Here is a 54,541-nt window from a genome sequence, read left to right on the forward strand (position 1 = left end):
CTGACAGACCATCCAGCCTCTCTCAGCAGCGCAGCGATCCTGCGATAGCCATATCGGCCATATTGACGGGTCAGCTCGATCATGTCGGCGACCAGCCTGTCCTCGTCCGCGCGGCCTCTTGGGATGCGTCGTTGCGTGGACCGGTGTTGTCCAAGCACGCGACAGGCGCGTCTCTCAGAAACGTTCAGCTGGTTGCGTACATGGTTAACACAAGCACGACGACGAGCGGGGCTCAGTAGTTTCCCTTTGTGGCTTCCGTCAGGATCAGTTTGTCCAACGTCAGATCAGAAACCGCACGTCGCAATCGTTCGTTCTCTTTCTGAAGCCGCTTCAATTCTTTCAACTGATCTACGCCCATTCCGCCGTACTTCTTGCGCCAGCGGTAATAGGTTTGTTCAACAACGCCGATCTGTCTGATCGCATCAAGTCGGGACATGCCTTGCCCCATCAGAACTTCAACCTGCCGTAACTTCGAGACAATCTCTTCGGGCTTCGGTCTCTTGTTTGCCATTCGTGGTCCTCCGTTTCCTAAGCATAACGGTGGACCAGTTCAGTTGGGGAGGCTCACGGACGTTAATTCAATCTTAACATACTGGTATCGTTGACAAAAAAACGGGGGTATGGCACGCGGCACTGTTCTTAAGCTAGTTTGAAACACCACCAGAAACCACTGGACTAGTGCTGCGACGCACGCATCACTGTCACCACGCCCGACGCACTGTCGGGCGCTCCTCAGTACCGGGCCTGCGATCTGCAAGCCCCAAAATGAGGAGCGAACCATGACCAAACCGAAACAGACAAAGATCGCCAAAGTGCAGGGCATGCTGGAGCGTCCATCGGGCGCAACGGTCGAAACTTTGTGTAAAGCCACGGGCTGGCAGGCCCATTCGGTACGGGCGGCGCTGACCGGGCTACGCAAGGCAGGGCATGGTATCGAGCGGACCGATAATGAACGAAAGACCGGCAAGACGGTCTACCGTATAGTCAAGACGGCAGAGTTACAGTCATGACGGTCGCAGAGATTGAAGGTATGGATCGAGCAGCCCTCACCGCCGCCTGGTCTGACATCTTCCGCACCCCTGTCCCCAGAGGCCTGAGCAAGGTCCTCTTGCGCCGCTTTCTCGCCATCGAGATACAGACGCGGCAGATGGGCGGCTTGTCCAAGAAGGCCAAAACCGCGCTGCGCAAACCCTCGGATCAGACAGCCCGGCCCCAAAGCCCAGGGTTACAACCCGGCGGCCGTTTGCTGCGCGAGTGGAACGGAGTAACGCATGTGGTCGATGTAACCGACGACGGGTTTGTCTGGAAGGAGAATCGATATCGTTCCCTCTCCCGAATTGCCCGCGAGATCACCGGTGCCCATTGGTCGGGACCAAGGTTCTTCGGCCTGAACGGAGCAGCAAAATCATGAGCTCGCTAAAAATCCGCTGCGCCATCTATACCCGCAAATCCACGGAAGAGGGCTTGGATCAGGACTTCAATTCGCTCGACGCTCAACACGAAGCCTGCGCCGCCTACATTTCCAGCCAGAAGCATGAAGGTTGGAGGATGCTGCCGAAACGCTATGACGATGGTGGCATTTCCGGCGGGACACTGGAACGCCCTGCCCTGCAGCAGCTGATGGCGGACATTGACGCGGGCCGCGTTGACATGGTGGTGGTCTACAAGATCGATCGGCTAACCCGGTCCCTGGCAGACTTCGCAAAGCTGGTTGAACGGCTGGAACAGGCCGAGTGTTCGTTCGTGTCCGTGACACAGGCGTTCAACACATCTTCGTCGATGGGTCGTCTGACGTTGAACGTGCTGCTGTCTTTCGCGCAGTTCGAACGCGAAGTCACCGCAGAACGTATCCGGGACAAGATCGCGGCCTCAAAGAAGAAAGGTATGTGGATGGGAGGTATCCCACCGCTCGGGTATGATCCGCATCTCGACAAGACACGTCGTGAACTGGTTGTGAATGCAGACGAAGCAGCAGTCGTTCGCAGGGTATTCCAACTCTACGACACGCATCGCTGTTTGAACGCAGTTGTGCGTGTGGCGCAAGTACTTGGTATTCGGTCCAAGCGGCATGTTTTTTCCACGGGACGCACGCAAGGCGGCAATTCGTTCAGCCGCGGACAGATCTATCACCTGCTGACGAACCCGGTCTATCTCGGCCTGATACGCCATAAGGATCAGACCTTTGACGGCCAGCATCCGGCGATCATTGAGCAGGCGCTTTGGGACAGCGTGCAGCGGCATCTTCAGTCCGCCAGTGTAAAGCGGCGTGGCGCGCCTGCAGGGCATGCCTCTGGATCGGACGCTCTGCTAAAAGGCAAAGTGCGCGATGAGACAGGTGACATCCTGACGCCCACCCACACAGTGCGGCGCGGCAAGCGGCAGCGCTACTACGTCTCCAACCGACTGATCTCAGGCGGCCCCGATCCGACGGGGTTGCGCCTGCCAGCCGCGACCTTCGAGCAAGCTGTTGTCGATGCAATTGCCGGTCATCTTGAGGAACAGGCAAACCGGCACGCCGTTTTGAAGGAAGACGACATCACCAGGTCAATGCGCGCTTCCAGATCAATCATGGCGCTTGCCGGGAGATTGCGAACCAAGGGATGCAAGGACGTAGCACCACTCATCCTCGCCGTCACGCTCGGGAAACAAAAGCTCGATATCCAACTCGATCCCGATGCCGTCGCCACCGCGTCCGGTCTGAACAATATGACTCTCCGGGACGGGCTGTTTAAAATCTCCACCACCTTCGCCTGCAAACGCCGCGGCGTCGAAACGCGGATCATTGCCGGTCAAGCAACACCCGAACCAGATCAGACCCTGATCCGCGGTTTGCGCAATGCGCACGCCTGGTCCGACGCGTTGAGATCAGGTGAACCCCTGAAGGATCTCGCCCAGCGCGTCGGCCACTCCGAGCGCTACATCCGGCGTATCATATCCTTGATCTCGCTCTCGCCCCGATTCCAGTCCGCGATCCTCGACGGCACGCAGCCTCCGCACATGAATCTCGAAGCCCTGGTGCGTGGCACAATCCCCCTCGACTGGAACCACCATGATCAGGTGTTTGGACCCCAGTCCTGACGTTCCCTGATCGTGGAAATCGATTCCCTGTAACAGCGTTTAAAATTCCCTGTTCCGCAAATTAAATTCCCTGTTAATGGATTTAGGGAATTTGCGCGCAAGCCATTGATATCACTACCGCAAACACGATCCAAAATATGGAAATCATCTCGTTTTGGCACAAATTCCCTGTTAATCGGCTGTTATCAGGGAAAACCGGACCGATGAGTTCTGGCAACTGAGACTGTCGAGGATAATGGCGCAAGCTGCGGCAACCCGGTCCGTCTCTGTCACGGATACGGGTTCACAAGCCGCGGAAATGACGCGGGAATTCCAGCTAAAACGGTAGGGTCAAAATAAGACGGGGGTAGGTGGCGGACCGAGGAGGATTCGAACCCCCGACCCCTTGATTCGTAGTCAAGTACTCTATCCAGCTGAGCTATCGGTCCGCGTTGGTGAGGCGGTATTTAGACCCGGTGTTCGGGACACGCAAGTCGATTCTTCAAAAAGTTTTCAAAAAGTCCCATCGCCACGCGGAAGCCTGATTTCAAAGGTTGTCCCCTCGGGCCCGGTATGCGCCAGTATCAGTTCTCCGCCATGCCCACGTACCAGCTCCTGCGAGATGGCAAGGCCTAGCCCAGAGCCTCCCTTACGCACCCCGCCCTGAAATGGAGTGAACAGGTTCTCACGTGCTTTGGGCGGCAATCCGGGGCCGTCATCCCTGATCTCGACGCACCAGTCGTCTTTATACTCGCAGCCGGCGATCGTGATGTTTCCCGGCTTCCCGGATGCCACCAAGGCCTGACGCGCATTGCGCACAAGGTTCATCATGACACGGAAAATCTGCTCTGGGTCTGCCCGGGCCACAAGGTCTTTGGGCACGTCGTTCACGATCTCGACGCAGGCATCTGCAACAGCCAGCTGTTCGCTAGCGACGACATCTGCGGCCACATCGTTCATGCGCACCATGTTCAGTGTCGGCGCAGGTTCTTCTGCGCGTCCGAAGGCCAACGTGCTTTCGCACAACGACACTGCCCGTGTGATCGAGTTCACCAGTTTGGGCGCCATACGCCGCACCAAGGGATCATCGCTGGTCTCAATCCGGTCGGTGAAGAGCTGTGCCGAAGTCAATATGTTCCGCAAATCGTGGCTGACCTTGGCCACCGCGCCGCCCAGTTGCGCCAGCCGTTCACGTTGCTTCAATGCCTGCGTCAGCTCGGTCTGCAATTGCTGCAGCGCCTCCTCGGCCTCACGAAGTTCGGTAACATTGGAATTGGGCGAGATGATCCCTCGTGCGTCTTCGGGTGCCCCTGCATAGCGCTGCATATAACCAACAACACTTTTGATCGGTTTCACCAGAACGACGCGCACGGCCAAAAACAAAAAGAACGCGGTGATGATGGAAATTACGAAGGACAGCCCCAGAATGCGCAGGCCATAATCGGTCATCGCCATTCGCAGCGGCATGCTTTCTATGGTGACTTCAATCAGCAGACCTGCCCCTTTGACGGGTTCGCCAATAACGCGGATGACTTCATTCTCAGTGGTGAACAGTCGCGCCAGCGCGTCGCGGATCAACACCCAAGGCCCTGCGTCGCGCAGATCGTAGGTCTTGGTGATCTGTTCCGGAATCGGTGATGACAGCATAAGCTGGCGCACCTCATCGCGGCGTAGCACGACGTTATAGACACCCGCGTTGGCCAGCAGTTCGGCCTCAAGGTCTTCGGCCAACATATCGTCAGCCAGCAGCGCCAAGGACGCGATCTGTGCGCGCTCAAGCCGATTCAGCAGGAAGTCTTCGCGAAAGCGCGCGATTGAAGGAACAAAGATCAAAATCTCGGCCAACATCACGAAGACCGTCGTCAGGATCAGAAATCGGCCCGACAGCGAATTCAATCTGTTCTCCCTTTCTGGCTAGGGCATCCAACGTTGGACGAACCTGACCACTTGTTTAACCATCTGATTCTCAAACAGCCTTGGCGAGAAATAGGCACCCGCCACCCGTTTGTTAAGCTCTCCGATCGTCGGATATGGCGAAACCATCGCAGCGATCTGACCCATCTTCAGGTTATTGGCCAACGCAAGCGACCACAAGTTGATCAACTCTCCGGCCTGATGCCCTACGATTGTGGCCCCCACAGGCCGACCCTTTACGACCATGACCTTAATGAACCCTTTGGTTTTCCGCTCAGAGATTGCCCGGTCGTTATGGTGATAGTCAAAGCGCGCGATTTCGACCTTGTCACCATGTTGTTCACGGGCCTGAGCCTCGGTCAGGCCCACCTGCGCCAATTCCGGGTCGGTGTAGGTCGCCCAAGGGATATGTGCGGTTTTTGCCTTCGAGGGCAGGCCAAACAACGCAGAACGGATGATGATCCCTGCGTGATATCCAGCGACATGAGTGAATTGCAGACCACCAGCGACGTCGCCAATGGCGTAAACTCTGCGATTCGTCGTGCGCAGCGCGTCATCGACCTTGATCCCGTTGCGGGTTGGTTCAATCCCGGCAGCCTTTAAGTTCAAACGGTCTGTGTTGGCCTTACGCCCGGCGGCCAACAACAAATGAAACCCCGAATAGATCTCACCCGCCTCGGTCACAATTTCTATGGCCCCTTTGTTGTCGCGAATCTGGGCGACCATAGCCTGTTCATGAATAACCACACCTTCGGCGCGCAAGCTGTCCAGAACGACCGCGGCGGCCTCGGGGTCATCCTTGCCCAGCGCCTTCAGGCCTTCGACAACCGTGACCTTACAGCCCAGTCGGACATGCGCTTGCGCCATCTCCATCCCGATCGGTCCGCCACCAATAATCAAAAGATGTTCAGGCTTGTCGCGCAGGTCAAAGATCGTCTCATTGGTATAGAATGGCACCTGATCCAATCCCGGAATCGGAGGCACCAACGGCGAAGAGCCCGTCGCGATCACTATGCGCCGTGCGGTGATCATGTTGTCGCCCGCCTGCACCTGTATCGGAGAGACGAAGCTGCCGAATTCCCGGATCACATTTACGCCGAAACCTTCAAACCGTTCCTGACTGTCCATCGGCTCGATCTGAGCGATAACATCGTGAACGTGGTCTTTGGCGGCGGCGTAGTCGGCCTGCGGTACCACGTCAGCCACGCCCAGCGCGGCAGAATGTGCCTGACCGTAAGCTGCCTTGCCGCTGGCAATCAGAGCCTTGGAAGGGACGCAGCCGAAGTTGAGGCAATCGCCACCCATCTTGTGACCTTCCAGCAGAATCACATCGGCCCCCATCTGGCTGGCGCCAGCAGCGACTGACAGCCCCCCGGACCCGGCGCCAATCACCAGGATGTCGGTTTTCAATTCTTGCATGATTTCAGCGGTCCTTTCGGCCACGCAGAGATTTGATGACAATTGGCAGCGTGGCCAGCACACACAAGCCGATGATCGGGCCAATCACAAATGGTTCCCATAACAGCGATACATCAGGAGTTTCGCCCCGATCGAACACACCACCCAGCCCGACACCGATCCAAGTGTAGACGATTCCGCCCGGGATAATACCCAGCGCGGTGGTGATCAGGAAGTTGCGGAACCTCACACCAACCAGCGCAGGCACCAGGTTGGCCACAAAAAACGGCACAACGGGAACAAGACGCAATAGAAACAGCACCGAGATCTCATTCTCGCGTAACCCGTCTTTCAGTTTCTTGATCGTCCCTTCCGAGGACTCAAGCCGTTTGGTCAGGGATTCGCCTAACCCCCAGCGTGCCGCCAGAAAGATTGCAGAGGCTCCGATGGTTGCCGCAAACACGTTGAACACGGTTCCGGCGAACAGGCCAAAAAGAAACCCGCCGGTCATTGACGCCACTGCGGCACCCGGCAGCGAAAACGCGACGATGACAATGTAAATACCAACGAAAGCCGCCGCCATTGCCCAGTAGTTGGCGTCGCGCCAGGACAATAGCGCCTCACGATTGTCGCGCAGGGTTTCAAAGGTCAGATAATCACCCAGCGTGAAAAATCCCACCGCCGCAACGGTGAGAATCACCAGCAATGGAATATGCCGCGCAAAAGCGTTGCGCGGCGCCTGAGTCGTTTCGCTCATGAGGCTGTCCGGTTTACTACGTTTCATTCTGACCCCAACATGCGCTGCTTGCGGCCCTCGCAACAGGGGGCTCACGCTGCCTTGATGTTTTTGGTAGGGAATGTGAGGGTTTGGGGCGATAAACCGGCTGTTTTGAAACCTTTTGTCCGACCCGACTACAGAATTGTTGCAAAAGCCACGAAAACCCCCACCTAGGGGTTTGACTTACCCCCCACTACCCAGTAGAGGACGGGCTTCGAACATCACGGGCAGGCGAATCCGCGCTGCACCCGACCGCATAGATTGGAGACGGAGCGATGAAACGCACCTATCAGCCTTCGAACCTGGTTCGCAAACGCCGCCACGGTTTCCGCGCGCGCATGGCCACCAAGGCCGGTCGCAAAATCCTGAACTCGCGCCGCGCACGCGGCCGCAAGTCGCTGAGCGCGTAAACCGCTCACCGATCAGGTTATGAACATGACGCCGCCGGAGGCCCCTCGTGGATGGTAAGAACCAGCCCGGGGAAACGCCCCCGGCGGCGTCCGTTTGCGCGCCTGAAACTTTGACCGTTCTCAGGAAACGATCTGATTTCCTTAAGGCAGCGCGTGCCCGCAGGCAGGGCACATCCTCGATGATGGTGCAGGCTCGCAAACGTACCCCGGATGAAGCAGCAGGAATTCGGGTTGGCTTTACCTGTTCCAAAAAGGTTGGCAATGCCGTAGCCCGCAACCGCGCCAAACGCAGGTTGCGCGAGGCGGCGCGGGCTGTTCTGCCCGTGAATGGCCATGACGGGTGGGATTACGTCCTGATTGGTCGGGCCGAAACCACAGCCGCGCGACCCTATGAGGCACTTCTGGACGATCTGCGTTATGCGCTTCGCAAAGTGCACAGCGGGCGGAAATGACCCTCTTCTCTCATATCGTGGCTCTGCCTGTCAGGGCCTATCGGCTGGTCTTCAGTCCCTGGGTTGGCTTCAATTGCCGATACCAGCCCACCTGCTCGGCCTATGCGCTGGAAGCATTGGAAAAGCACGGGGCCATCAAGGGAAGCTGGCTGGCTGCACGGCGGATTGGCCGATGCCATCCATGGGGCGGCGATGGGTACGACCCCGTTCCGTGCCGCAAGGAAGACGACAGCTGATCTTTATGACCCTCCGTCAGCCTTGACCCATTCGGACATGCGCTGAACACTTGAACCTGTACTGCCCGAGGTTCAGATGACATCCGACACCCGCCATTCCCTACCGACACATGACGTATTGAATCAGCCGCCTGTGCGCGGGGATTCTAACCTTTGGTCTGCAGATCCCGCCCTGCGAAACGCCGTGCAATTCACGGGTGGTCGCGAAGCGCCTCTGGCGGTTTACGGGGAAACGTTGGGACAGACGGAAACCCGCGAGCTGGGGCGTGAGGCCAATAGGCACCTCCCCGAATTGCGATTGTTCGATCAGGGCGGCAGGCGTTTGGACGAGGTGCGGTTTCATCCTGCCTATCATGAGATGATGCAGATCAGCCAATCTGCCGGCTATGCGGCCCTGGCCTGGGACGGTCAGTCTGGCGGCCACGCGACCCACGCCGCGATGATATATATGGCCAGCCAGGTTGAGCCCGGCCATTGCTGCCCATTGACTATGACCTACGCGGCAATCCCGGCTCTTGCGGCAAATGAACAGATCGCCTCGGTCTGGCAGCCAAAGCTCATGGCGCGCAGCTATGATCCGGCGACGAAACCGGTCGAACAAAAATCCAGCGCCACTCTGGGCATGGCAATGACCGAAAAACAGGGCGGTTCGGACGTCCGCGCCAATACCACCATCGCCACCCGGGACGGAGAGCACTGGCGTCTGCGCGGGCACAAGTGGTTCTGCTCCGCCCCCATATCGGACGGATTTCTGACCCTTGCGCAAGCGCCGGGCGGGCTGACCTGCTTTCTCGTCCCACGCTGGCTGGACGGTGAACGCAACGCCATTCACCTGATGAGACTAAAAGACAAGTTGGGGAACAAATCCAACGCCTCGTCCGAAATCGAATATCACGACGCACTGGCTTACCAATTGGGTGACGAAGGCGCGGGCGTTCGAACAATTATCGAGATGGTTCATCACACCCGGCTGGATACAGCCGTGGCCCCAGCGGGCATGATGCGCGCAGCCCTCAGCGAAGCGCATCATTGGGTCGCCCACCGCAGCGCTTTTCAGCGCCGGTTGATCGACCAACCTCTGATGCGCGCTGTTCTGGCGGATCTCGTGTTGGACTGGGAGGGCGCGTTGACGCTTGGGATGCGCGTCGCGCAGGCTTTCGACGGCCAGTCACCCGAGGATCGGGCCTTTGCCCGCATCAGTGTTGCTTTGGCCAAGTTCCTGAACAACAAGCGGTGCCCCGCTGTGGTGGTCGAAGCGATGGAGGTACTGGGCGGCATGGCTATGTCGAAGACACCCCCCTCCCCCTGCTGTATTGCGAAGCGCCTCTGAACGGCATCTGGGAAGGGTCGGGAAACGTGATCTGCCTCGATATTCTGCGCACCCTGTCCCGCGACCTGCTGGCCGCTGACGTTCTGCAAGCCGAATTCGAATCGGCCGTGGGTAGCGACCGAGGTTACGACGCGGCCTTAAAAGCACATCGCGAACGGTGGCCCGGAATTCCCCCGGAAGGCGAAGCGCGCTGGTTTGCTGAGAACACCGCACACTTGCTGACGGCCTCTCAACTGCTGCGCCATACGCCCGCCGCAATTGCCGACGGGTTCATTGCAACGCGCCTGTCAGGCCACAGCGGTCGCATCCCCGGATCCGTGTCCGGGCTGGATACGGGCGCCTTGCTGGCGCGTCTGGGCTGACCCAACCACTTGCCCGGTTGCCTCAACTGCTGTAGGGGCTGCGCATGTTTGACGAAGCTGACGATATCCACCCGCTCTTTGCCGGCGCGCCATCAACCACCGAGTTCAAAAAGCTGCGCAAACGCATTGTGCGCCAGACCCGCGAAGCCATCGAGCACTATGGAATGGTGGACCCGTCCGCACATGACAAAGACGGCAAACCGCCCCGCTGGCTGGTCTGTCTTTCAGGTGGCAAGGACAGCTATACCCTGTTGGCGGTTCTCTATGAGCTGAAATGGCGCGGTCTGCTGCCGGTTGATTTGTTGGCCTGTAACCTGGATCAGGGTCAGCCCGGATTTCCGGCCACCGTCCTGCCCGAGTTTCTGGAACGCATGGGCGTTTCGCATCGCATCGAGTATCAGGACACCTACTCCATCGTCATGGACAAGGTTCCGCAAGGCCGCACCTTTTGCGCCCTGTGTTCGCGCCTGCGCCGAGGCAACCTGTACCGCATTGCCCGGGAAGAGGGATGCTCGGCCGTCGTACTGGGCCATCACCGCGACGATATCCTCGAGACGTTCTTCATGAACCTGTTTCACGGCGGGCGACTGGCCACCATGCCGCCCAAGCTGGTGAACGAGGAAGGCGATTTGTTCGTCTTCCGCCCCCTCGCCCATGTGGCTGAGGCCGATTGCGAGAAATTCGCGACCTCGATGAACTATCCGATTATCCCCTGCGACCTCTGCGGCAGTCAGGATGGGTTGCAACGTCAGCAGGTCAAACAGATTTTGGATCAGTGGGAAAAGAACAGCCCCGGACGCCGTCAAGTGATGTTCCGGGCCCTGACAAATGCGCGTCCGTCGCATCTTTTGGACCCAAAATTGTTTGATTTTCAAAATCTTGCACTCAAACCGAATGAAAATGACGAAAATTCGGGCGAAATTCCGCAGCTCCGTTAACGAGTGACTCAGATTGGTTTCCTAGGGTCGACCTGAGCGTTTCAAACGCAAGGTAGAGGCCCGAAGATCCGATGTGGAAACCTATCTCTGTCAGCAGAATTTTTGACTCTCTTGCCATGGTGCTAAGCGGCCCGCCCGCCTTGGCCTTCGCGCCTGCGATCAGTCTGGCCGCGTATTGGATTGGTGGTGAGCGGGCATTGGTTGTCGTGGCACTTACCCTGCCGCTTGTGTTCGCCGCGGTATCGACCGCGCACAAGGCCAGCAATCGGGAAAAAGACGGTAACGGCCTCCTTCCTCTCGACAGGTTTGCGGCCCAGATGGAAACGCTGTTTGCGGAAAATCAGCGCACTGGCCACGAAGCCTCCTGTATGATTGTTGAATTGGACGGGTTTTCTGAATGTCTTGATCCGCACGGAAATGCGGCCGGGAACGTAATGGCTGACCAATTCCGCAGCCGGGTACTTTCGGTCATACGCTCACATGACATTGCCACTGGGCTGGACCAGGGCAAGATCGCAATCGGCCTGCACGCCGCGCAGAATCTGGATCTGGAGGCCTGCATTCAGATGTCGGGGCGCATTCAGGCCGCCGTCGATGAGCCAATCATGCTAAATGGCACCAGCGTTTACATGTCATGTTCAATCGGGTTTTGTCTGCAATCCACTTTGCTCGACATCACCTTTGCCGAGTGGATCGATGCCGCCAACGCGGCCTTGGCCGAAGCACAAAGGAACGGTCCTGCAACCATCCGCGCCTTTTCATCTGAAACGCAGCGGCGGGCACGCGTGCGTGCCAACCTGCGCAATGAGTTTATTGCGGCCTTGGATAGTGGCGAAATCCGCCCATGGTTTCAGCCACAGATTTCCACCGACACCGGCCATGTTACCGGGTTCGAGGCGCTTTCCCGGTGGGAACACCCACAGAAAGGCGTGCTGGGACCGCCGGTTTTCCTGCCTTTTGCAGAACAAGCCGATCTGATGGAACGCTTGGGTCAGGTGATGCGCCATCACGCTTTCACCGCCATGCACCAGTGGAACCGTGCCGGTGTCGTCGTGCCTCGGATTGGCGTGAATTTCTCATCAGAAGAGCTGCGCGACCCGGCGTTGATCGACCGTCTGAAATGGGAGCTGGATCAAAATGACCTGACGCCCGACAGATTGACCGTCGAGATTCTTGAAACAGTGTTTTCCAGGCGGCCCGATGACGTTATCACCCGCAACGTAATAAGCATGTCCAAGCTCGGCTGCTGCATTGACCTCGATGGTTTCGGCACCGGCCACGCCTCCATAGCGTCGATCAAGCGCTTTGACGTCTCACGCATTAAAATCGATCGGTCCTTCGTGGCAAAGGCGGATCGGGACGCAAGCCAGCAGCAGTTGGTCAGCGCGATTTTGACTATGGCGGAGCGACTGAATGTCGAAACCCTGGCCGAGGGGGTCGAAACACAAGGCGAGCATGCCTTGATGGCGCAACTGGGCTGCGATCACGTGCAGGGGTTTGGAATTGGAAAGCCCATGCCCTTTGAAAAGACGTTGGACTGGATGGCCGCACATCAAAACAAACTCAACGGAATGCCAAAAATCGGGCGTCAGGCACGTCCTTAGGCGCGAATTAACGCCACAGAACCCCAATCGGTGATGAATTACAGGGCGATTCCGCTTGACCTTTGGGCCCGCACTCTGTTGAACCCAGCGGGTGTCTTTCACTGCTTAAGGTGGCTGTCCCCGATGGACGATCAGAACAAGAACCTCATCCTCGCAACCGCGCTCAGCTTTCTCGTGATCCTGGTTTGGTTCGTGCTGTTTCCACCGCCCGAGCCGACGACCGCACCGGAATCTGCCGAGATCAGCACGACTGATGGTACAGAGGTTCAGACCCCAAGCGCTGCTGGCACCAATACAGTTGGTGAAGCAACCGCAGACGCCACCGAGATCGAGCCCGACGCCCAAGCACCTCGGGTCGAGATTGAAACACCGCGCCTGAAAGGCAGCCTGTCCCTGTCCGGCGGTCGTATCGATGAGCTGTTCCTGAAAGATTACAAAGTTTCGATCGAAGAAGGCGCACCCATTGTCGAGCTGCTGTCGCCCGTTGGTTCGGAATCGGCTTACTATGCCTTGTACGGTTGGGCACCGGGCGCAGGCGTCGCCGGCGCTGACGTCCCCGGCCCTAATACGCTGTGGACCGTCGAAGACGGCGAAACCCTGGGGGTCGATACTCCGGTCACTCTGAAATGGGACAACAGCAAGGGCCTGACCTTCCGCCGCACTATTGAGGTTGACCAGGACTACATGTTCACCGTCACCCAGTCGGTTGAGAACAATACCCAGGCCGAGGTCGGCATGGCCCCATATGGCATCCTGGCCCGTCACGGCATTGGCGAAGACGGCGACCTGCCCGATCTGAAAAACTTCTTCATCCTGCATGAAGGCGTTATGGTCATGGCTGACGGCGTTCTGGACGAGATCGACTATGGCGATGTGCGCGACTTTGACATTGACCCGAATGAGCGTGCGCAAGCCGAAGTCTTTCAGGTCAAGGAAGGTGGCTGGGTCGGCTTTACCGATCACTACTGGATGACCACTCTGATTCCTGCAGAGGGATCTGCTTTCAAGGCTGCAGCAAAGTATGACGCGCGCCGCAAGATCTATCAGACCGAAACGGTTCTGCCGACGCTGACTGTTGCGCCCGGAGCAACTGAAGAAGTCACCACCCAACTGTTCGCGGGTGCTAAAGAATGGGAAACCATCCGCGAGTATCAGGCTGACGGTGTACAGAAGTTCGTCGACAGCATCGACTGGGGTTGGTTTTACTTCCTGACAAAACCGATCTTCTGGCTGTTGCATAACATCAACGCCCTGATCGGAAACATGGGTTGGTCGATCATTGGCCTGACGCTGATCATCAAGGCGATCCTGTTCCCGCTGGCGTACAAATCCTACGTCTCGATGGCGAAGATGAAAGAGCTTCAACCGCAGATGGAGGCCATGAAAGAAGCCGCAGGCGACGATCGCCAAAAGATGCAGCAGGGCATGATGGAGCTGTACAAGAAGGAAAAGGTAAACCCCGCCGCGGGCTGTTTGCCGATCCTGATGCAGATCCCGATCTTCTTCTCGCTGTATAAGGTGATCTTCGTCACCATCGAACTGCGTCAGGCTCCTTGGTTTGGCCCGTTCCAGGACCTCAGCGCACCTGATCCGACTTCGATCATGAACCTGTTTGGCTTGTTGCCCTTTGCCGGCCCGCAGCCGGATACCTTCATGGCACTGATCTTCATCGGTATACTGCCTTTGCTATTGGGGATCTCAATGTGGTTGCAGCAAAAGCTGAACCCGGCACCAACTGACCCGACTCAGGCGATGATCTTTGCCTGGATGCCTTGGGTGTTCATGTTCATGTTGGGCAGCTTTGCCAGCGGGCTGGTCGTTTACTGGATCGCGAACAACACGATCACGTTCACGCAGCAATACCTGATCATGCGTAGTCAGGGCTATAAGCCTGACGTGTTCGGCAACATCAAATCCGGCTTCAAGCGGACGCCCAAAACGGACGACAAATGAATGCTGAGGTAACCCATATCTGGCGGCATCCGATCAAAAGTCATGGTCGCGAGGCCCTCCAGACTGTTTCAGTGACCCCCGGGCAGACCATGCCCGGGGATCGCGTTTGGGCGGTCGCGCATGAGGCGTCAAAAGCGGATGGCTCTCAATGGGTGCCTTGCGCCAATTTCAGTCGCGGGGCGAAAGCACCGCAACTGATGGCTATCTCGGCCCAGCTGAACGGCGACACGATAACTCTGACACATCCGGATCGTCCGGATCTGACTTTTAATCCGGATGGGGAACAGCAGGTCTTTTTGGACTGGGTCCAGCCGTTGATGCCTGCGGATCGGGCGGCGTCAGCGCGGATCATCCGAGTGCCGGGTCGCGGCATGACCGACAGCGACTACCCCTCGATCAGCCTATGCAACATGGCGTCGCATCGCGCTGTGGAACAAAAGTTAGGCCGCGATCTGTCGATCCAGCGCTGGCGTGGCAACATCTGGTTCGATGGCCTGCCCCTGTGGGAAGAATTCGACTGGCTGGATCGCGAGGTACAGATCGGTGAGGCCGTGTTCCATGTCAAAGAACGCATCCGACGCTGTTTGGCGACAACGGCAAATCCGAAAACCGGCGTGCGCGATGCGGATACGCTGGGCACATTGAACAGCTGGGGCCATCAGGATTTTGGCGTTTACGCCGAGGTTGTCCGAGGCGGCGCAATTTCAGTTGGCGATAAGGTTCACCCGTTATGAGCACCCTACCCTTCCCACTGGTCGAAGACCCTGACAAGTTTGCGCTGGAACGCGGCCGCAAATTGTTTGCGGGACAGTCCGAGTTTGTCAAAGGCGTGGTCGCCATGAATGGCCTGCCGACCCCTGACCGGCTTGAGGTCTGCTTTGCCGGACGTTCAAATGTGGGCAAGTCCAGCCTGATCAATGCGCTGACCGGCACCAAAGGTCTGGCACGCGCGTCCAACACTCCGGGCCGCACGCAAGAGATCAACTTTTTCACCCAAGGTCCTGAGCTTTATCTGGTTGACCTGCCCGGGTACGGCTACGCCAACGCCCCGGTGAAGGTCGTTGAAAAATGGCAGCGGCTGCTGAAACAGTATCTAAGCGGCCGCCAGACCCTGCGACGGGCCTTTGTCCTGATTGACTCGCGCCATGGGGTGAAGCCGGTCGATGCCGAGATCATGAAGCTGCTGGATTCCAGCGCTGTTACATTTCAGTGCGTGATGACCAAGGCGGACAAGGTCAAGGCCAATGACCGGCAGAAGGTGTTGGATCAGGTTCGCGGCGCATTGTCCAAGCACCCGGCGGCATATCCGGAAATCGTGCTGACGTCGTCCGAAAAGGGTGACGGTATTCCGACCCTTCGTTCGATCATCGCACATCTGGAATGATCCGGATCGGCCGCATTTTCCCAATCCTTACGTTGCTGGCAGTTGTGCTGACCGGCATGATCCCGCAGGGCTGGATGCCCGCGATTGGCAGTGATGGGAAAGTGCTGCTGGTGATTTGTACTGGCGATGGAACAGTCGAACAATGGGTTGACCTGAACCCCGGCGATCCTGTGCACGACGACACGGATTCGCGCGCAATGTGCCCATTCGCGGGCCTAACGGCGGATACACACTTGCCGTCAGTCGGCGAGATCGTCCCTTTTACGGCGAAAATCCAGCCACGCTGGATCCATCGTGACTTCACCCATCGCAGTGCCGGGTTCTACGCCCGCTATGATGCGCGGGGGCCACCCTTCTTTTCCTGATTCACCTCAACACTTTTGAACCCGTGCACGCGCTGCGCGGGGCAGTAATCGAATCCGGAGAACAAAAATGGCACTGGATAGCCAAAACCTGGGGGATACCCCGGCGCAGAACACTGCTGCGCAAAAATTCTATTTCGCCGCCTGGCGGTGGCACTTTTATGCAGGGATCTTCGTCATCCCGTTCCTGATCATTCTGGCAGTAACCGGACTAATGATGATGTTCATCACGCAGTTCGACGGTCGCGACGGCGAAAAAATCGCCGTGGATGTCCACGGGCAAGCGTTACCGGCCTCACAACAGGCCCTTATCGCCCTTGACGAGGTGCCCGGCACGGTTGCCGAGTGGATTGGTCCGAAGGCTGATAATCTAGCCACTGTGTTTCGCATCAAAACCGAAGAAGGTCAGCGTCTTGTCGCCGTCGATCCTTATGCCGGAGAGGTTCTGCAGGTCTGGGATCGTCGCGCCGGATGGTATGATCTAGACGACAACATTCACTCGACCCTTCTGATTGGCACGACCGGAGACCGCATTATTGAAATCGCAGCGGGGCTGAGCCTGCTTTTGGTCTTTACCGGTCTTTACATGTGGTGGCCGCGTGGAAACACCTTGGCCGCTTTTGTGCCCAATCTGCGCGCACGCGGCCGCGCATTGTGGCGGTCGCTGCACGCTGTGATTGGGTTCTGGATGTCCGGGCTGTTGGTGGTCTTCCTGATCTCGGGCCTCTCCTGGGCGGGCGTCTGGGGCGGTATGATCGTTCAGCCATGGAGCAGCTTTCCGGCCGAAAAATGGGACAATGTTCCCCTGTCCGATGACATCCACGCCAGCATGAACCACGGCCACCAGAATGACGTCCCATGGGCGTTGGAACAAACGCCCATGCCCGCTTCTGGGTCCGAGGCCGGGATCGACGGTGTCCCACAAAGCACACAGGTCGATATCGACGCGCTTGTGGCCCTTGGCACCGCTTTGGACATGACAGGCCGGTTCCGTGTGGCCTATCCCAGCGGCGAGGACGGTGTCTGGACCCTGAACCGCGACAGCATGAGCAGCGACTCGACCGATCCAGTGAACGACCGCACTGTCCACGTGGACCAATTTACCGGCAAGATTCTGGCGGATGTCCGGTATGAGGATTACTCGTTGATGGGAAAATCCATGGCCATCGGGATCCCGTTTCACATGGGTCTGATGGGCATGTGGAACTTTGTCCTGAACCTGTTGTTCTGCCTGTCGGTCATCTTTGTCTGCGTCTCAGGCTTTGTAATGTGGATTAAACGCCGGCCTCAGCGGGCCGGGCGTCTGGCTGCACCGCCGATGCCTGCAGAGCTGCCATTGTGGAAAGGGGCTGTCCTGATCGGGTTGTTCACCGCGATGGCGTTCCCGCTGGTGGGCCTGACCTTGTTGACCGTACTGGCCGTCGATTGGCTGCTGATCAGCAACATCCCGGCGATGAAACGCGCGATAAGCTGACACACAAACAGCCGCATCCGGGCAACCGGTGCGGCCCTATGCGCGATCCGGTCTTGGCAGAGCTGTACAAAGGCCCTAACACGGGTTCCCAGAGGGACTGCAGCCATGAAGACAAGAGACATGAACCGGGACTGGATCGCCACCGCCGCAACGCTGAACAGCGCACTGCCATACCTACAACGCTATGACGGCGCTATTGTCGTCATTAAACTTGGCGGCCACGCCATGGGCAGTGACGAAGCCATGGAAAGCTTCGCCCGAGATGTCGTCCTGATGCGTCAGGTGGGCGTAAACCCGGTTGTCGTGCACGGCGGCGGTCCGATGATCAACGCGATGCTGGATAAGCTGGATATCCAGTCCGAATTCGTGAACGGCAAGCGTGTCACCGACAAAGCAACTGTTGAAGTAGTTGAGATGGTGCTGTCCGGCCTCGTGAACAAGCGCATCGTTCAGGCGATCAACGGTCAGGGCGGCTCGGCCGTGGGTCTGTCGGGCAAAGATGCGCAGTTGATGACTTGTGATCAGACCGATGAATCCCTGGGTTTTGTCGGAAGTCCCGCAGAGATGAACCCGAAAATTCTGCACGACCTGTTTGCACATGACGTAATCCCGGTGATCGCCCCGCTGGGTGCGGGCCGGAACGGGGAAACCTTCAACGTCAATGGGGATACTGCCGCTGGTGCTATCGCATCCGCGCTAAAGGCCGATCGACTGCTGCTGTTGACCGATGTCTCGGGCGTCAAAAACGCAGCCGGGGACGTCGTGACCGAACTAAAGGCGGGTCAGATCCGCGAGATGACGTTGGACGGCACCATTGCCGGCGGCATGATACCCAAGACCGAAACGGCTCTGGACGCGCTGCACAGCGGGGTCCGTGCCGTGGTTATCCTTGACGGACGCGCGCCCAACGCCGTCTTGCTTGAACTTTATACAGAACACGGCGCCGGGTCGCTGATCCGACCGGACTGAGCCTTTGGCGGAGGAGACATGACCAAACGCCATCCCCCCTCCTCTGACCCGGCAGCGCTTAGCTATGCTGATATCGAAAAGGCTGCACAGGACGTTGGCCTGATCATCATGGGCGCGCTGCACCCTCGTTTTACAGACGCCAAGCAGTTGGAAGGCGGCACGCTGATCCTGCTGGGTGCTGGGGGGGCTTTCTGGCCTGCCCTAAAATCCTCACCTGAATGGCAAGGTGATGACCCGGTTGACCGTTGGTCGTCGCGTGTGGTGGGGCAGATGGCACAGGACTTATCCGCCGCAGCCTATTTTCCGTTTGGCGGCCCGCCCTATGCGCCCTTTATCGACTGGGCATTGAAATCGGGACGCACGTTCAGCAGCCCGGTGGGCGCTTTGGTGCACGATGAGGTCGGCATGATGATCTCATTCCGGGGTGCGCTGCATTTCACCAGCGAAATTCCCATACCCGCACCACCTGGCGCGTCCCCATGCACCACCTGCGCCGCCCCCTGCGCACAGACATGCCCGGTCGGCGCTTTGAACAGTCGGGACTTTTATGATGTGTCGACCTGCCATGACCACCTGTCCACTCCTGAAGGGCAAACCTGCATGACCGGCGGTTGTCTTGTGCGACTGTCCTGTCCTCTCAGCTCGGGTGCAGGGCGTGATCCCGAACAATCCGCGCATCACATGAGAGCATTTCACCCATCATGACCCGCACTCTGATCCTGACACGCCACGCGAAATCCAGTTGCGACAGTATGGCCCTTGCCGATCATGATCGCCCCCTGAACAAGCGCGGGCGCAGGTCGGCCTCGGCGATTGCGGCGTGGCTGTGTGAAAACGACTGGCTGCCGGATGAAGTTCTTAGCTCAAGTTCGGTCAGAACGCGCGAGACGTGGGAGAGGATGGGCCTGCAGGCAGATAGCGTTTGCTTTCAGCGAACGCTTTATCATGCGGACCCCGCAGATATGCTGCTTGAATTATCGGGCGCGACGAAACAAACCGTTTTGATGCTGGGCCACAATCCCGGCATTGCCGCTTTTGCTACCCAAATCGTTAAGCACCCGCCGGATCACGCCCGGTTCTACGACTACCCAACCTGTGCAACAGCTGTGATCCGCTTTGACATCGAAGATTGGTCCGGTGTCCGGTGGCACAGCGGCGATGTACTGGGGTTTGCTATTCCACGCGAGCTGCTGGAATAGAAAAAGGCGAGGCCAAAGCCCCGCCTTTTCCTGAATTGGTAACCGGGTTCAGTGCCCCAGAATCTGGCTCAGGAACAGCTTGGTCCGTTCGCTCTGCGGGTTGTTGAAGAACTCTTCCGGTTCATTCTGTTCCACGATCTGACCGGCATCCATAAAGATCACGCGGTTGGCGACCTGACGAGCAAAGCCCATCTCGTGCGTGACGCACAGCATGGTCATGCCTTCCTCGGCCAGCTCGATCATGGTGTCGAGCACCTCTTTGATCATCTCAGGGTCCAGCGCCGATGTCGGTTCATCGAACAACATGATCCGCGGCATCATGCACAGCGAGCGGGCAATCGCCACACGCTGCTGCTGACCACCCGAAAGCTGACCGGGATACTTATCCGCCTGTTCGGGTATTTTCACCTTTTCCAGGAAGTGCATCGCGCGCTCTTCGGCCTCTTTCTTGGGCGTCTTGCGCACCCAGATCGGGGCCAGCGTGCAGTTCTCCAGAATGGTAAGATGCGGGAACAGGTTAAAGTGCTGGAACACCATCCCAACCTCGGACCGGATCTTGTCGATGTTCTTGAGGTCATTCGACAACTCGGTCCCATCCACCATGATCGTGCCCTGCTGGTGCTCCTCCAGCGCGTTCAGGCAACGGATCAATGTGGACTTCCCGGAACCGGAAGGCCCCGCGATCACGATCCGCTCGCCCTGATTGACGGTCAGGTTGATGTCGCGCAGCACGTGGAAAGATCCGTACCACTTGTTCATGTTGTTGATTTCGATGGCGACCTCGTCGCTCACCTGCATCTTCGAGCGATCGATTTGACGGTCAATTGCAAGTTCAGACATATGTTGAACTCCTTAATGGTGGCCAGTCTGAAGCTTGCGCTCCAGATACATGGAGTAACGGGACATGGAGAAGCAGACGACGAAGAACAGCGCCGCGATGAACGCGAACAGTTCCCAGTAGATGCCATTCCAGGCGGTGTCGGCGCGGATGGCAGATGCCAGTCCGATCACGTCGAACAGTCCGATGATCGACACCAGTGTCGTATCCTTGAAGATCCCGATGAATGTGCTCACGATGCCCGGAATTGAGATTTTCAGGGCTTGCGGCATGATGATCAGTCGCTGTGCTTGCCAGTAGTTCAGGCCGAGACTGTCGGCACCTTCATACTGACCCCGTGGCAGGGCAGCCAGACCACCCCGGATCACCTCGGCCATATATGCGGCCGAGAACAGGGTCATCATGATCATCACCCGCAGGATGATGTCAAAGTTTGTGCCCGGCGGCAGGAACAGGTTCAGCAGCAGCGAGGCCACGAACAACAGCGTGATCAGCGGCACACCGCGAATGAACTCGATAAAGCCCACGCACAGGTACTTGACGATCATCAGGTCGGACTGACGGCCCAGCGCCAGTACAATTCCGATCGGCAACGAGACACCAATGGCCACGACACCCAGCAGGATCGCCAGCATGAAGCCACCGAACTGACGGCTTTGTACGGCTTCGATACCGATTGGCAGGACCGAGTCCAGCGCACCGACGAAATAGCTGGACAGAACCAGCCACCAGATAACCGACGCTGCGACACCCGCAATCATGCCAAACAGACCGCTCAGTTGTTTGCTGACAAGGGTGTAGACACCCCAACCGACAACAAACCCCAACGCTGCCGCGATCGGTCCCCAAATGGTGCCGCCCCACATCAGGAACGGCATCAGGAACGGATAAATCGCAGTGACGATCAGCATCTTGGACGACACACGATCCGAGTACAGGACCGGGGCCAATGCGACCAACAGCAGGATCAGCGATACAATCGGACGCCAGTACAGGTGGCTCGGGTAGAACCCGAACAGCAACTGCAACCAGCGGTCATTGATCACCGCCCAGCAGGCATGGCCATGGGTTGAACCCCAGGTGGCAATCATGATCTCGCGGCATTCGTTCAGCGAGTTGGCGTTCCAGACAGACTGAAAGATCCAAGGCAGAACACCCGACAACACGTACCAGATCGCGTAAAGCGAAACCAACGTCAGGATCGAGTTAAACCAGCCTGAGAACAGATTGTGCCTGATCCACCCGATTGCTCCGACTTCGGACGCTGGCGGGGCTTGTTCCGGCAACATTTCCGTGCGGACAAATGAAACATCACTCATATTACCGCTCCACCAGTTTGACACGGTTGTTGTACCAGTTCATCACCGCTGAAATGCTCAGCGAGATGGCCAGATAGACCAGCATCAGCAGCAGAACGCATTCCAGCTCGCGGCCGGTCTGGTTCATGGTGATGCCACCCAGGGTCCCCGTGATGTCCATGTATCCGACCGCAATCGCCAGCGACGAGTTCTTGGTCAGGTTCAGATAGTTCGAGATCATCGGCGGGATGATCACCCGCAGCGCCTGAGGCAGGATAACCAGCCGCATGGTGCGACCCGGACGCAAGCCCAGCGCAGACGCAGCTTCGGTCTGACCCTTGGAAATAGCCAGAATGCCGGCGCGTACGATCTCGGCGATGAAGGCCGCCGTATATAGCGACAAAGCCAGCCATAGCGCGATCAGAGAGTTGCGCATATGCGTGCCGCCTCTGAAATTGAATCCTTTCAATTCCGGGTATCCAAGGTGTAAGCCCAGTGCAGTCATCAGGATGATCATCGGGACGAACAGAATGCCCAGCTGGATATGCCAGATCTTAGGACGGTCGCCGGTTGATTCCTGTGTGGCGGCGGCCCAGGCGGACACTTTGCGCATGGTAAAGATGCTGCCACCCAGAACGACCAGAAACGCGACCAGATCCAGCGAAATATCAAACCGAAGGCTTGATGTTCCGAACAAGTGAATGTCGCCCAAACTACGCGAGAACAGGAACTCAGGGATATACACACCCCGATTGGTAACGGCGACAGTGTTGAACAGATCCATCGTTGCCGTTGGGTTATCACCTCGGAACGCATTGGGTGCCGGCAAGCCTTCGATCAAAATGGCCATGGCCAGAACGATCCAAAGCAGGACAGGAACGTTACGGAAAATCTCGACATAGAAGGTCATGATGCGCGCGACCAACCAGTTGTTCGACAGACGCAGCACGCCGACAAAAACGCCGACTATCGTCGCCGTGATACACCCTAGAACTGCAACAACCAGCGTGTTCAGCAAACCGATGAACGCGGCGCGAAGATGGCTGTCCTGTGAGGTGTATTCCAGCAATCGCTGGTTAATGTCATAACTTGCGGATTCTGCAAAAAAACCGAATTCGACCGGTTTTCCCAAACCTTCAAGGTTTTGAATGGTATTTGAGATGATCCAGGCTGCCAGAAGCATGAAACCGATTAATGCAATGACCTGAATGGTCGCTGATCGGTACCGCGTATCGTAAAGGAGCATGGACAGCCGGAACTGCTCCTTCGGCGGGTCAGTGAGAGTCGTCATGACCTATGTATTTCCCCGTGCATCCCGTTTTTTGCCGGCGAAGTTGATCTTCGCTCAATCCATCCGGGAGTGTTTCTTATTTATGGAAAAAGGGCGCAGGTTGCCCCGCGCCCTTTCCCGTGGATTTTAGCGGAACGGCGGCGAATACAGCAGACCACCATCGGTCCACTGGGCATTCAGGCCGCGCGCAAGACCAATCGGAGTTTCTTCACCGATGTTCTTGGCAAACACTTCGCCATAGTTACCACCCGCCTTGATTGCGCTTGCTGCCCAATCTGCGTTCAGACCCAACATCTCACCCAGAGTACCTTCGGTACCCAGCAGACGGTTTACTTCCGGATTGTCGGTGCCAGCGCTCAGCTCGTCGATGTTTGCCGAGGTCACGCCCAGCTCTTCAGCCGAAACCAGCGCGTTCAGAGTCCAGCGGACAACGTCGCCCCACTCGTGATCGCCATGGCGGACCAGCGGGCCCAGCGGCTCTTTCGAGATGATTTCAGGCAGCAGGACGTGATCACCGGGGTTTTCGAACGTGGCGCGGGTTGCAGCCAGGCCCGATGCGTCGGTGGTGTAAACGTCACATGCGCCAGCCAGATACTGCTGTTGCGCTTCGGCGTTGGTTTCGATCGGAACCGGCTCGTAGCTGATGTTGTTGGCACGGAAGAAATCGGCCAGGTTCAGCTCGGTGGTGGTGCCGGTTTGGATGCAGACGGTCGCGCCGTCCAGTTCCTTGGCCGAGCTTACGCCCAGTGCTTTTGGAACCATGAAGCCCTGGCCGTCATAGTAGTTGACGCCAGCAAATTCGAACTTCAGGTCGACATCGCGGCTGAAGGTCCATGTGGTGTTACGTGCCAGCATATCGATCTCACCAGAAGCCAGCGCAGTAAAGCGCGTCTTACCGGTGGTCGGCACAAACTCAACAGCGCTGGAATCACCCAGAACGGCCGCGGCGACGGCACGGCAGACTGCGACGTCAAAACCTTGCCATTCGCCATTCGCGTCAGGCAGCGAAAAGCCGGCCAGTCCCGAGGACACGCCACAGTTCAGCTTGCCGCGCGCTTTGACGTCGTCAACAGTGCCCGCTGTCGCTGCCGCAGCAGCCAGACCGGCAACTGTGGCCACGCCCAAAATTACGGATTTTTTCATCTTTACCTCTTCCTGTTTACCCGCCCCTATTCCGGGACGGCTCTGTCCGGCACCTCTGGCACCAGAAAGGTTACTCCAAAGGTGTCTCCCCTTTAGTGGGCATGAGTTTGCTCGCATTCATAAACAAACGTCAAGGGTCGGATCAGGGAAAACGATGAGTCAACTCAGCGATGACCGGATCTGTGTCAAAATTTGATGCTCAATAGGCTCAGATAGAGATTTCAATGAACCGTTTAGCGTGTAGAAACGCAGCTTTTTTGATCTCGGCAACCGCATGCGCCTCGTCATCGTGGCCCCATTGTTCGGTTTGCCAGGCCTCGTCGAGCCTTGAGACGTCCCAAATTTCCTCGGCCGCGCGCCAGTTCAGGGCGGCGGCAAATCCCAGTACCAGTGAGCCGGACAGGCTGACCAGATCGTGGAAGGCGGCGAGCTGGAAGTCGTTGAATTCGTGTACGCGGCCTCGAAGTGTGCTGAGCGCTTCGGCTGACTGTGGCTGATGCAGCACACCAACCACAGGAACCAATCGCGCGGCTAGGGTTTCAGCTGCCCAATCCAGGGCCGGGTCCCACTGATCTGCCTGTCGCTGCTGCAACGTTTGCGGGTGTGTCGCCCGGTAACACAACAAATCCGAATCGCCGTAATCGGCCAGCATGTCCGCAACCTCGGCGTGCTGATGACGCACTTTGTCGATGGCCGCATTTGCAGACCGGGTAAACGGCATCAGGGTCGGATCGACCTCTTTTTCCTGCGCATCCCATTCTGCAGCAACCGAGTCAGCCATTGCCTGCGTCGGCAGGATCAATGCGGCCTTGGCCGGGGTCTTGACCCGGCGACCGTCCAGTTCGACGGTGTATCCATCTTCCGCTGGGACAACCGTGCTTGCGGTCCAAAATCGCTTGGGCTTCCAGTCACTCATGTCTTCAGGTCCAGATACTATCCAGCGCACGGGGCAACTGGTCAAAATTTTCAATTATACAGGCCGCGCCGTTCAGGGCTGATCGGTCATGATATCCCCAGGATACGCCGATCCCGGCTACTCCGGCAGCCCGCGCCATATCCATGTCGAACCGGGTATCGCCGATCATCACCGTATCCGCCGCAGAAACTCCCGTTTCAGAACGGGCTGTGTCGATCATCGACGGATGCGGTTTCGAGGGGTGATGGTCGGCAACCTGCCGGGTCACGAAATAGCGCTCCAGATCATGTGCTTCGATCAAGGCATCCAGGCCGCGTTGGGATTTTCCGGTGGCCACACCCAGCAGCACCTCGGGGATGTCATGCAGGGTTTCGATTACGTTCCGCGCGCCGGGATAGAGCGGTGAGCTTGCGGCCCCCTGCTCCAAACGGTTTGCGTGATAGGCCTGTTTGTAGCCCTCAACCAGATTGTATTGAACCGTTTCGCTCTGCTCGGGCGCAAGCTGGGCCATTGCATTGGGCAAGGACAGACCGACGATGGACAAAATCGCAGTGCGGTCGGGGACCGTCAGTGAAAGGGCCCTAAAACTGGCGGTCATCGCCGCGACAATGCTGCCCTGGCTGTCGACAAGGGTTCCGTCCACATCGAAAAGCACCAAACGCAAGGGTGCGCTCATTGCAGTTCCTCGAACGGGTCTTCTGCGGCCAGATCTTCGGTCCAGCCGAACGTGTTCCAGCTGTGTTTCATATGCTCAGGCAGCGGAGCTTTAACGGTTATGGTCTTGCGCGTGACCGGATGCTGGAATGAGGCCTGCCGCGCGTGCAGGTGCAGCTTCTTGCTGATGACCCCGCCCAGTTGCGCGCCCCAACCGTCGCCCAGATTTTCCTGCCCCGAGCCACCGTATTTGCCATCGCCAACGATTGGGTGACCGATCGCCGCCATGTGCACCCTCAGCTGGTGCGTACGGCCGGTGATCGGCTCCATCGCCACCCACGAGGCGCGCCCGGCCACGCGATACAGCGTTGCATACAACGTATGTGCGCGTTTCGCGCCCGGTGTGTCGTTGATTTCGTTCAGATGCACGGCGATCATCTTCTCGCCCTCACCCTGTTTGCCGTGACCGGAAGCCTTGACTAAACCAGTCTTGATCTCGCCCAGATACGGGGTCGGCACGCCAGCAACCAGCGCCCAATAGATCTTGCGTGTATCGCGGTGCCGGAAGGCGGCTGTCAGCCCCTTGGCGGCCTCGCGGGTGCGGGCCATCAGCAATACACCCGATGTGTCCTTGTCTAAGCGGTGCACAAGGCGCGGGTTTTCATCATAACCAAAGCGCAACGCCTCAGACAGGCCGTCCACGTGGCGGGTCTGGCCGCTGCCGCCCTGCACCGGAAGACCCTGTGGCTTGTTCAGGGCCAGAACATGATCGTCGCGATAGATTACGCAGGACTGGATCATCTTGGCATCGGCATCCGAGATGCCCCGTTTGACCGCGACCGGCTTGTGATCAGCATCCGGCAAAGGTGGCACGCGCACGACCTGCCCGACCTCAAGCCGGGTCGAGGCTTTGACCCGCCCGCCTTCCACGCGCACCTCACCTTTGCGGCACATCTTTTCGATGCGGCCCTGGCTGACATGCGGGAACAGGCGGCGCAGCCACCGATCCAGCCGCTGGTCGCCGTCACCCTCTGCCACGGTGATCATCTGTACGCCGCTCATGCCGATATCCTCTGCGTCGCGCGGATTATCCGCCCGCCAAACAAGTGTGTAAGTGCCCTAGAAAACATGCGCGTCTGTGCCGTGCAAAAGGCCAAGAGTCAAGCCGGTCAAATTCCCGGGAAACCCAGGCGCCTGCGTTGTCTCGGCGTCGGATCACCTCTTGCTCGTTTGCGCATTCGTTCTTCAACGCATCACGCAACGGTATGCTACTCGTTCCTCTGTGCCCGAAGCTTGGCGAAGTAGTCCAGACGCTTCTTCAATTCACGCTCGAACCCACGCTCCACCGGTTTATACAACTCCGGCCGCTTCATGCCGTCGGGGAAATAGTTTTGTCCGGAAAAGCCATCTTCGGCGTCATGGTCATAGGCATAGCCTGTGCCATAGCCCTGATCTTTCATCAACGATGTCGGCGCGTTCAGAATGTGTTTTGGCGGGGGTTCGCTGCCTGACTGCTTGGCCAATCGCATCGCCGCCTTGTACCCAACATAGGCACCGTTCGATTTCGGGGCCAACGCCAGATAAACCAGCGCCTGCGCTATGGCCAATTCACCCTCGGGGCTACCCAAACGTTCGTAGGTTTCCCACGCGTGCAGGCAAATCGTCTGCGCCTGCGGATCGGCAAGACCGATGTCTTCGACCGCCATCCGCGTGATCCGCCGCGCCAGATAGCGCGGATCCTCCCCACCCGTCAGCATCCGCGCAAACCAGTAAAGCGCCGCATCCGGGTCAGATCCGCGTACTGATTTATGAAGGGCCGAGATCAGATTATAATGCTCGTCCCCGGACTTGTCGTATTTGGCCGCACGGCGCATCAGCCGCGTAGACAGCGCGTCAAGGTCCAGAGGTGTATCCACTGTCCAGGCCGCCACTTGTTCGATCAGGTTCAATAGCGCGCGACCGTCGCCATCCGCCATCTCTTGCAAACCCTCTCGAGCCGCGCCTGTCAGCGGCAGGGCGCGGTCGAGTTCTTTCTCTGCGCGCTGGGTCAGACGTTCCAGATCGGCAAGGCTAAGCCGTTCGAGGACAAGAACCTGCGCCCGGCTAAGCACAGCGGCATTAAGCTCAAAAGACGGGTTTTCGGTCGTGGCCCCGACCAGCAGGATTGTCCCGTCCTCCATATGCGGAAGAAACCCGTCTTGCTGCGCTTTGTTAAAGCGGTGAATCTCATCGACAAACAGCAGCGTTCCCTGCCCGTTCTGCCGTCGGATCTTGGCCGCCTCGAACACTTTCTTCAGGTCCGGCACACCGGTGAAAATCGCGCTGATCTGAACGAAATGCAGATCGGTTTCCTTCGCCAGCAAGCGTGCAATGGTGGTTTTCCCAACGCCCGGCGGGCCCCAAAAAACCAAACTGGACAGACTGCCCGAGGCCAACATGACGCCCAGCGGAGCATCCGGGCCCAACACCTGCTGCTGTCCGATGACCTCGGCCAACGACTGCGGGCGCAGCCGGTCCGCCAACGGGCGGTGCGGGGATGGTGCAGGCTCGCTCGCCCCGGTATCGAACAGATCGCTCATGCGGTTACAGCCGGAACCGCAGAGATACGGCCCGTCCACCCCGCAGAACATCCAAATTCAATCTGCGCCCCGGATCGGTCATCGCATCCACCACGTCCTTAGGATCTTGGACTTCCGTTCCGTTGATGCTTAGGACCACGTCACCCGCGCGCAATCCGGATCGTCCACCGTACCGGTCTGCGTCCACAATCACCACACCAGTTTGCGACAGCAAAAGCCCCATCTGGGTAATGAGCGCAGGGTTGATGCGCGACACCTTCAGGCCCGGCATCACGGTGTTATCGTTCAGAACGGTTTCATCAGCCGGTGGAGTTTCCGGGACCTTGATCAGGGCAACCTCGATATCCGCACTGTCGTGACCCCGCAGCCGGGTCAGCACCGAAGTGCCACCAACGCCGGCGACGGACATGCGGAACTTCATCTCGGCCGGGGAATTCACCTCATCCCCATCAACATGGGTTACCACGTCCCCCACGCGCAGCCCTGCCTCACCCAGCGGACTCAGGGCGTGCAGGTCCGAGATCACAACACCCATAGGGAATACCAACCCCAAAGATTCGGCGATATCCGCACTCATGTGCTGACCAGCGACCCCGGCCCAAGGGCTGACAAAGCTTTCATTCCCGGCCTTGGCCTGGCGCAAAAATTCGGCAACCAGATTGGCCGGGATCGCAAACCCGATGCCGTTGGAGCCGCCGGATCGCGTCAGGATTGAAGTGTTTATCCCAATCAGATCGCCATTCACGTCGATCAGCGCCCCGCCGGAATTGCCCGGATTGATCGCAGCATCGGTTTGAATAAAGTACCCACGCGCGTTGCCGGTGGCCGTCCCGGTCCGCGCCAATCCGGAGATGATCCCGGAAGATACGGTTTGTCCCACACCAAACGGATTACCGATCGCAAGCGCCAGTTCCCCTACCTCGATCTGGTCGGAATCGCGGAAGTTCAGATGCGGCAAATCCTTGGCGTCTTCCAACCGCAGGATGGCAATATCGCTTTCCTTGTCGCCCAGCACCACTTGCGCTGAAAATTCGCGCCGGTCGGTTGTTACCACGCGGATTTCGGTAGCCGTGCCAACAACGTGATAGTTCGACACCACATAACCGTCTTCTGACAGAATGACGCCAGAGCCCAGTGAATTCTGTACACGTGGGCGCGGTTCGGCAAATCCCCTGCCAAAGAACTCTTCAAAAAACGGGTCCGAGAAAAACGGATTGGCCCCGCCCTGTCTTACGATCTTGGCATAGATATTGACGACTGCGGGTGAGGCCTGCTTCACCACCGGGGCGAAACCCAGGCTGATTTCGGCCTGCGATGTTGGCACTTTTGTTTCAGCATTTGCTGACACTGCAAGTGTCGCCAGCATCAGAGAACAGAGAACTTTCCGCATGATCCATCCGTCGGTTAATCGCCTATCGGATATGCGTCTACACGGACCGTAATGCAAGCATCCGTTCAGCGCGTTGGAGGCGTCAATCCAACGGAGCGTGCAGCCGCGTACCTTCCGTGATGATCCCGCCGCGCTGGCCCACTTCAATCGTGCCATAACGCTGCCTGAAGACTTCGGGCAATTCGCGATCTCCTTCGGGCGACAGCCAAAGTCTCAGCAAATGGCGTCGCTCTGCCGGGTCAGGCCAGTCCACGAACCCGGTCCGGTCGTGCAGTTGCGAATGGTTGTACACGAACTGCATGTCGCCCGGTTGCAGCCGCATAGAAAGACTGAGGTCGGGATCATTCGCCAGCGTATCAAATCGGTCCAGCGCCTCAATGTGATCCGGTGTCAGCCGCATCGCTTCAGGAAATCGTTGCGCACTGTCGATATACTGCCTTTGGTAGAACACCGTCAGCTTACCATCGTGCCAGGAAAACGGTGGGATCGACATAAAAGGTTCCATGCCGTCTGGTACTTCCCCGCGCCGGTCAGTCGCTATTGGGTCAAACAACAGTTCCAGCAAATCCGGGCATTCTGACCGCATCCTATTAAAGATCGTCTCGGCACTGACCAGTAGCGAATCTCCGCCCTCCTTGGCCTCGCGCAGGCACAGCAGGCCGACGATATCGGCGCTGTCGGTGTGAAATGTCTGGCGCTCATGCGTTTGATAGATCCGGGTATTAGGATCGTTCGCATCTACTCCGATGTCGCGCACATGCCCCAGAATGTGTCCCTGCGCGTTCTGCGACCGGGCCGAGCCCAGATGAGTACCGACGCCGCAGAAAATCGTGGCCGCGACCTGTTGCGGGTAATTCTGCACCGGAAGGCCACGGATCACTTCGAAACCGATCCCGTTGATCAGATTCTCTTGCAGGCTTGCCAGATGCCGGTCAAACCGTTTTAGGGGGAAAGCGGGCTTTGTGATCTCACCGATATCTCTTTCAAGGCTCAGGTAGTGACGGGCAGCTTGCTCAAGATCCTCGATGTCGTCCGCCGTCAGATCAATGATCCATTCACTCCGACGCGTACGCATGTCCTGACCGGTCCACACAGACGGTCCCGTGAATTCGTTCGGTAATTTAGTTGGGATTGCCATCATCCGTCCTCCACGCTCATCATGCAGCATGATCCGTGAGGTTCGGGGATTCATCAACTGATATCGCCGAAAATGCTCTAACCGCGACACCAAGGGACCAAAAAGAAAAAAAACCCCCGCGTCCGAAACGCGGGGGTTTGAATTCAGAAAGCCGGGCTTTCTTATTCTTCGTCTGCGGCCTCTTCGGCGGCAACGCGGGCTTTGTCAGCCGCGCCTTTGGCGTCCAGATCACGGTCAACGAATTCGATGATCGCCATTGGTGCCATGTCGCCATAGCGGAAGCCTGCTTTCAGGATACGGACGTAACCGCCCTGACGCTCGGCGTAGCGGGGGCCCAGGATTTCGAACAGCTTGGCGACGTCTTTGTCTTCTTTCAGCTGCGATGCGGCCTGACGACGGGCGTGCAGGTCACCGCGCTTGCCCAGAGTGACCAGTTTTTCGATGATCGGGCGCAGTTCTTTTGCCTTGGGCAGAGTTGTTTTGATCTGCTCATGTTCGATGAGCGAGCCAGCCATGTTTGCAAACAGAGCCTTACGGTGCTCATGAGTACGGTTCAGGCGGCGGTAACCACGTGCGTGACGCATTTTCTAGTTCCTTCTTCAGCGTTTTGCTTTGTCTGGCCGGCGATGCGTGTCACCGGCTCTCCTTGGGGCGGAAGTGCCCATTTTGTCCCCGGAAACCCGGGCATTTGGGAAGACGCGCTTAGAACGCGTCTTCGAATTTCTTTGCCAGATCTTCGATGTTGTCGGGCGGCCAGTCCTCGACATCCATGCCGAGGTGCAGACCCATGCCGGACAGCACTTCCTTGATCTCGTTCAGCGACTTGCGGCCGAAGTTCGGGGTGCGCAGCATCTCGGCTTCGGTCTTCTGGATCAGGTCGCCGATATAAACGATGTTGTCGTTCTTCAGGCAGTTTGCCGAACGAACCGACAGTTCCAACTCGTCTACTTTCTTCAGCAGCAGCGGGTTGAACTCCAGACCATCGTCCTCGTCCTGGCGACCAGCCGCTTCGGGTTCGTCGAAGTTGACGAAGATCGACAGTTGATCCTGCAGGATGCGTGCGGCAAAAGCCAGCGCGTCTTCCGGCGTGATCGAACCATCAGTTTCGATCTTCAGGGTCAGCTTGTCATAGTCCAGAACCTGACCTTCACGGGTCGGCTGAACGTCATAGGCAACCTTTTTGACCGGCGAATAGATCGCGTCGATCGGGATCAGACCGATAGGCGCGTCTTCCGGCTTATTCTTTTCAGCCGAGACGTAGCCCTTGCCGGTATTGACGGTCAGTTCCATGAACAGGTCGGCGCCATCGTCCAAGTGGCAGATGACGTGATCGCGGTTCAGAACCTCGATACCAGCGCTTTCGCTGATGTCACCTGCGGTGACAACTGCTGGGCCTTTGGCATTGATCGACAGGCGCTTGGGGCCTTCGACTTCCATGCGCAGGGCAACCTGCTTGAGGTTCAGGATGATGTCAGTGACGTCTTCGCGAACGCCAGCGACGCTCGAGAACTCGTGCAATACGTTGTCGATCTGGACGCTGGTGATGGCCGCACCTTGCAGCGAGCTCATCAGAACGCGGCGCAGCGCGTTGCCCAGAGTCAGACCAAAGCCACGCTCCAGCGGTTCAGCAACCAAGGTAGCCTGACGCGCGGGGTCGTTGCCCGGCTTGCCATCCAGCTGTGTCGGCTTGATCAATTCAGCCCAATTCTTATGGATCATGTAATCCCTCCATTCCTGTCCGCGCCCCATGACCAACAAGGTGCAGACGCCCGAGGTTCAAAATGACGTGCTGGGGCCGTGCGAAAACACAGCCCCAGCTCAATTCAAAATCGCTTAGACGCGGCGGCGCTTCGGCGGGCGGCAACCGTTGTGAGCAATCGGTGTCACGTCACGGATCGACGTGATGTTGAAGCCCACAGCAGCCAGCGCGCGCAGAGCCGATTCACGACCAGAGCCGGGGCCCTGAACTTCGACTTCCAGCGTCTTGACACCGTGATCCTGCGCCTTCTTGCCTGCATCTTCTGCAGCCATCTGAGCGGCGTAAGGTGTCGATTTACGCGAACCTTTGAAACCCATGGTTCCTGCCGAAGACCATGCAATGGCGTTGCCTTGCACGTCCGAGATCAGGATCTTGGTGTTGTTGAAGGTCGAATTCACGTGGGCGACGCCCGATGCGATATTCTTGCGCTCTTTTTTCTTGGTACGAGTCTTTTCGCGTGCCATCAGTCAGACCCCCCTTATTTCTTCTTACCAGCAATGGCCTTTGCGGGGCCTTTGCGGGTACGAGCATTGGTGTGGGTACGCTGACCGCGAACGGGCAGGTTACGACGGTGACGCAGACCGCGGTAGCAGCCCAGGTCCATCAGGCGCTTGACGTTCATCTGAACTTCGCGGCGCAGGTCACCTTCAACGGTGAAGTTTGCGTCGATATGTTCGCGGATGGCCAGAACTTCGGCGTCGGACAGTTCATTGACGCGACGGGTCGCGTCGATGCCTACGGCTTCGCAGATCGCTTTGGCTGAGGTGTTTCCGATACCGGTGATATATGTGAGGGCGATAGGTACCCGCTTTGCAGTCGGGATGTTTACGCCGGCAATACGTGCCACGTGTCACTTTCCTTTTTTGTTGCGGTTCCGTAGCTCCGGAACCTTTTTTCACAACACTCGATCTTGGCAGTGACGCCAGAGGATCCAGTATTATTCGAGGTGGTCGGGGCATCCGGAACGAATCCCGCATGCGGTCGTGATTCCCGTTAGGGATGGGGGTCGATATGGGCTTTTCCCGCTCAGGTCAAGGGCAGAAATGGATCAGCCGTTTCCGACGTCGACGCCACCATCCAAAACCTGCGAAATTTCGTTTTGAACGGAGTCAATTTCACCCAGGCCGTCAACCCAGGACAAGTTGCCCTTGGCATAGTAATAGCCGATCAGCATCGAGGTCTTTTTGTAGTACTCCATCAGACGGGTCTTGAGGCTTTCCTCATTATCATCTGCGCGGCGTTTGAAGTCGTTTTCCTTGCCACAGTTGGAGCATTTTCCGTCGGCAGGGATCGGCTTGGTGATGTCATTGTAGACCTCGCCGCAGCCACCACAGGTCGAGCGTGCGGTGATCCGTTCGACCAGCGCGTCATCGTTGACTTCCATCGCGATGACAGCATCCAGCGTTTCGCCGGTGCTGTTCAGCAGATTTCCCAACGCGTCAGCCTGCGCCAGCGTGCGCGGGAAACCGTCGAAGATGAAACCGCCCTTGGCACCTTGTTCCAGCTTTTCACGGATCAGGCCAATGACGATCTCGTCGGTTACAAGCTCACCCTTGGCCATCACCTCGGCCACGCGGTTGCCCATTTCGGTTCCGCTGTCCTTGGCTTCTCGTAGCATGTCACCGGTGCTCAGTTGCACCATGCCGCGCGTTTCTACCAAGTGACGCGCTTGCGTTCCTTTGCCCGCACCCGGCGGGCCCAACAAAATGATATTCATCGACGAGCGGGTCCCTTCCTGCCGCGTTTCTTGCTTTTACCGCGCAGCTGGGACTTTTCGATAAGCCCTTCGTATTGATGCGCCAGCAAATGGCTCTGGACTTGCTGAATCGTGTCCATGGTCACAGAGACGATAATCAGAACCGAGGTGCCGCCGAAGTAGAACGGGATGGCGAATTGGTTCCGCAAAATTTCAGGCAGCAAACATACCAACGCCAAATAGGCCGAGCCCAGAACCAGCACGCGGTTGACCACGTATTCAAGATACTCGGCGGTTTTCTTGCCGGGGCGAATGCCAGGCACAAAACCATTCTGCTTTTTCAAGTTGTCCGCAACATCATCCGGTTTGAACGAAACGTTGAACGTGTAGAAATAGGCGAAGAACACGATCATCGACGCGAAGAACAACAGATACAGCGGCTGACCCGGGCCAAAGTTGGCCAGCAGCCACGACATGACCGGGCCGTTTGTGGCACCCGACGAGAAAGTCGAGATCGTCACCGGCAGCAACAGCAACGAGCTGGCAAAAATCGCGGGGATAACGCCCGCCGGGTTCACTTTGACCGGCAGGTGGCTGGAGCCGCCCTCGTATACCTTCATTCCGGCCTGACGGCGCGGGTATTGAATGTGGATCTTGCGCAGCGCGCGTTCCATGAACACCACGAAGGTGATGACCACGATAACCATGACGATCACTCCGATGATCACGGCGGGACTGATTGCACCCGAGCGACCCGACGCAAAGAACTGCGCCAGAGCGGCCGGAACCTCGGCAATGATGCCGACGAAGATGATCAGAGAGATACCGTTGCCGATTCCGCGCGCGGTGATCTGTTCACCCAGCCACATCAGGAACATCGTGCCGCCAACCAGAGTGATCATGGTCGACATGCGGAAGAAGAGCCCAGGATCGGTGGCCAGATCGCCTGATTCCAGCGAAACCGCCAGACCATAGGCCTGAACAGTGGCCAAAGCCACAGTGCCGAAACGGGTGTACTGGTTGATTTTCTTGCGCCCCTGCTCGCCCTCTTTCTTCAGCTGTTCGAGCGCGGGAACCATGGATGTCAGCAGTTGCACGATGATCGAGGCTGAAATGTAAGGCATGATGCCGAGGGCAAAGATACCCATCCGTCCCAGTGCCCCGCCGGTGAACATCGAAACCATGCCGCCGATGCCCTGCCCCGCTTGCTCCATGAACTCGCGCAGTGCTTGTCCGTCGATCCCCGGCACCGGAATAAAGGTGCCCAGACGATAGACGATCAGCAATGCAAGCGTGAACAGGATGCGGTTGCGCAGATCGGTGGCTTTACCAAGGGCAGACCAGCTCGTGTTGGCTGCCATTTGTTCTGCTGCTGATACCATAAATCGGTCTCTCTTATGAAAACACCGCCCGGAACCGTTTTCCGGCTCGGGCGGCGTCTTGGAAAACTCTGAGGACTATGTAAGCGGGTCTTGGCCCGCTCACAAGCGCTTACTCTGCCGCAGCAGCTTTTGTGACCGTAAGTGAGCCGCCCGCTTTCTCAACTGCTTCAACAGCAGCCTTCGAAGCACCGGTGACTTCCAGGTTCAATTTGGCGCTGATTTCGCCTTTGGCCAGAACGCGGATACCGTCCAGCTTGCGACGAACCAGGCCGGAGGCAACCAGTGCATCCTCGGTGATCGCAGCTTTGGAGTCCAGTTTGCCGGCGTCGACGAATTTCTGGATCAGGCCCAGGTTGATAACGGCGAATGCCTTGCGGTTCGGCTTGTTGAAGCCACGCTTGGGCAGACGCTGATACAAAGGCATCTGGCCGCCTTCGTAACCGTTGATGGCCACACCCGAACGGGATTTCTGGCCTTTGATACCACGGCCACCCATTTTACCTTTGCCGGAACCCGGACCACGGCCAACGCGGGTGCGTTTCGGTGTGGCGCCAGGATTGTCGCGCAATTCGTTCAGTTTCATTTCGCTTCTCCTAAGCCGGAAATGACCCGCGAAGCGTGATGGGTCAGACACGGCATTTCTTGGTTTTGATTCGTATGGCGCAAAGCCACCGCAGGCGTATAGGACTGTTGGGACAAGTTGGCAAGTCCGTAGCCCTCTACGTCAATCGTCAGACACATCGACAAGGTCGTCCGTTGCGGCCTTTTTCTGCAAGGGGGCTGCGTGCGGGTCGATCCCATGCTTTTCGACCAGCAGACCAACCATGCTTTCCGGATGCGGGATTCCATTGAACCGATTGAGTATGAACGAACGCATACGACGGCCATAGAAATGAATCGACATGGTGTTCTCAGTAAGGAACTCTTCGGCGTTTCCATTGGCCCGCAACATCAACCGTCGATCTTTGTAGGTTATAGGATACAAAACCTCTTGTGGCTGGGCAAACCGAGCCTCTTTGTTTAGCGTCAAAAGCCAGGTCAACGCTCGCGGCCCCCAAATACCCCACGGCATATCGCTTGCGTGGGGGGGATTACCGGCCAAAGCCATGTCAATAAGAGGCCGGCGTTGCTTGGGCGGCAGCCAATGCGGAATGCGATAAGGATGATTGGTGTAATCGATCAAATCATACAGCGTTGCGCTGTCCGCAGGCAAAGCCAACACCCCACCGTTGATTTCGTGCGCTGCTAGCCAGCCATGCAAGTGACCGTTTTCAGTTGTAAAGGGTTTGACGCAATACGCGTCGGTATCGGCCCAGATTATGTCCGGCACTTTCGCCAGCATCTGCACGCGAAACTTGTCGGAATGCAGCGCAGGACTGCCCGTGCGCTTGTGTAGGATCACCTCATCATCTGCCAGTACTTCCCGCGCGTCACGCACTTCGACACCCTCGGGGATGTTTGTGACCGGCCCGTAAGTATAGAGGCGGACATGTTGGCCGACATCCAGAAATGATTTGATGCACAACTGTTCGAGAAAGCTAAGTGGGCCTTCAATCCAAAGCATGCCAACCTGATACTCTTTCACCGGATCTGGCCCTTCGTGTTGTTCCTGGTTGCGGCACAGACAGGTGCACTGTCGCGTGTTTGGCCGATTTCCAGTTACGCTGCAACGTTTCGGGTCAAAATTCCCGATCACTGTGCCAAGAGCACCCCGGAATCAAAAGAGACGCCCTCAGGCGTCTCTTGGTCAGGTTGTCGGTAAGGTCACGAACAATAAACGTGGTCCCGAGCGATGTCCTTAATATCGCAGCGGCGAACACCGATGTCGTCCAGTTCACGATCTGTCAGACTCTGCAATTCCGAATAAGTCTGATCATACTGAGCACGCAGGGCATTTGCCTCTTTGACGCGCTCGAAAAAGTTCGCGATGCGGGCGCTCAGGCCAAAGCCGTCGCGGGAATATGTAGCTGTGTGAGCCATAGTGTATTTCCTTTCTCTGCCCGGGGCGAATTCCCCGGAAACTGTTTGCGTTCCTTGTTTGGACAGGGCTGAGATAGGCCCGCGCGATATCGCTAACAACCGAAGTTTCGGTCTAGCCGTTATGCATCTATTGAATAGCTGAGCAGCAGGTCGCGCTGCTGTGAGACCAATTGCATGGGCTTAAACGGCGGCTACTGGCGCAACTACTTTCCCGCACGTCTTCTGCGAGCAGTCATCGCCCGGCCGTCGCGTATACTCAACCCCATCAAAGTGAGGTTAGTAGCACCAGCGAGCAACTCAACGACCTGCACAGCGTAGAAACTGATGTCAAAGGACCCAGCGCTCGCTTTGGCGTTCAGGAAGATTGCAGCGGGAACAAGGATCAACAGACCGTTCATCGCGATGATCGGCATTCGCTTCTTCTTGGCTAGCACCGGCGCGTCCTTGCGTCGACGCCCAAGGGACATACCGGATGCACCCACGATCACCATCGCAGGCACAAGGATAAACAGCCCACTGACAATCATGGACTTTACGGCTGCGACAGTCTCATGGGTCGCAAACAATTCGCTGTACAAAGTGGAAGTCCAGAATACGAATATTGTAAGAAAACCGATTACTCCGGCGATGGGGTGGATTACTCTTAACATGCGGCTACTCCGGTTTTGGCATCAGGCGACGCAGTGGTTTTCGACTGTGATCTTTCTTAGAAGATGTGGACGCGCCACGGCGCTTTCGGGATAGTCTGCAATTCGACGCTGGAACTCTGGGTGGGTGAAGGCGTCGCGAAAGCTTTTGACGTCCTGCCAGATCGCATAGTTCACGAAAGTCGAACTGCCAGCGATCCCCTGATGAAGCTGGGTCGAGATGTATCCCGACTGGGACTTCATGAAGTCCGCATCATGCGCCCAGGCCTTCAACAGCGCCTCTTCGTCTTTCGCGTCCACTGTAAATACGTTGATCAGCACCACAGGGCCTTCCTCGGCCTGCATCTGATCAGCCAGTGTGACGACCTTATCCATCTCTTCGATATGAGCCATTTCGATTCCTTTTCATTCATTTGTATAGCTTGCTATGTATTATTGCATAGCTTGCTATTCAAGTGTAAATCTCAAGCATGGATTTCGAAAAAGAGAACTCGGCCGGATATCTGGTCAATCACATGGCGCGATTGTTCGCGAAAGAGCTGCAACACCACATTGCGCCTTTGGGCATCGTTGTTGGACAGTTCCCAGTCTTGCTGGAGCTTTGGCTCAAGGACGGGGTCACCCAAAAAGATCTGCTGGCCAAAATTGACGTCGAACAAGCGACTCTGGCCAACACGCTCAACCGTATGGAGCGCGACGGCTTGATCAAAAGAACGAAAAACCCCGCTGACGCCAGGGCCCAGTTGATCTGGTTAACCGAGAAAGCGCGGGCACTGAGAGAAAGTTCCTATGAGGCCGCCCAGGCCGTCAATACCAAAGCGTTGCAGGTATTAAGTGTTTCGGAGCGCACCCAATTCACAGATTCCATGCGTCGAGTAATAGAAGGTTTACGCTCAGGTTAAGCGAATCCATAGTCGATGGAACGTGGATACCCCGGAACTTTCCTAAAACTGGCTTGATCTTGTTAGAGCGTTCTCTTTTCAACGCAACGCGCTCAGTCGCACGAGGCTGTTGCCTCGCGCTTGGCATCATTGACAACTCTGTAAGAGCCTAGTTCCGAATTTGGCCGATGTAACGCTGTTTATTAGCGTTCACCAGAACCAACTTTCCGTTGTTTACTACATACAGGTCGAACCTTGGATCGCCGTATCCAATGCAACGCATTCCATTGTCGTAGAACTTGTACGCGTTGGCTTTCCATGTTTGCCCGTTGGCCTTGTAGGAATAGGAGCCATCAGCTGAATAAGTTTCGACTTCTTTTCCGCTATACACCACTTTACGACCGGCGAGGTTCGTTTGCAGCCATGCCGCGTTTACCTTTTGGTCCCCGTCAGAGAAATGGGATTTGGTCGTCTTCGGGGCTTTGGCCGGACATGCAGCATGTGCTGAGACGCCAATTAATGTCGCGCACAGCGCGGGCAGGAACAATTTCATAATCTCTCACTCTTTCAAAAAATAGGTCGAATTCATACCCGGATGGCGAATCAAAACAAGAAAAAACGCCCCCGACATTGCCGAGGGCGTTTCCAAATCTTTCAAAGAGTTCGCGCTTAGCCGCGCTCTTCGATGATCTCAACCAGATGCGGGATCTTGTTGACCATGCCGCGGACCGAGGGCGTATCCTCAAGCTCGCGGGTTTTGTGCATCTTGTTCAGGCCCAGGCCGATCAGAGTTGCGCGCTGTTCAGCGGGGCGACGGATCGGGGAACCGATTTGCTTGACGACGATGGTTTTTGCCATGGGTCGCTCTCCTTATGCTTCTGCTTCAGCAGCAGCTGGTGCTTCGTCCCGCTTGGGCAGGATGTCAGCAACCTTTTTGCCACGACGCTGGGCAACCGAACGCGGGCTCTGCTCTTTCTGCAGGCCGTTGATGGTGGCGCGGATCATGTTGTACGGGTTCTGCGAGCCCAGCGACTTGGACACAACGTCCTTTACGCCCAGCATTTCGAACACGGCACGCATCGGACCACCGGCGATGATACCGGTACCTTCAGGTGCGCTGCGCATAACCACTTTACCGGCGCCATGACGGCCTTCGATGTCGTGGTGCAGGGTACGACCTTCGCGCAGTTGCACGCGGATCATCTGACGCTTGGCTTGTTCGGTCGCTTTGCGGATGGCTTCAGGTACTTCTTTCGCTTTACCTTTGCCAAAGCCGACGCGGCCTTTCTGATCGCCTACGACCACCAGAGCGGCGAAGCCAAAGCGCTTACCACCTTTTACGGTTTTCGATACGCGGTTGATCGCAACCAGACGATCTGCGAATTCCGGAGTTTCGTCGCGGTCACGTCCACGGCCCCGGCGGTTATCACGTTCTGCCATTTTGGCATCCCTTTTCTTTGGTGACGCTTGCGGCGTCGTTTGTTCAATCCAAGTGGACCCCGGCATTGCCAAGGCCCCCGGATCATCGGGGCGGATCGAAACCCGCCCGCAAGTCTTAGATCTTCAGACCACCTTCACGCGCAGCGTCGGCGACAGCCTTCACTTTGCCGTGGAACAGGAAGCCGCCACGATCGAAATAGGCCTCTTCGACGCCTGCCTTCTTGGCACGCTCGGCGATGGCCGCGCCCACTTTGGTGGCCGCTTCGACGTTGTTCTTGCCAACAACACCCAGATCTTTTTCCAGGGTCGAGGCCGAGGCTAGGGTCACGCCACGTACGTCGTCGATCAACTGAACAGAGATGTTCTTGTTCGAACGGTGTACGGACAAACGCGGACGACCCGCGTTGACCTTGCGAAGTTTGTTCCGAACGCGCAGGCGGCGCTTCAGAAACAGGGTTCTTTTGCTGTTTGCCATTGTTTGCGTCCTTACTTCTTCTTGCCTTCTTTGCGGAAGATGAACTCGCCCTTATAGCGGATGCCTTTGCCCTTATAGGGCTCGGGACGGCGCCATTCGCGGATTTTCGCCGCGACTTCGCCCACCTGCTGCTGGTCGTTACCTTCCACAATGATCACGGTCTGCTTCGGCGCGGTGATTGTGACACCCTCCGGAGCAACGAAATCAACGTCATGGCTGTAGCCCAGGTTCAGCTTCAGGGTGTTGCCCTGCATCTGAGCCCGGTAACCAACACCCTGGATCTCCAGCTCTTTCCTGAAGCCTTCGGTCACACCGGTCACCAGGTTTGCGACCATTGTGCGGCTCATGCCCCACTGCTGGCGCGCGCGCTTGGACATACCGCGAGGGTTGATCTGAACCACGTTATCTTCGACCGACAGCGTTACGTCGTCAGTCGCAGTGAAGCTGCGGGCGCCTTTCGGGCCTTTGACTTCGATGGTCTGGCCGGAAACCGAGGCAGTTACGCCGCTGGGCAATTCGACCGGACGTTTACCAATACGAGACATTGACAGACCTCCTTAGAAGACGGTGCAGAGCACTTCGCCACCAACATTGTTGGAGCGTGCGTTCTGGTCCGACATCACACCTTTCGGAGTGCTGACAATCGACACACCCAGACCCTGACGGACCTGCGGGATGTCATTGACGCCCATGTATACGCGACGACCGGGCTTAGAGACCCGCTTCAGTTCGCGAATGACAGGGGTGCCTTCGTAGTATTTCAGGCTGATTTCGATGGCCGGATGACCGTTTTCACCGGTCGTCGCTTCGTAGCCACGGATGTAACCTTCGTCCGCCAGCACGTCCAGAACCCAACCACGCAGCTTGGAAGCCGGGGTGGAAACGGTGGACTTGCCACGCATTTGCGCGTTGCGGATACGGGTGAGCATATCGCCGATAGGATCGTTCATATCATTCTCTCCCTTACCAGCTCGATTTCACCATGCCGGGGATCTGACCAGCAGAACCCAGCTCGCGCAGCGCGATACGGCTGACCTTCAGCTTACGGTAGTAAGCGTGGGGACGACCGGTCAGCTGACAGCGGTTGTGCAGACGAGTAGCCGAGCTGTTGCGCGGCAGTTTCGCCAGTTTCAGACGCGCTTTGAAGCGCTCTTCCATCGGCTTGCTCTCGTCATTCGCGATTTCTTTAAGCTCGGCACGCTTTGCGGCATATTTGGCCACCAGGCGTTCGCGCTTCTTCTCGCGTTCGATCATTGCTTTTTTAGCCATGTCTCAATCCTCCCGGCGCTTACGCGTTGAACGGCATGTTGAAAGCTTTCAACAGTGCCTTTGCTTCAGCGTCGGATTTCGCTGTGGTGGCAATTACGATGTCCATGCCCCAGACTTCGTCAACTTTGTCGAAGTCGATTTCCGGGAACACGATGTGCTCTTTCATGCCCATGGCAAAGTTGCCCTGACCATCGAAAGACGGCTTCACGCCGCGGAAGTCACGAATACGTGGCATCGCGATGGTGATCAGGCGATCCAGGAATTCGTACATCCGGTCACCGCGCAGGGTCACTTTCGCACCCAGCGGCATGTCTTCACGGACGCGGAAGCCAGCGATCGACTTCTTCGCCTTGGTGGAAACAGCCTGTTGACCAGCAATCGCAGTCAGATCCTCGACAGCAGCTTTCGCTTTCTTCGAGTCTTTGACCGCTTCGGCACCACAACCGATGTTCAGAACGATTTTGTCCAGCTTGGGCAGCTGCATGTCGTTCTTGTAGCCGAACTCTTCTTTCAGAGCGGCACGGATGGTTTCAGCGTACTGAGCTTTCAGACGCGGGGTGTAGGTTGCGTTATCAAGCATCGATCACGTCCCCCGTGGTCTTGGCGAAGCGCACTTTCTTGTCACCTTCCATGCGGAAACCAACGCGAGTTGCTTTGCCGTTCTTGTCCAGCAGAGCCAGGTTCGACAACTCGATCGGGTTTGCCTGAGGCAGACGACCACCCTGAGAGTTCTGAGTCTGGCGAGTGGCGCGGATGGCGATGTTGATACCGTCAACAACAGCTTTTCCGGCAGATGGGTTAACCGAGGTGATAGTTCCCTCTTTGCCCTTGTCCTTGCCGGCCAGCACGACGACCTTGTCGCCTTTGCGGAGTTTAGCAGCCATGATTACAGCACCTCCGGAGCGAGCGAGATGATTTTCATGAAATTCTTGCCACGCAGTTCACGAACAACCGGGCCAAAGATACGTGTACCTACGGGCTCGTTGTTGTTGTTCAGAATGACGGCGGCGTTGCGATCAAAACGGATCGCGGTGCCGTCTTCGCGACGGACTTCTTTGGCGGTGCGTACGACGACGGCCTTACGGACGTCACCTTTCTTTACGCGGCCGCGCGGGATGGCTTCCTTCACCGAGACGACAATGATGTCGCCGACGGAGGCGTATTTACGCTTGGAACCACCCAGGACCTTGATGCACTGAACTCGGCGTGCGCCGGAGTTGTCAGCGACATCCAGATTGGTCTGCATCTGGATCATGTGGTTTCTCCCGACCTGTGGGGGCTGGTCTGGTTAGATCCCCCAGGGTTTCGACAAATGGAAAAATCCTGAAAGCTTACGCTTCCAGAACTTCCCAACGTTTCGTCTTCGATTTCGGCGCGCATTCGATGATGCGAACAGAGTCACCGACCTTGAAGGCGTTCTTTTCATCGTGAGCCCGGTATTTCTTGGACTTACGGATGGTTTTCTTCAGAACCGGATGCGTAAAGCGGCGCTCGACGGACACGGTTACGGTTTGTGCGTTGGCATCGCTGGTTACGGTGCCGGACAGGATACGCTTGGGCATAGGATTACTCCTCCGATGCCGCAGCAGCGGCCTTTTCGTTCAGAATGGTTTTGACGCGGGCAGCGTTGCGGCGGGCCGCTTTGATGCCGGCGGTGCTTTCCAGCTGACCGGTTGCCTGTTGAAAGCGCAGGTTAAAGCTTTCTTTCTTCAGGTTGGCCAGTTCCTCGCGGAGCTGGTCCGGGGTCTTGTCACGCAGTTCTTGGGCGTTCATCGCCTTTTTCCTTTGCTCAAAACACCAGAAGGCCCCTTACAGGGTCACCTTTGACCTGGTGGATGAATGATAGACATACGAATCCCCCGACTCGGCCGGGGGAACGCAAGATGCCGCTCTATAGGGGGTTCAGCGGTGGGTGGCAAGGGAAAGTTTCTTGCTTGCCCTCAGTTCGAATTCTGGGCTTCAAAGAATATAATCGTTTGGTCGATCATCTGTTCCAAAGCTTCGCCGTTGGTGAAGATATTGAACACGTGATCCATATCATATTGCCAGAATGTTTCAGGTCCATCATGGGCCTCAAGGAAACTCTGCGCTCCTTCCGGGTAAACAACAGTGTCAGCTGAACCTTGCGCGACGAATAGCGGGCCAGAATAGGATGCAATCTCAGCAATTGGATTGGCGGCTTCTATCCCGTCGAAGAAACTGCCGTTCAATTGGATGTCAACGTCCCATGGCAAAGTAACGGTCACTGTTTGTTCGGGCTGGGCTTGCATACCCTCGGCCATCTGTTCCGCGCCGAACAACGTACCAAAGGTTTTCTGAGGGTCGCTAACCGCATTCCACAGTGCCACCGCAACAGGGGTATCCGAGCGCCCCGCAACGGCGGAAGCAACCAATCCGCCCTGGCTCCAACCGATGATATAAATTTCATCACCCTGTACATTCTCTGCAGTTTTCAAGTAGTCGATTGCGGCAAGACCATCCTGAATTTGGCCTTCGAATGTCGTCTCCGCAAATTCTAGATCAGCGGTGCTTTCCCCGGAACCACGGAAATCTATACGCAGGCTCGCATATCCCGCGTCGGCTAATCTACTGGCGGTATGTCCGAATACGCCAGCCGGAACGTGCTTAGTTGCCAGTTCATCTCGTTTTCCCGTAAAACCGTGCATCAAGAGAACCACAGGTGACGCGTCACCATCAGGCCGGGACATTGTGCCTAGAAAATCCTGCCCACCGGAAGAAATTGAAACAACTTCTTCGACGTCCGCCAAGGCCATACCAGAAGTCATAAGTGCAATACACGCGGAACCAATCACATTAGCGGATCGCATAACATTTCCTCTTGTAGCTCAGGTGATGAAATAATCTGAAGTCTTACCTAAACCTAAGTCAACGGGCGATTCAGACGTTTGACACCCAAACGCGGTAGGAATCTTGAAACTGGAAGATGCAAATTGACCGATAATCCGCTCGTGTTCAGTCACATTTGTGAACACGCCAAAGGATTGTTAACCGTCACTCAGAAATCTCGTGAATCCCGAAACGCAAAACGCGGCCTCGTTTGCACAAGACCGCGTCTTCAACTGTCTAAGTCTGAGTGACTTACACCAGAGCGATGTTGACAGCCGACTCACGACCGTCACGGCCGGGTTCGATGTCGAATGTTACTTTCTGGTCGTCAGCCAGGCCGGTCAGACCCGAGCGCTCAACAGCAGAGATGTGTACAAACACGTCTTTGCCACCGGTCTCCGGTGCGATGAAGCCAAAACCTTTAGTTGTGTTGAACCATTTTACGGTGCCATTGGCCATATCCGTAGTCTCCTATTAAATTGCTGTCCGCGGAATTGCGACAGCGCGGCGTTGTAGGTCTGGATCGAGAGACTGAACGCCGAAGATTCGGGAGACAGTGGTCGAAAAAGAAAAACGTAAGCGTGCTTCACATGGTTCATGACGACACATATTGCAAGGTTTTTCGACAACTCGAAGTGAAAAGTGATTGGCGGGGGCGCCGCCCATTCTTCCCGCAATCGCTACATTAGTACAATTGCTGTGTCGTGACCCGCGGCTCACTCCCACTTGTAGTTAAAGCTGACACTGATGCGCTCATCCTCAGCCATATTCATTGGCACCTCATGTCGCAGCCAGCTTTCCCACAGCAAGACATCTCCCACCTGCGGCTTCATATAGATGAACGGCTGCAAATCCCGCCGCCCGCCCTTTAGCCGCGTCGGTGCCGCCATCATGCGGGCTGAGCGGGGGTCTTCCAGTTTCAGCGCGCTCGCCCCTTCGGGCATCGCCACATAGGTCGTGCCGGAAATCACGCTGTGCGGGTGCAGGTGGCTGGAGTGCATTCCGCCTTCAGGGAGAATGTTGATCCACAGGTCTTCGAGCTTCAATTCACCCTCGCCCAGATCGAACTCCAGATCCTTGGCAAAGGCTGCCACATGCTGATCCAACGCTTTGACCAGATCGGCAAAGATCGGGAACCGCCAGGGCAGATCGGTCAGCGAGGCATAGCTGGTGTAGCCGGGATAGCCGTTTTCTTCGCACCATTCCTGCCCAGCCTCATCATCCTCGGCGATGACAAGACAAGAATTTTCCATTTCCTCGGGATCGATCTTGGGATCGAATTCGGAAAGGGCTGCGCGATAAAGACGGGTAACGAAGAGTGATTCAATCTGTGCCATGGGTCGGGCATAGCCCAAGCCCTGACCCAAGACCAGCCCCAGCCAGCCTTCAGTTTTTGACCGGTCCCGAACCGCAGCGCGGGATCGGTCGTCCGCCATCTGCGTAGGCCAGACACATGACGATCTCATCCGGTTTCGGCGCATCCGGAATATTCAAAGTCATGGTATCGAAATGGTCAAAGGACCACGGGTTGTCCTTGTGCCCAAGCGGCAGATCGATTGAACTTCCCGGTGCCCCGAGCTTGGCATTAGACGGAATGACAGCTTCGCCCCCACCCGCTGTAGCACGCATAGGAGCGCCAAGTTTCGGGTGGATCAGTGCGCCGCCTTGTTCGAGATCGCCATTCGCGCCAACAATCGCTGCTTTACCATACGAAATCGGAGAACCGTCGAGTTGAGAAACAGCCTCGGCCGCGAGGTCAGCGCCGAGCGCACCACCTATTTCAAACAGCTCGGACAAATCTTCCGAAAATTTACCGGCGAGTGGGTTCTGTATGACTGCCAAAGCTGCAACCCGGCAGACCGGAGCACATAGTTGCCCCAATTGATCGGTGGTTATGACCTCTTTGATGAATACCTTCTTGCGCAGCTGAAACATATGACCCTCCCATTCTCAATTGTCAGCCTATGGGGGCCATGGACAATCGTCGACTTCTTTCACGAAACGATGGGATGGATCATAATAGGCTGACGAAAAAGAAAACCCCCGCCGGTGTCCCGACGGGGGTTAATCTTGTTACGAAGGGCTTTCGCCCAATCGCTTACCAGTCTTCGCGGATCACGACGCGGGTCTTGATCGGCAGCTTCATCGCGGCAAGGCGCAGGGCCTCGCGGGCGATGTCGTCATTGACGCCGTCGATCTCGAACATCACGCGGCCAGGCTTGACTTTGCATGCCCAGCGGTCGACCGAACCTTTACCTTTACCCATACGAACTTCGATCGGCTTTGCAGTGACCGGGGTGTCGGGGAAGATGCGGATCCAGACACGGCCCTGACGCTTCATGTGACGCGTCATGGCACGACGTGCAGCTTCGATCTGGCGTGCAGTTACACGCTCAGGCTCAAGAGCTTTCAGACCATAGGTGCCAAAGTTCAGATCAGAGCCGCCTTTGGCTTCACCCTTGATCCGGCCTTTGTGCATCTTGCGGAATTTAGTACGCTTTGGTTGAAGCATATCTTTCCCTCCTTAGCGACGACCGCCACCAGCACCACGAGGTGCAGGGCCGTCCTGGAGTTCCTGTGCTTTACGGTCACGTGCCTGCGGATCGTGCTCCATGATCTCACCTTTGAAGATCCAGACCTTGATCCCGATGATCCCGTAGGGGGTCATCGCTTCGGCTTGTGCGTAATCGATGTCGGCGCGCAGTGTGTGCAGAGGCACACGGCCTTCGCGGTACCACTCGGTCCGTGCGATTTCGGCGCCGCCCAGACGGCCAGCGACGTTCACCCGGATACCCAAAGAGCCCATGCGCATGGCGTTCTGAACCGAGCGCTTCATTGCGCGACGGAACGAAACACGACGTTCCAGCTGCTGAGCGATGGACTCGGCAACCAGCTGCGCGTCAAGCTCGGGCTTGCGCACTTCGACGATGTTCAGGTGCAGCTCGCTGTCAGTCATGTGAGCAAGCTTTTTGCGCAGCACTTCAATGTCTGCACCTTTCTTGCCGATGATGACACCAGGACGCGCGGTGTGGATCGTAACGCGGCACTTCTTGTGCGGACGTTCGATGATCACACGGGCAATACCGGCCTGCTTGCACTCTTTGTTGATGAACTCACGGATCTTGAGGTCTTCCAGCAGAAGATCACCGTAGTCCTTGGTGTCGGCGTACCAGCGGCTGTCCCAGGTGCGGTTCACCTGCAGGCGCATGCCGATCGGATTTACTTTATGACCCATTAGGCTTGCTCCTCAACTTGACGCACCTTGATGGTGATCTCCGAGAACGGCTTCATAATCTTGCCGAACCGACCACGGGCACGCGGGCGACCGCGCTTCATGACCAGGTTCTTGCCAACCCATGCTTCGGCGACGATCAGCTCGTCAACGTCCAGGTTGTGGTTGTTCTCGGCGTTGGCGATTGCGGACTGCAGGCACTTCTTGACGTCCTGCGCGACACGCTTGTTCGAGAAAGTCAGGTCGGTCAGAGCCTTCTCGACTTTCTTGCCGCGGATCATCTGCGCAACCAAGTTCAGTTTCTGCGGGCTGGTGCGAAGCATGCGCGTTTTCGCCATTGCTTCGTTTTCAGCCACGCGGCGGGGGTTCTTTTCCTTGCCCATGACTTACTTCCGCTTCGCTTTTTTGTCAGCGGCGTGACCGTAATAGGTACGAGTTGGCGAATACTCACCGAACTTCTGACCGATCATGTCTTCCGAGACGTTGACGGGGATATGCTTATGGCCGTTGTACACACCAAAGGTCAGACCCACGAACTGGGGCAGAATGGTGGAACGACGCGACCAAATCTTGATGACTTCGTTGCGGCCCGACTCGCGCGCTGCTTCGGCTTTTTTAAGCACATAAGCATCGACGAAAGGACCCTTCCAAACAGAGCGAGACATAGATTAACGTCCCTTCTTCTTGGCGTGCCGCGAGCGGATGATCAGCTTCTGGGACGCTTTGTTCTTGTTGCGGGTACGCTTACCCTTGGTGTCCTTACCCCATGGAGTAACCGGTGTACGGCCACCCGAGGTACGACCTTCACCACCACCGTGCGGGTGATCGATCGGGTTCATTGCAACACCACGAACCGAAGGACGCACGCCTTTGTGGCGCATACGACCGGCTTTACCGAGGTTTTGGTTGCTGTTGTCGGGGTTGGACACGGCACCGACGGTGGCCATGCATTCCTGACGGACCATGCGCAGCTCGCCCGAGCTCAGACGGATCTGAGCGTAGCCGCCATCGCGACCAACGAACTGAGCGTATGTACCAGCCGCACGTGCGATCTGACCGCCCTTGCCAGGCTTCATCTCGATGTTGTGGACGATGGTACCAATGGGCATGCCCGAGAACGGCATTGCGTTGCCCGGCTTGATGTCGGCCTTGACGGATGCCACGACTTTGTCACCAACAGCCAGACGCTGCGGAGCCAGGATATATGCCTGCTCGCCGTCTTCGTATTTTACCAGTGCGATGAATGCGGTCCGGTTCGGGTCATATTCGATCCGTTCGACGGTTGCCGCGACATCAAATTTATTCCGTTTGAAGTCAACGATCCGGTAGAGACGCTTTGCGCCACCGCCGCGGCGGCGTGAAGTGATCCGTCCGGTGTTGTTCCGGCCGCCCGATTTGGTCAAACCCTCAGTGAGAGACTTGACCGGACGTCCTTTCCAAAGCTCCGAACGGTCGATCAGCACCAGCCCGCGCTGGCCCGGCGTCGTCGGCTTGTACGACTTGAGTGCCATGCTTTCTGTCTTCCGTTTAGCAAGTGCAGGGATTTCCCCGCTATGTGATAGGCCCCCGTAGGTGCCAAAGGTATAGGGCCCCGAAGGTCCCCGGTTTCAAATATCATAGGCCCCGGAACGAATCCGAGGCCGCAAGATTGGGTGCATTTAGCAGTGTTGGGGGTGGGTGTCTATAGAAATCAAAAACATTATGTATGTGCCTCACTCCCCTTTATTCCCTGATCGAAGGAGCGCCTTTAAAACCTCTTGTTGGTTTGCATACCAATTAGCGTTTTTGAGTGAGAAACTCATGCCTCAGGAGTGTTTCGCTTGCTGAATCGTAAGTGCTTTGGGGCGTGTACACAGACCGGCGCGCGCTGACAAATACAAGAAACAGCCTGACCCGCATTTCCAGTTCGGCCCCCTCAAAGCCAATAGCCTCAAAAACCCCTTTAACAAACTCATATCGCCTGCGATCGACTTCTTTCAGGGCTTCCGCCACGACGGGGTCCTGAGCCGCCCAGGATCGGAAAGCGATATCAAATTGATCAAGTCCTTCAGACTCGACATATTGCGTTAACGACAACAGGCGCTCTGACGGTGAAGCATCGGACGTATTGACATCGTTGATGACCGACTCCGTAAACTCCTTGGACCAGTAGTCGATCAGCGCTCGAACAAACTCATCACGGTTTTTGAAGTGGTGGTAAAAACTGCCCTTCGTGACTCCCAGGTTTTTGACGAGAGAGTCGATTCGCAGCCGCGCACCCCCCTCTGTCGCAAGGACATTAAGGGCTGTTTCTAACCATCTTTCGCGATCATATCGAGGAAGAGGTGGTGATTTTTGAGTGTCGCGCATGCCTTGTTTTTAAGCCAAAATTGCGTTCCGTCAAGACATACATACCAAAAAGTACTGTACAGACTATTGGGTATGGAGCATACCATAAGGTACCCAATATACATATTCGAATGGATAGGGTTTTCAGACCTCAAGGGGGATGTACGATGCCTACGAAACTTTTATCAGCAACGCTCGCGACTGCTTGCGTCATTGCAGCAACTGCAACTGCGCAAACCTGGGAAGAAAATCTTGCGGCCGGTGCTGCAACAACAGAGCAGAACCATCTCAACGTGCCGTTCACGCAAATGAAGAATATGAAGACGGCCTTCAGTTCGCCCGGAAACTGGCCAATATTTGAGAACCGAGGGCCACTAGATCGTTCGCCTACCGACAAGCCGTCCAAAGTTCTGGTCATGGGAAGCGGCGACCCGAATCCCAACCCCTATCGTTATGGCCCGGCTCTGGCGGTAATCGTAAACGACTATCCCTATTTCATTGACGCTGGAGAAGGCTGGTGGCGCGCGCTGGGTAAATCGGTTCAGTCTCAGGACGCAATGGATCTGGCAACGATCATGAACGTCCCGAACATCAAATACATGTTCCTGACCCACCTGCACGAAGATCATACCGTTGGATTGCCGTCTTTCATTTTGAATCCGTTCAAATTCGGGTCGAACCTGGCCGTCGTCGACAAGAAAGTTTACGGCCCCGCCGGTGTCGACGAGATGATGGCCAGCATCAACGACGCATGGCGCATTGACCGCAACGAAATGGCACAAGGATCGACAGTGCAAAAATTTGACGGCGCAACCGCAGTTGGGGTGCCGGTCTGGCCACATGTTGACGTCAACGGACGTAAGATTTTCGAAGATGACAATGTTCTGGTCGAAGCCTTCCCGACAGCGCACGGGTTTTTAGAGAATACCCACGCCTACAGGTTTACGACCAAACCCGACGGCCGTGTTCTCGTCTTTGGCGGCGACGGGCACTACTCGGAAGGTCTGGTGAATGCAGCCAAAGATGCTGACTTGCTATTTATCGAGGGCATTACCCGCAAGAATATCAAGTACGCACCTTGGGGCGGTGACTCCGAGGAAGAAAAGGTGAAGGTCATCGGTGCCTACCACATGTTCCCCAGCGACATGAAGAAGTTACAAGATGACAGCGGCGTCAAAGGAATCGTCATGGTTCATGTTCAGAACTACAACAGCCCTGAAGACTTTGACCGGCTCAGCGTTCTGCAAGAGATGATCGACGAAGGCGTGGTCAACATCCTGCAGGCTTCGGACGGCGACCTCTACTAAACACGATCAGCGTGCCAAAAACAGCTTGGTACCAATCCTCACAAAGTAAGGCCCCTGCTAGCGCTGGGACCTTTGTCGCTCCCAAAACGGAATCGACCTGAGACCGCAGGACACGTCGATGTGTTCTCCCCTCTTCCAGGGGCACATATGTATTTGAAGTCTTTCCACTTGCCCAACTGGCCTCGCACGATCACTTCTTGTCGCGCGCGGCCTTCTCTTCTTTGGTCAGCTTGGCGTTCCAGACATTCTTGCTCAAACCCAGCTCAGCGGGCGCAGGTTTGGTTTTGCCGACGCTGACTTTGCCTCCTTTATCCAGGAACTCCTGAATAAGGGCCTCATCTGTTGTTTCTTTGGGAACATGTTTCATATGTGTATGCCTATCTGCTCTGTTCACTCGAAGCAACGGCAGCTTCGCGGGGCAAATCTGACAGAGCAGGTTCAGAACAGACATTCAAATAACAAAAAACCCCGGCTCGCGTGGGGGCTTTCGTCTTTTTCCAAGGGCAGTTCCGATCAGAGGCCGGTGGGCACGTCGATGGTGTTACCCTCTCCAAGGGTCACATGTGATTTCTTGACGTCTTTCCGGGTGTGCTCCACCCGGCGAAACACCCCTCACCCATACAACGCACGCGCCTCAGCGAAGGACAACAAACGGCGGTTATTTTCGTCCCACAGGTGCAACCGCGCGTTGGCGAGGCTCTCACGGATGGTCATCTTGTTGCTGTTGGCCAGCTCATCATGATCGCGCAGCACTTCGGTCAGACGATAGAACGGAATGCGGCTGTACAGGTGGTGCACGTGGTGGATGCCGATATTGGCGCTGAACCACTGCAGCACGGATGGCAGGATGTAATGCGAACTGCCGTGCAAGGCAGCCTCATGCAGTTGCCAGTCCTTATCAGCGTCCCAATGCGTATCCTCGAACTGGTGCTGTACGTAAAACAGCCACACGCCCGCGGTCGCGGCAATCAGGGTTGAGGGCAGAAAAATCAGCAGCACCGGCATCAGGCCGCCAAAGTAATAGACGGCCACGAGGGCAGCCAGAATGGCAAGGTTGGTGCCCATCGCGCTGATCCAGAACCTGACGCTGCCCGTCAAACCCAACGGGAGGCGGTTCTGGAACAGAAACAGATAGCCGGGGCCAAGGACAAAAAGAGTAATGGGGTTGCGATAAACCCGGTACCAGAACCGGTTCATGGGTGTCTTTGACCGGTACTCGGCGACTGTCAAAGTGTGGATATCGCCCATTCCCCGTTTGTCCAAATTGCCCGAGCTGTTGTGATGGTTGGAATGCGTGCGGCGCCAGACGTCATAAGGCGTCAGGGTCAATACACCAATGACCCGCCCAACCCAGTCGCTGACCGACCTGTTCTTGAAGAACGCTCCGTGACCACAATCATGCTGGATCGCAAACAGGCGTAGCAGGAAGGCCGCGTTGAGAACGGCAATCGCAAAAGCCAACCAATAGCTGACCGAAAGCGACATCCAGGACAGCGCCCACAGTACAAAGAAGGGGATAATGCTGACACCCAGCTCAAAGGAGCTGCGCCACTGGTTCGGTTCGCGGTATTTGGCAAGTGTCGTAACCCAATCCCGCGCGGCGGTCACATCCGGTTTGTCCGGGGTCGAGAGATAGGGTTTTGTCATACGCCTGCCATGTCACTTCTGTTTGTAGAAACCGCATAGACTACCGTTCCGGCATAGCAAGCGAATTCTGGCTGAGGCGATTGTGTCGCGCTCATTTTCTTTGGTGTTGTTGCTCGGGAAAACCTCCGCTTTCGCGGGTGCCTTCTTGCTTATCCACAGTTGGACCCGATCAGAGATAGGTATTCACGTCGATGGTGTAACCCTCTTATGTGGTCAAATTTGCTTTATTGACGTTTTCCGATGGCCCAACTGATCACGGAACATCCTAGTTTCCCACCTCGCCCTGAAACACGTATCGTGAAACATGGCGATAGGTTTGACCCTTGCGCAATACCGCACTGGGAAACCCTTGCTGATTGATTGAATCGGGCCAGACCTGTGGTTCCAACGCAACGCCGGAATAGGGGTCGTAGGGCTGGCCACCCAAGCCAACGCGCGGACCTTCATCAAAAGACGCACCGGAATAGACCTGCAAACCCGGCTCAGTCGTCTTGAGCTGCATCGTAAGACCCGATGACGAGCCGGTCAGCGTCGCCACCGTACGGCAGGGCATTCGCTGATCGGACAGGCAGAAATTGTGGTCA

General features: G+C 56.8%; 66 protein-coding genes, 1 tRNA gene and 3 pseudogenes (1 of these 70 cut by a window edge). 19 read left to right on the forward strand and 51 right to left on the reverse strand.

The window, feature by feature from the left end:
* Positions 1-511, reverse strand: a pseudogene (locus DHN12_RS16570) (transposase); the annotation flags it as partial.
* Between the two features lie 268 nt (positions 512-779).
* On the opposite strand from DHN12_RS16570, the gene DHN12_RS16575 reads away from it, so the two are divergent.
* The 3 genes from DHN12_RS16575 to DHN12_RS16585 are packed head-to-tail and all read left to right on the forward strand — an operon-like array spanning position 780 to position 3,078.
* Entirely contained in the window at positions 780-1,010 is a 231-nt protein-coding gene (locus DHN12_RS16575; protein WP_108861218.1) for a DUF3489 domain-containing protein, read from the forward strand.
* Positions 1,007-1,411: a DUF2924 domain-containing protein gene (locus DHN12_RS16580; protein WP_108861219.1), complete on the forward strand. Its 405-nt coding sequence runs from the start codon at positions 1,007-1,009 to the stop codon at positions 1,409-1,411. Before DHN12_RS16575 ends, DHN12_RS16580 begins: the two co-directional genes overlap by 4 nt.
* On the forward strand, positions 1,408-3,078 hold the full coding sequence (locus tag DHN12_RS16585; protein WP_108861220.1) for a recombinase family protein: 1,671 nt from the start codon (positions 1,408-1,410) through the stop codon (positions 3,076-3,078). Before DHN12_RS16580 ends, DHN12_RS16585 begins: the two co-directional genes overlap by 4 nt.
* 351 nt (positions 3,079-3,429) lie before the next feature.
* Here DHN12_RS16585 and DHN12_RS16590 read toward each other — a convergent pair.
* The 4 genes from DHN12_RS16590 to DHN12_RS16605 all read right to left on the reverse strand — a co-directional run bounded on the left by DHN12_RS16590 (position 3,430) and on the right by DHN12_RS16605 (position 7,126).
* Positions 3,430-3,506, reverse strand: a tRNA-Arg gene (locus tag DHN12_RS16590).
* 64 nt (positions 3,507-3,570) lie between these two features.
* The gene (locus tag DHN12_RS16595; RefSeq protein WP_108861221.1) at positions 3,571-4,953 is read right to left on the reverse strand and encodes an ATP-binding protein; all 1,383 of its coding nucleotides are present in this window, start codon (positions 4,951-4,953) and stop codon (positions 3,571-3,573) included.
* A gap of 18 nt (positions 4,954-4,971) precedes the next feature.
* Complete coding sequence (locus DHN12_RS16600) at positions 4,972-6,390, reverse strand: NAD(P)/FAD-dependent oxidoreductase (protein ID WP_108861375.1); 1,419 nt, start codon at positions 6,388-6,390, stop codon at positions 4,972-4,974.
* Between the two features lie 4 nt (positions 6,391-6,394).
* Positions 6,395-7,126 carry a TVP38/TMEM64 family protein gene (locus DHN12_RS16605; protein ID WP_199913522.1) on the reverse strand — a complete coding sequence of 244 codons (732 nt, stop codon included), beginning with the start codon at positions 7,124-7,126 and terminating at the stop codon, positions 6,395-6,397.
* 296 nt (positions 7,127-7,422) lie between these two features.
* Here DHN12_RS16605 and rpmH point away from each other — a divergent pair, with 296 nt between their 5' ends.
* From rpmH to DHN12_RS16675, 14 genes and pseudogenes are all read left to right on the forward strand, one after another.
* On the forward strand, positions 7,423-7,557 hold the full coding sequence (gene rpmH, locus DHN12_RS16610; protein ID WP_005632162.1) for a 50S ribosomal protein L34: 135 nt from the start codon (positions 7,423-7,425) through the stop codon (positions 7,555-7,557).
* 25 nt (positions 7,558-7,582) lie between these two features.
* Positions 7,583-8,009, forward strand: a pseudogene (rnpA, locus tag DHN12_RS16615) (ribonuclease P protein component).
* On the forward strand, positions 8,006-8,245 hold the full coding sequence (gene yidD, locus DHN12_RS16620; protein WP_108861223.1) for a membrane protein insertion efficiency factor YidD: 240 nt from the start codon (positions 8,006-8,008) through the stop codon (positions 8,243-8,245). Before rnpA ends, yidD begins: the two are co-directional and overlap by 4 nt.
* Positions 8,246-8,321: 76 nt before the next feature.
* Positions 8,322-9,937, forward strand: a pseudogene (locus DHN12_RS16625) (acyl-CoA dehydrogenase family protein).
* Positions 9,938-9,981: 44 nt separating this feature from the next.
* Positions 9,982-10,875 (forward strand): tRNA 2-thiocytidine(32) synthetase TtcA, encoded by an 894-nt coding sequence (gene ttcA / locus DHN12_RS16630; protein ID WP_108861224.1) that lies wholly within the window; start codon positions 9,982-9,984, stop codon positions 10,873-10,875.
* 71 nt (positions 10,876-10,946) lie between these two features.
* A complete protein-coding gene (locus DHN12_RS16635; RefSeq protein ID WP_108861225.1) occupies positions 10,947-12,479 on the forward strand; it encodes a GGDEF domain-containing phosphodiesterase in 1,533 nt (510 codons plus the stop codon).
* 123 nt (positions 12,480-12,602) lie between these two features.
* Complete coding sequence (gene yidC / locus DHN12_RS16640) at positions 12,603-14,432, forward strand: membrane protein insertase YidC (protein WP_108861377.1); 1,830 nt, start codon at positions 12,603-12,605, stop codon at positions 14,430-14,432.
* Positions 14,429-15,166 carry an MOSC domain-containing protein gene (locus DHN12_RS16645; RefSeq protein WP_108861226.1) on the forward strand — a complete coding sequence of 246 codons (738 nt, stop codon included), beginning with the start codon at positions 14,429-14,431 and terminating at the stop codon, positions 15,164-15,166. The genes yidC and DHN12_RS16645 overlap by 4 nt, the downstream gene beginning before the upstream one ends.
* Entirely contained in the window at positions 15,163-15,816 is a 654-nt protein-coding gene (gene yihA, locus DHN12_RS16650) for a ribosome biogenesis GTP-binding protein YihA/YsxC (RefSeq protein WP_058276193.1), read from the forward strand. Before DHN12_RS16645 ends, yihA begins: the two co-directional genes overlap by 4 nt.
* The gene (locus DHN12_RS16655) at positions 15,813-16,181 is read left to right on the forward strand and encodes a DUF2946 family protein (RefSeq protein ID WP_108861227.1); all 369 of its coding nucleotides are present in this window, start codon (positions 15,813-15,815) and stop codon (positions 16,179-16,181) included. The genes yihA and DHN12_RS16655 overlap by 4 nt, the downstream gene beginning before the upstream one ends.
* A gap of 67 nt (positions 16,182-16,248) precedes the next feature.
* Positions 16,249-17,652, forward strand: coding sequence for a PepSY domain-containing protein (locus DHN12_RS16660; protein ID WP_108861228.1), 1,404 nt, complete (start codon positions 16,249-16,251; stop codon positions 17,650-17,652).
* 105 nt (positions 17,653-17,757) lie between these two features.
* On the forward strand, positions 17,758-18,621 hold the full coding sequence (gene argB, locus DHN12_RS16665; RefSeq protein ID WP_058272395.1) for an acetylglutamate kinase: 864 nt from the start codon (positions 17,758-17,760) through the stop codon (positions 18,619-18,621).
* Between the two features lie 18 nt (positions 18,622-18,639).
* A complete protein-coding gene (locus tag DHN12_RS16670) occupies positions 18,640-19,326 on the forward strand; it encodes a ferredoxin (RefSeq protein ID WP_108861229.1) in 687 nt (228 codons plus the stop codon).
* Positions 19,323-19,820, forward strand: a complete 498-nt coding sequence (locus tag DHN12_RS16675) for a histidine phosphatase family protein (protein WP_108861230.1) — start codon at positions 19,323-19,325, stop codon at positions 19,818-19,820. The genes DHN12_RS16670 and DHN12_RS16675 overlap by 4 nt, the downstream gene beginning before the upstream one ends.
* 48 nt (positions 19,821-19,868) lie before the next feature.
* On the opposite strand, the gene DHN12_RS16680 is transcribed toward DHN12_RS16675, so the two are convergent.
* From DHN12_RS16680 to DHN12_RS16780, 21 genes are all read right to left on the reverse strand, one after another.
* The gene (locus DHN12_RS16680) at positions 19,869-20,660 is read right to left on the reverse strand and encodes an amino acid ABC transporter ATP-binding protein (protein ID WP_058272392.1); all 792 of its coding nucleotides are present in this window, start codon (positions 20,658-20,660) and stop codon (positions 19,869-19,871) included.
* A 12-nt stretch (positions 20,661-20,672) separates the two neighbouring features.
* The gene (locus DHN12_RS16685) at positions 20,673-21,977 is read right to left on the reverse strand and encodes an amino acid ABC transporter permease (protein WP_108861231.1); all 1,305 of its coding nucleotides are present in this window, start codon (positions 21,975-21,977) and stop codon (positions 20,673-20,675) included.
* 1 nt (position 21,978) lies between these two features.
* Complete coding sequence (locus DHN12_RS16690) at positions 21,979-23,247, reverse strand: amino acid ABC transporter permease (protein WP_108861232.1); 1,269 nt, start codon at positions 23,245-23,247, stop codon at positions 21,979-21,981.
* Between the two features lie 126 nt (positions 23,248-23,373).
* Positions 23,374-24,390 (reverse strand): amino acid ABC transporter substrate-binding protein, encoded by a 1,017-nt coding sequence (locus DHN12_RS16695; RefSeq protein ID WP_108861233.1) that lies wholly within the window; start codon positions 24,388-24,390, stop codon positions 23,374-23,376.
* A gap of 208 nt (positions 24,391-24,598) precedes the next feature.
* Positions 24,599-25,306 (reverse strand): ATP12 family chaperone protein, encoded by a 708-nt coding sequence (locus DHN12_RS16700; RefSeq protein WP_108861234.1) that lies wholly within the window; start codon positions 25,304-25,306, stop codon positions 24,599-24,601.
* Between the two features lie 4 nt (positions 25,307-25,310).
* Positions 25,311-25,982, reverse strand: coding sequence for an HAD-IA family hydrolase (locus DHN12_RS16705; protein WP_108861235.1), 672 nt, complete (start codon positions 25,980-25,982; stop codon positions 25,311-25,313).
* Positions 25,979-27,022 carry an RluA family pseudouridine synthase gene (locus DHN12_RS16710; RefSeq protein WP_108861236.1) on the reverse strand — a complete coding sequence of 348 codons (1,044 nt, stop codon included), beginning with the start codon at positions 27,020-27,022 and terminating at the stop codon, positions 25,979-25,981. Before DHN12_RS16710 ends, DHN12_RS16705 begins: the two co-directional genes overlap by 4 nt.
* A gap of 206 nt (positions 27,023-27,228) precedes the next feature.
* Positions 27,229-28,539 (reverse strand): replication-associated recombination protein A, encoded by a 1,311-nt coding sequence (locus DHN12_RS16715; RefSeq protein WP_108861237.1) that lies wholly within the window; start codon positions 28,537-28,539, stop codon positions 27,229-27,231.
* Positions 28,540-28,543: 4 nt separating this feature from the next.
* Positions 28,544-29,932, reverse strand: a complete 1,389-nt coding sequence (locus DHN12_RS16720; protein WP_373455765.1) for a trypsin-like peptidase domain-containing protein — start codon at positions 29,930-29,932, stop codon at positions 28,544-28,546.
* Positions 29,933-30,011: 79 nt separating this feature from the next.
* Positions 30,012-31,067, reverse strand: a complete 1,056-nt coding sequence (locus DHN12_RS16725; protein ID WP_108861378.1) for a TauD/TfdA family dioxygenase — start codon at positions 31,065-31,067, stop codon at positions 30,012-30,014.
* A 161-nt stretch (positions 31,068-31,228) separates the two neighbouring features.
* The gene (rplQ, locus tag DHN12_RS16730; protein WP_058272384.1) at positions 31,229-31,651 is read right to left on the reverse strand and encodes a 50S ribosomal protein L17; all 423 of its coding nucleotides are present in this window, start codon (positions 31,649-31,651) and stop codon (positions 31,229-31,231) included.
* A 118-nt stretch (positions 31,652-31,769) separates the two neighbouring features.
* Complete coding sequence (locus DHN12_RS16735; RefSeq protein ID WP_058272456.1) at positions 31,770-32,786, reverse strand: DNA-directed RNA polymerase subunit alpha; 1,017 nt, start codon at positions 32,784-32,786, stop codon at positions 31,770-31,772.
* Positions 32,787-32,900: 114 nt separating this feature from the next.
* Positions 32,901-33,290 (reverse strand): 30S ribosomal protein S11, encoded by a 390-nt coding sequence (rpsK, locus tag DHN12_RS16740; RefSeq protein ID WP_037311698.1) that lies wholly within the window; start codon positions 33,288-33,290, stop codon positions 32,901-32,903.
* Positions 33,291-33,304: 14 nt separating this feature from the next.
* Positions 33,305-33,673 (reverse strand): 30S ribosomal protein S13, encoded by a 369-nt coding sequence (gene rpsM, locus DHN12_RS16745; RefSeq protein WP_058272383.1) that lies wholly within the window; start codon positions 33,671-33,673, stop codon positions 33,305-33,307.
* A gap of 201 nt (positions 33,674-33,874) precedes the next feature.
* Positions 33,875-34,543: an adenylate kinase gene (locus tag DHN12_RS16750; protein ID WP_108861239.1), complete on the reverse strand. Its 669-nt coding sequence runs from the start codon at positions 34,541-34,543 to the stop codon at positions 33,875-33,877.
* Positions 34,540-35,904, reverse strand: coding sequence for a preprotein translocase subunit SecY (secY, locus tag DHN12_RS16755; protein ID WP_058276180.1), 1,365 nt, complete (start codon positions 35,902-35,904; stop codon positions 34,540-34,542). The genes DHN12_RS16750 and secY overlap by 4 nt, the downstream gene beginning before the upstream one ends.
* 109 nt (positions 35,905-36,013) lie before the next feature.
* Complete coding sequence (gene rplO, locus DHN12_RS16760; RefSeq protein ID WP_108861240.1) at positions 36,014-36,487, reverse strand: 50S ribosomal protein L15; 474 nt, start codon at positions 36,485-36,487, stop codon at positions 36,014-36,016.
* A 141-nt stretch (positions 36,488-36,628) separates the two neighbouring features.
* Entirely contained in the window at positions 36,629-37,489 is an 861-nt protein-coding gene (locus DHN12_RS16765) for a hypothetical protein (protein WP_234416673.1), read from the reverse strand.
* Positions 37,490-37,668: 179 nt separating this feature from the next.
* Positions 37,669-37,884, reverse strand: coding sequence for a DUF1127 domain-containing protein (locus DHN12_RS16770; RefSeq protein ID WP_108861242.1), 216 nt, complete (start codon positions 37,882-37,884; stop codon positions 37,669-37,671).
* A gap of 203 nt (positions 37,885-38,087) precedes the next feature.
* Positions 38,088-38,534 (reverse strand): hypothetical protein, encoded by a 447-nt coding sequence (locus DHN12_RS16775; RefSeq protein ID WP_108861243.1) that lies wholly within the window; start codon positions 38,532-38,534, stop codon positions 38,088-38,090.
* Positions 38,535-38,555: 21 nt separating this feature from the next.
* The gene (locus DHN12_RS16780) at positions 38,556-38,924 is read right to left on the reverse strand and encodes an antibiotic biosynthesis monooxygenase (protein WP_108861244.1); all 369 of its coding nucleotides are present in this window, start codon (positions 38,922-38,924) and stop codon (positions 38,556-38,558) included.
* Positions 38,925-39,001: 77 nt separating this feature from the next.
* Here DHN12_RS16780 and DHN12_RS16785 point away from each other — a divergent pair, with 77 nt between their 5' ends.
* Positions 39,002-39,433, forward strand: coding sequence for a MarR family winged helix-turn-helix transcriptional regulator (locus DHN12_RS16785; RefSeq protein WP_108861245.1), 432 nt, complete (start codon positions 39,002-39,004; stop codon positions 39,431-39,433).
* A gap of 148 nt (positions 39,434-39,581) precedes the next feature.
* Here the strand turns inward: DHN12_RS16785 and DHN12_RS16790 are convergent, their stop codons facing one another.
* The 22 genes from DHN12_RS16790 to DHN12_RS16895 form a co-directional block, all read right to left on the reverse strand.
* Positions 39,582-39,965: a hypothetical protein gene (locus DHN12_RS16790; protein ID WP_108861246.1), complete on the reverse strand. Its 384-nt coding sequence runs from the start codon at positions 39,963-39,965 to the stop codon at positions 39,582-39,584.
* A gap of 116 nt (positions 39,966-40,081) precedes the next feature.
* A complete protein-coding gene (rpmD, locus tag DHN12_RS16795) occupies positions 40,082-40,270 on the reverse strand; it encodes a 50S ribosomal protein L30 (RefSeq protein ID WP_008757946.1) in 189 nt (62 codons plus the stop codon).
* Positions 40,271-40,282: 12 nt separating this feature from the next.
* Positions 40,283-40,852, reverse strand: a complete 570-nt coding sequence (rpsE, locus tag DHN12_RS16800; protein WP_058272455.1) for a 30S ribosomal protein S5 — start codon at positions 40,850-40,852, stop codon at positions 40,283-40,285.
* A gap of 115 nt (positions 40,853-40,967) precedes the next feature.
* Positions 40,968-41,327, reverse strand: a complete 360-nt coding sequence (rplR, locus tag DHN12_RS16805; RefSeq protein ID WP_010437103.1) for a 50S ribosomal protein L18 — start codon at positions 41,325-41,327, stop codon at positions 40,968-40,970.
* 11 nt (positions 41,328-41,338) lie between these two features.
* Entirely contained in the window at positions 41,339-41,872 is a 534-nt protein-coding gene (gene rplF / locus DHN12_RS16810) for a 50S ribosomal protein L6 (RefSeq protein ID WP_108861247.1), read from the reverse strand.
* Positions 41,873-41,884: 12 nt separating this feature from the next.
* Positions 41,885-42,277 carry a 30S ribosomal protein S8 gene (rpsH, locus tag DHN12_RS16815; protein ID WP_008757119.1) on the reverse strand — a complete coding sequence of 131 codons (393 nt, stop codon included), beginning with the start codon at positions 42,275-42,277 and terminating at the stop codon, positions 41,885-41,887.
* A 13-nt stretch (positions 42,278-42,290) separates the two neighbouring features.
* Positions 42,291-42,596: a 30S ribosomal protein S14 gene (gene rpsN / locus DHN12_RS16820; RefSeq protein WP_010437098.1), complete on the reverse strand. Its 306-nt coding sequence runs from the start codon at positions 42,594-42,596 to the stop codon at positions 42,291-42,293.
* Between the two features lie 19 nt (positions 42,597-42,615).
* Positions 42,616-43,176, reverse strand: a complete 561-nt coding sequence (rplE, locus tag DHN12_RS16825; RefSeq protein ID WP_108861248.1) for a 50S ribosomal protein L5 — start codon at positions 43,174-43,176, stop codon at positions 42,616-42,618.
* On the reverse strand, positions 43,169-43,480 hold the full coding sequence (gene rplX, locus DHN12_RS16830; protein ID WP_058272372.1) for a 50S ribosomal protein L24: 312 nt from the start codon (positions 43,478-43,480) through the stop codon (positions 43,169-43,171). Before rplX ends, rplE begins: the two co-directional genes overlap by 8 nt.
* Positions 43,481-43,482: 2 nt before the next feature.
* A complete protein-coding gene (rplN, locus tag DHN12_RS16835; protein WP_008757934.1) occupies positions 43,483-43,851 on the reverse strand; it encodes a 50S ribosomal protein L14 in 369 nt (122 codons plus the stop codon).
* A 76-nt stretch (positions 43,852-43,927) separates the two neighbouring features.
* A complete protein-coding gene (gene rpsQ, locus DHN12_RS16840; RefSeq protein WP_058272371.1) occupies positions 43,928-44,158 on the reverse strand; it encodes a 30S ribosomal protein S17 in 231 nt (76 codons plus the stop codon).
* A 4-nt stretch (positions 44,159-44,162) separates the two neighbouring features.
* Complete coding sequence (rpmC, locus tag DHN12_RS16845) at positions 44,163-44,369, reverse strand: 50S ribosomal protein L29 (protein ID WP_037311745.1); 207 nt, start codon at positions 44,367-44,369, stop codon at positions 44,163-44,165.
* 167 nt (positions 44,370-44,536) lie between these two features.
* Positions 44,537-45,382: a S9 family peptidase gene (locus DHN12_RS16850; protein WP_159090046.1), complete on the reverse strand. Its 846-nt coding sequence runs from the start codon at positions 45,380-45,382 to the stop codon at positions 44,537-44,539.
* Between the two features lie 313 nt (positions 45,383-45,695).
* Positions 45,696-45,902, reverse strand: coding sequence for a cold-shock protein (locus tag DHN12_RS16855; protein WP_108861250.1), 207 nt, complete (start codon positions 45,900-45,902; stop codon positions 45,696-45,698).
* A gap of 257 nt (positions 45,903-46,159) precedes the next feature.
* Entirely contained in the window at positions 46,160-46,780 is a 621-nt protein-coding gene (locus DHN12_RS16860; protein WP_058272454.1) for a 2OG-Fe(II) oxygenase family protein, read from the reverse strand.
* A gap of 49 nt (positions 46,781-46,829) precedes the next feature.
* The gene (locus DHN12_RS16865; RefSeq protein WP_108861251.1) at positions 46,830-47,378 is read right to left on the reverse strand and encodes an amino acid synthesis family protein; all 549 of its coding nucleotides are present in this window, start codon (positions 47,376-47,378) and stop codon (positions 46,830-46,832) included.
* A gap of 163 nt (positions 47,379-47,541) precedes the next feature.
* Positions 47,542-47,955: a 50S ribosomal protein L16 gene (gene rplP / locus DHN12_RS16870; RefSeq protein ID WP_058272368.1), complete on the reverse strand. Its 414-nt coding sequence runs from the start codon at positions 47,953-47,955 to the stop codon at positions 47,542-47,544.
* Between the two features lie 12 nt (positions 47,956-47,967).
* On the reverse strand, positions 47,968-48,678 hold the full coding sequence (rpsC, locus tag DHN12_RS16875; RefSeq protein ID WP_058272367.1) for a 30S ribosomal protein S3: 711 nt from the start codon (positions 48,676-48,678) through the stop codon (positions 47,968-47,970).
* On the reverse strand, positions 48,678-49,058 hold the full coding sequence (gene rplV, locus DHN12_RS16880; protein ID WP_039538267.1) for a 50S ribosomal protein L22: 381 nt from the start codon (positions 49,056-49,058) through the stop codon (positions 48,678-48,680). The genes rpsC and rplV overlap by 1 nt, the downstream gene beginning before the upstream one ends.
* Positions 49,059-49,061: 3 nt before the next feature.
* Positions 49,062-49,340 carry a 30S ribosomal protein S19 gene (gene rpsS / locus DHN12_RS16885; protein WP_010437056.1) on the reverse strand — a complete coding sequence of 93 codons (279 nt, stop codon included), beginning with the start codon at positions 49,338-49,340 and terminating at the stop codon, positions 49,062-49,064.
* 3 nt (positions 49,341-49,343) lie between these two features.
* Positions 49,344-50,186 carry a 50S ribosomal protein L2 gene (rplB, locus tag DHN12_RS16890; RefSeq protein ID WP_108861252.1) on the reverse strand — a complete coding sequence of 281 codons (843 nt, stop codon included), beginning with the start codon at positions 50,184-50,186 and terminating at the stop codon, positions 49,344-49,346.
* A gap of 265 nt (positions 50,187-50,451) precedes the next feature.
* Positions 50,452-51,024 carry a TetR/AcrR family transcriptional regulator gene (locus DHN12_RS16895; protein WP_108861253.1) on the reverse strand — a complete coding sequence of 191 codons (573 nt, stop codon included), beginning with the start codon at positions 51,022-51,024 and terminating at the stop codon, positions 50,452-50,454.
* 146 nt (positions 51,025-51,170) lie between these two features.
* On the opposite strand from DHN12_RS16895, the gene DHN12_RS16900 reads away from it, so the two are divergent.
* Positions 51,171-52,310 carry an MBL fold metallo-hydrolase gene (locus tag DHN12_RS16900; RefSeq protein ID WP_159090047.1) on the forward strand — a complete coding sequence of 380 codons (1,140 nt, stop codon included), beginning with the start codon at positions 51,171-51,173 and terminating at the stop codon, positions 52,308-52,310.
* Positions 52,311-52,500: 190 nt separating this feature from the next.
* On the opposite strand, the gene DHN12_RS24475 is transcribed toward DHN12_RS16900, so the two are convergent.
* The 3 genes from DHN12_RS24475 to DHN12_RS16915 all read right to left on the reverse strand — a co-directional run.
* Positions 52,501-52,761, reverse strand: a complete 261-nt coding sequence (locus DHN12_RS24475; protein ID WP_159090048.1) for a hypothetical protein — start codon at positions 52,759-52,761, stop codon at positions 52,501-52,503.
* Positions 52,762-52,922: 161 nt separating this feature from the next.
* Positions 52,923-53,957, reverse strand: a complete 1,035-nt coding sequence (locus DHN12_RS16910) for a fatty acid desaturase (protein WP_058276169.1) — start codon at positions 53,955-53,957, stop codon at positions 52,923-52,925.
* A 265-nt stretch (positions 53,958-54,222) separates the two neighbouring features.
* Positions 54,223-54,541 carry the final stretch of an aldose epimerase family protein gene (locus tag DHN12_RS16915; protein ID WP_108861255.1) on the reverse strand. Its footprint extends 698 nt past the window's final position, so only the last 319 of its 1,017 coding nucleotides appear in the window; the start codon falls outside the window, past its right edge; the stop codon is at positions 54,223-54,225.

Origin of the sequence: Ruegeria sp. Alg231-54 (genome assembly GCF_900143525.1) — a bacterium.
GTDB lineage: Bacteria > Pseudomonadota > Alphaproteobacteria > Rhodobacterales > Rhodobacteraceae > Ruegeria.

Bases quoted from the DNA above. Each gene is read 5' to 3' on its own strand.
- DHN12_RS16575 (WP_108861218.1), top strand. From the start codon at position 780: ATGACCAAACCGAAACAGACAAAGATCGCCAAAGTGCAGGGCATGCTG.
- DHN12_RS16580 (WP_108861219.1), top strand. From the start codon at position 1,007: ATGACGGTCGCAGAGATTGAAGGTATGGATCGAGCAGCCCTCACCGCC.
- DHN12_RS16585 (WP_108861220.1), top strand. From the start codon at position 1,408: ATGAGCTCGCTAAAAATCCGCTGCGCCATCTATACCCGCAAATCCACG.
- DHN12_RS16600 (WP_108861375.1), bottom strand. From the start codon at position 6,390: ATGCAAGAATTGAAAACCGACATCCTGGTGATTGGCGCCGGGTCCGGG.
- DHN12_RS16605 (WP_199913522.1), bottom strand. From the start codon at position 7,126: ATGAGCGAAACGACTCAGGCGCCGCGCAACGCTTTTGCGCGGCATATT.
- rpmH (WP_005632162.1), top strand. From the start codon at position 7,423: ATGAAACGCACCTATCAGCCTTCGAACCTGGTTCGCAAACGCCGCCAC.
- yidD (WP_108861223.1), top strand. From the start codon at position 8,006: ATGACCCTCTTCTCTCATATCGTGGCTCTGCCTGTCAGGGCCTATCGG.
- ttcA (WP_108861224.1), top strand. From the start codon at position 9,982: ATGTTTGACGAAGCTGACGATATCCACCCGCTCTTTGCCGGCGCGCCA.
- DHN12_RS16635 (WP_108861225.1), top strand. From the start codon at position 10,947: ATGTGGAAACCTATCTCTGTCAGCAGAATTTTTGACTCTCTTGCCATG.
- yidC (WP_108861377.1), top strand. From the start codon at position 12,603: ATGGACGATCAGAACAAGAACCTCATCCTCGCAACCGCGCTCAGCTTT.
- DHN12_RS16645 (WP_108861226.1), top strand. From the start codon at position 14,429: ATGAATGCTGAGGTAACCCATATCTGGCGGCATCCGATCAAAAGTCAT.
- yihA (WP_058276193.1), top strand. From the start codon at position 15,163: ATGAGCACCCTACCCTTCCCACTGGTCGAAGACCCTGACAAGTTTGCG.
- DHN12_RS16655 (WP_108861227.1), top strand. From the start codon at position 15,813: ATGATCCGGATCGGCCGCATTTTCCCAATCCTTACGTTGCTGGCAGTT.
- DHN12_RS16660 (WP_108861228.1), top strand. From the start codon at position 16,249: ATGGCACTGGATAGCCAAAACCTGGGGGATACCCCGGCGCAGAACACT.
- argB (WP_058272395.1), top strand. From the start codon at position 17,758: ATGAAGACAAGAGACATGAACCGGGACTGGATCGCCACCGCCGCAACG.
- DHN12_RS16670 (WP_108861229.1), top strand. From the start codon at position 18,640: ATGACCAAACGCCATCCCCCCTCCTCTGACCCGGCAGCGCTTAGCTAT.
- DHN12_RS16675 (WP_108861230.1), top strand. From the start codon at position 19,323: ATGACCCGCACTCTGATCCTGACACGCCACGCGAAATCCAGTTGCGAC.
- DHN12_RS16680 (WP_058272392.1), bottom strand. From the start codon at position 20,660: ATGTCTGAACTTGCAATTGACCGTCAAATCGATCGCTCGAAGATGCAG.
- DHN12_RS16685 (WP_108861231.1), bottom strand. From the start codon at position 21,977: ATGAGTGATGTTTCATTTGTCCGCACGGAAATGTTGCCGGAACAAGCC.
- DHN12_RS16690 (WP_108861232.1), bottom strand. From the start codon at position 23,247: ATGACGACTCTCACTGACCCGCCGAAGGAGCAGTTCCGGCTGTCCATG.
- DHN12_RS16695 (WP_108861233.1), bottom strand. From the start codon at position 24,390: ATGAAAAAATCCGTAATTTTGGGCGTGGCCACAGTTGCCGGTCTGGCT.
- DHN12_RS16700 (WP_108861234.1), bottom strand. From the start codon at position 25,306: ATGAGTGACTGGAAGCCCAAGCGATTTTGGACCGCAAGCACGGTTGTC.
- DHN12_RS16705 (WP_108861235.1), bottom strand. From the start codon at position 25,982: ATGAGCGCACCCTTGCGTTTGGTGCTTTTCGATGTGGACGGAACCCTT.
- DHN12_RS16710 (WP_108861236.1), bottom strand. From the start codon at position 27,022: ATGAGCGGCGTACAGATGATCACCGTGGCAGAGGGTGACGGCGACCAG.
- DHN12_RS16715 (WP_108861237.1), bottom strand. From the start codon at position 28,539: ATGAGCGATCTGTTCGATACCGGGGCGAGCGAGCCTGCACCATCCCCG.
- DHN12_RS16725 (WP_108861378.1), bottom strand. From the start codon at position 31,067: ATGGCAATCCCAACTAAATTACCGAACGAATTCACGGGACCGTCTGTG.
- rplQ (WP_058272384.1), bottom strand. From the start codon at position 31,651: ATGCGTCACGCACGTGGTTACCGCCGCCTGAACCGTACTCATGAGCAC.
- DHN12_RS16735 (WP_058272456.1), bottom strand. From the start codon at position 32,786: ATGATCCATAAGAATTGGGCTGAATTGATCAAGCCGACACAGCTGGAT.
- rpsK (WP_037311698.1), bottom strand. From the start codon at position 33,290: ATGGCACGCGAAAAGACTCGTACCAAGAAAAAAGAGCGCAAGAATATC.
- DHN12_RS16750 (WP_108861239.1), bottom strand. From the start codon at position 34,543: ATGAATATCATTTTGTTGGGCCCGCCGGGTGCGGGCAAAGGAACGCAA.
- secY (WP_058276180.1), bottom strand. From the start codon at position 35,904: ATGGTATCAGCAGCAGAACAAATGGCAGCCAACACGAGCTGGTCTGCC.
- rplO (WP_108861240.1), bottom strand. From the start codon at position 36,487: ATGAAACTGAACGAATTGCGCGACAATCCTGGCGCCACACCGAAACGC.
- DHN12_RS16770 (WP_108861242.1), bottom strand. From the start codon at position 37,884: ATGGCTCACACAGCTACATATTCCCGCGACGGCTTTGGCCTGAGCGCC.
- DHN12_RS16775 (WP_108861243.1), bottom strand. From the start codon at position 38,534: ATGTTAAGAGTAATCCACCCCATCGCCGGAGTAATCGGTTTTCTTACA.
- DHN12_RS16780 (WP_108861244.1), bottom strand. From the start codon at position 38,924: ATGGCTCATATCGAAGAGATGGATAAGGTCGTCACACTGGCTGATCAG.
- DHN12_RS16785 (WP_108861245.1), top strand. From the start codon at position 39,002: ATGGATTTCGAAAAAGAGAACTCGGCCGGATATCTGGTCAATCACATG.
- DHN12_RS16790 (WP_108861246.1), bottom strand. From the start codon at position 39,965: ATGAAATTGTTCCTGCCCGCGCTGTGCGCGACATTAATTGGCGTCTCA.
- rpmD (WP_008757946.1), bottom strand. From the start codon at position 40,270: ATGGCAAAAACCATCGTCGTCAAGCAAATCGGTTCCCCGATCCGTCGC.
- rpsE (WP_058272455.1), bottom strand. From the start codon at position 40,852: ATGGCAGAACGTGATAACCGCCGGGGCCGTGGACGTGACCGCGACGAA.
- rplR (WP_010437103.1), bottom strand. From the start codon at position 41,327: ATGGCAAACAGCAAAAGAACCCTGTTTCTGAAGCGCCGCCTGCGCGTT.
- rplF (WP_108861247.1), bottom strand. From the start codon at position 41,872: ATGTCTCGTATTGGTAAACGTCCGGTCGAATTGCCCAGCGGCGTAACT.
- rpsH (WP_008757119.1), bottom strand. From the start codon at position 42,277: ATGAACGATCCTATCGGCGATATGCTCACCCGTATCCGCAACGCGCAA.
- rpsN (WP_010437098.1), bottom strand. From the start codon at position 42,596: ATGGCTAAAAAAGCAATGATCGAACGCGAGAAGAAGCGCGAACGCCTG.
- rplE (WP_108861248.1), bottom strand. From the start codon at position 43,176: ATGCTTGATAACGCAACCTACACCCCGCGTCTGAAAGCTCAGTACGCT.
- rplX (WP_058272372.1), bottom strand. From the start codon at position 43,480: ATGGCTGCTAAACTCCGCAAAGGCGACAAGGTCGTCGTGCTGGCCGGC.
- rplN (WP_008757934.1), bottom strand. From the start codon at position 43,851: ATGATCCAGATGCAGACCAATCTGGATGTCGCTGACAACTCCGGCGCA.
- rpsQ (WP_058272371.1), bottom strand. From the start codon at position 44,158: ATGCCCAAGCGTATCCTGTCCGGCACCGTAACCAGCGATGCCAACGCA.
- rpmC (WP_037311745.1), bottom strand. From the start codon at position 44,369: ATGAACGCCCAAGAACTGCGTGACAAGACCCCGGACCAGCTCCGCGAG.
- DHN12_RS16850 (WP_159090046.1), bottom strand. From the start codon at position 45,382: ATGACTTCTGGTATGGCCTTGGCGGACGTCGAAGAAGTTGTTTCAATT.
- DHN12_RS16855 (WP_108861250.1), bottom strand. From the start codon at position 45,902: ATGGCCAATGGCACCGTAAAATGGTTCAACACAACTAAAGGTTTTGGC.
- DHN12_RS16860 (WP_058272454.1), bottom strand. From the start codon at position 46,780: ATGGCACAGATTGAATCACTCTTCGTTACCCGTCTTTATCGCGCAGCC.
- DHN12_RS16865 (WP_108861251.1), bottom strand. From the start codon at position 47,378: ATGTTTCAGCTGCGCAAGAAGGTATTCATCAAAGAGGTCATAACCACC.
- rplP (WP_058272368.1), bottom strand. From the start codon at position 47,955: ATGCTTCAACCAAAGCGTACTAAATTCCGCAAGATGCACAAAGGCCGG.
- rpsC (WP_058272367.1), bottom strand. From the start codon at position 48,678: ATGGGTCATAAAGTAAATCCGATCGGCATGCGCCTGCAGGTGAACCGC.
- rplV (WP_039538267.1), bottom strand. From the start codon at position 49,058: ATGGGCAAGGAAAAGAACCCCCGCCGCGTGGCTGAAAACGAAGCAATG.
- rpsS (WP_010437056.1), bottom strand. From the start codon at position 49,340: ATGTCTCGCTCTGTTTGGAAGGGTCCTTTCGTCGATGCTTATGTGCTT.
- rplB (WP_108861252.1), bottom strand. From the start codon at position 50,186: ATGGCACTCAAGTCGTACAAGCCGACGACGCCGGGCCAGCGCGGGCTG.
- DHN12_RS16895 (WP_108861253.1), bottom strand. From the start codon at position 51,024: ATGCGCGACACTCAAAAATCACCACCTCTTCCTCGATATGATCGCGAA.
- DHN12_RS16900 (WP_159090047.1), top strand. From the start codon at position 51,171: ATGCCTACGAAACTTTTATCAGCAACGCTCGCGACTGCTTGCGTCATT.
- DHN12_RS24475 (WP_159090048.1), bottom strand. From the start codon at position 52,761: ATGTCTGTTCTGAACCTGCTCTGTCAGATTTGCCCCGCGAAGCTGCCG.
- DHN12_RS16910 (WP_058276169.1), bottom strand. From the start codon at position 53,957: ATGACAAAACCCTATCTCTCGACCCCGGACAAACCGGATGTGACCGCC.